This is a genomic window from Haloarchaeobius amylolyticus (assembly GCF_042678045.1).
GTDB lineage: Archaea > Halobacteriota > Halobacteria > Halobacteriales > Natrialbaceae > Natrinema > Natrinema amylolyticus_A.
This window is the reverse complement of the sequence record NZ_JBHUDI010000002.1, coordinates 1-45,489: the sequence shown is the minus strand read 5'-3', so window position 1 is coordinate 45,489 and position 45,489 is coordinate 1. Positions and strand designations below refer to the sequence as shown.

The window sequence follows — 45,489 nt, the reverse complement described above, 5'->3', positions numbered from 1 at the left end:
ACAGCTGTCAGGATTAACGGCGACTGGTCTTGGGTATACGCTGCAATAGACCTTGACTCTCGGTTGATTCTCGATGTTGCAGTGTTCGGACGACGAGGGACCGATCCAGCCGCTGCATTCCTGCATCGATTGACCGAGAAACACGATCTCTCTGACACGGTGTTTCTCGTCGATGGCTACGGCTATCTGACTGCCCTCTCTCGAGTAGGATTGAGCGGTCAGCTCGACTACGTCGAAAGAAACCTGATCGAAAAGTGGTTTCACACCTTGAAGATGAGAGTTGACCGCTTCCATAATTCGTGGGTGGGCAGTCGGGCGAGTGTCAGAGATTGGCTTGAACAGTTCGTACACTACTACAACACACAACGACCGCACCAATCACTTAACGGACAGACGCCAGCGGAGGTGCTAAACTAGACAGCGCCCTTATTTATAATATTTTCACAACACTGATTTTCACGATATCCGTATGTTTATAGTCTGAGTTGCAATCGAAGCAACACTGATATTGCACAGAACATTAACCACACTGTACAGATATACGGATCAATGGACGCGACAGATTCAACAGCTAATCCACCGGGAACCCCCCTTGAGACGGCCATCGACGACTTCCTCGAGTCGGGTAACAAGGCCGGCAACTACCGCGATGCCCTCGACCGCGTCTTGACCGACTGGCGACAGCGCCTCGAAGCCCGTGGCACCGAGACAGTCGAACGTGTCTCGAAGCGCGATATGGCGACGTATGCGCAAGCGCTCTCGAATGACGAAGCAAAGACTGCAGCGACCGCGTGGACGTACTACGACTACGTCTCAGCGTTTCTCTCCTACTGCGTCAAATGGGACTGGCTCGAGGAGAATCCGGCGCAGAAAGGGATCGCACTCGACGAGTTGCCGCCGCGACCGACGAAAAAGAGCGGCGATCAACAGTTCTGGTCGGCCGAAGACCGAAACGCGTTGCTCCGGTATGCCGATCGCCGTGCCCACGAGGCCGTCGACGAAAAGGGATCGGCCGCACTCGAGGAACTGCGTGACCGCGCACTCGTATATATGCTAGCCTATTCGGGTGCTCGTGGCGGGGAAATCCTGAGCGATCCACGGGACGACCGCCGGAACGGCCTGCGGTGGAGCGACATCGACCTCGAGAACAACCAGTTCCAGGTGCTCGGCAAGAGTCAGCACGAAGACGAGGAGGTACAACTCCCACGACAAGTGCATCGTCCACTCGAGCGTCTCCAGCAGGCCCTCGATCCGCTGACGTCCGAATGGCCCGTGTTCGTAACAAGCCATGCGCCATCATTATACGAGAACCTCCCCGACGACATCGATCCGTCCGCGGGCGAACCGCTCGAATTACATCGGAAACACGAGGTCGTTCCGCCGTCGCTGTCAACTAACGGCGGCCGGTCGGTTCTGAAACGGCTGTGCGATGCGGCTGACCTCGAGATCGACGGCGAATACCTGAAACCGCATGGCGCGCGGCGTGGCGTCGGTGAAGCCATCTATCGCGAGCATGGTGCGGCCGCAGCACAGCGAGTATTGCGCCACGCCGATCCGCGGACCACCTCACAGATGTACGCCCATATCGAGACCGAAGAACTGGCGGAAGAGGCGTCTGAAGTCTTCGAGAACGAGTAATTGATTCGGAACGATTAATTGCAGAAAGTACATTTGATCGTCTATTCGCCGATCGTTTGAGAAGATCAGTAGACAGGTCCGCGTTCTATTGATCTAGATGATTCGCCGATTAGTGACTATAAGTGTATAGAAATCAGGAGAAGCAGGGTTGCGGAACATCATTGTAAATAACATAACGCTATACAAATTGCTCGCCGGTGGAAGTCTCATCGTTTGGAAGTCGAGACTACAGCGGGAGTAACCGTGGTGTCGAATAGCGATCTAATCGGGTGATATCGCAGGTCAGAAGGGCTAACAGAGGAGACTCACACTGAAGACGAAAATCAGTAGCGTTTCTGGGACGCATCTCGTCTCCTCTGAGACTCGGAATCCTGTCGATCAGGAAAGACTGACTACTCGGCGTTGAGTTCGGCTCCGCACTCCGGGCAGACGAGCGTAAACCCGTCGTCACCAGGCACTGCTCGCATGTTGCCGTTTGCGCATTCCGGGCAGTCCCGTGGCACGCGAACATCTTCGCTATCACGCGGTGCACCCATAGCGTAGGCAACTACTGGGTCGTCGGTTTCGTTGGTTCCAGTCTGGTATTCCCCAGGTGCAAACCGGATCGCCTCGCCCTCGCCGACGACGACTTCATCATCCATCGTGGTGAACGTAGCTTCACCTTCGACGACGACGAACACCTCTTCTTGATCCATGTGGGTATGCATCGTGTTGGAAAACCCTTCACCGGGTTCCAAACAGAAATAGTTGATCGAGAAGTCGGTCGTTCCCAGCGGTTCCGAAAGCCCGCGACAGTCAATATCTCGGCCGAACGCGTTCGGTTCCACGTCGTCAATAGAGGCTTTCTCCATATTATGAAGTTCGGACACGACTGCGATATATTTGTATACTGCCGTCCGCATGGGGACGTGTTACCTCATTTCTTACCGATTTGGGTGTCGAGTCATTGTGACAGCGTTTGGTCTCTTGCCCAGGTGTGAAGATTGAACGAAACCATCAGATGATTATTAAGTTTATTGAGGCAGGTAAGCAGGTGTAGCTTCGGCCAGAGTGGGTCAATTGCAACGTCGAAGTTCGGCGTACTCGTAGAAGTCGAAGACACCCATCGTCAGGCAATGCATTGCCACCAGGGATAGGTGGGCCAACGGCGTGCTCGAGTTTGACGACCGTCTAGACTTCTGTAGCCACTGTCGACTGCGAGTGCTTCACCATTCTGAATGATGCTGCATCAGAACAGAGCCACAGGACGGCAGTAGCGATCGCCTTGGGGTTCCCAAGACCGCCCTGAGAATACCGATTTTCGATCTGTTGGACTGTCTCTGCGCCTCCCTCCTCGTCAACATCTGCTACGACGACAGCAGTACCGTTCTGTGCGAACTCGAGCGCCGTTTGATGCGGAAACGCTCCGTTCGTGTGCACCCACTTCCACAGCTCGAAGTGCTGCTCACGCGAAGGCCGATCCTTGCTCGAGGTCTCATGTGCAGCCTCGTACAACACCACGAGCGACAGTCGCGCATCAGACCGCACGCTGGCGGCTCGTCACGACTGAATCGGTCGCTCACCTCGAAGCTGCAACCGTTCTTGAAGAGTTCCTCGAACGACGATCAAGTCAGCTGCCACCGACCTACAGCTGACCCGTCGTCGACGGTAATAGCTGGTTGCGTATGAACAGCGGGCTAGATTTTGTCAATACTGTCTTCGAGCAGGGACTCGAGTTTCCGAATGCGCTCTTTGAGAAACTCGACATCACCTTCCGTTTCGCTGTTCGGTTGTGAGTGGACTGCCTGAGAGAGGATCTCGTTGAATGCCTCTTCCAGCTCTTGGCTTTCCATCGCCATCTGAATTCCGTCACGAACGAACTCACTGCGTGTCTGCCCCTTTTGTTCAGCGACGGAATCTGCTCCCTCGATCAATGCGCGTGGGACGCGGACCGTGATTTTCTTCGTTTCTTGGAGGCTATAATCGGTCGAAGCATCGGAATCCAGAAAACGAGAGCCACTGAGGAGAGTTGCGACTTGATAATGGCTTGGACACAGAGCAATAGTTGAACCGTCGTCTGACGACGGTTCAAACGAATATTTCGAGAGCGAGTCTGCCGATCCACAGATCACACACTCGTTCGTGGGCCCTAAATCAGTGTCCTGTCGGCTTGTAGTAGATGGTCGGTTGGGTGGCATACGGATTGTCCAAGTCTCGTTACCTTCACCATTATACTCCAACCTAATAGTAGTTACAGGACAATTTACAAATGCCTGCTCGTGATCTGGTTAGAAGCCCATACTCGAGAGCGCCTCGAGGAAGAGAAACTGTGCAGCGGCGTACTAGGCCACGCACTGTTCGCAACTCCTCGAGGCGTCGCTCGAGTCGGTGAAGTCCTCGAAGGACGCTCTCCCGGTCGTGATCGTCGAATGACCCGATTCGCAGTCAGTTTCGAATCGACTAGGACCACATTTGTAGACCTGCACTCAAGAGTGTGTGTTGAGCGACTCCAGGAATGAGGGAAGATTCCGGCAACTCCATCGATATTGTCGGAACGCGTCGCGTCCTGATACTGCCAAAACACCGCTCTGTGAGGGTTCAAACGGGGCAAAACAGGGCCATGACAGCTCACTACGGACCTGTGCCGGCAGCGATCATCCAAAATCCGCCGACAGTCGCAGCAAGCGTCAGGAGGATCGCGATGGAGAAGTTCCCCGTGAACTCGACGCTGGCCGTTCCAAGCGGTGGCATCGCGAGCGCGGCGATACCGATCGCGACGTTGAACGTGCCGACGATGGCGGTGTCCTTCTCGGGCGAATACACGCCCATCAGAAGCGGAATATACAGCGTCGCGGAGCCACCCAGTCCGAGACCGATCAGGAAAATCGCGGCCACGACTGTCGAAAAGGAGGGACCGAACAGCAGGGCGATCCCGGTGGCCGCACAAACGAGTGACGCGAGAAACGCTCGTCGCGAGCCCATGACGTCAGCGAGATAGCCGCTGGCGATCCGCGAGATAATGCTGACACCGCCGATCAACCCGAACGCGGTCGAGGCCCCAGCGGGTGTCAGTCCACGAGTGACGAACAGCTCGACGGCGTAGGCAGCAAGCAACTGGTACCACGCAAACGAGAGCGCGATTCCGACGAACAGCAACCGGAACCGCCGCGTTCCGGCTAACCCAGAGAGCCACTCGAGTAGTTCGCTGGCGGTTGCAGTCGACTGTGCCGCCCAGGTCGGCCGTCGACAGACGAGTCCAGCTAGGAAAAAGGCGAGCGCGGTTGCCGACATAATGAACAGAAAGCCACGCCGGACGCCGATCTCCGCAAGGGTACGCTGCCAGATCGGCGGGAGCACGAACAGGCCGAGTCCGTTGCCGACGAAGATCAGTCCCGTTGCAGCCCCTCGGCGAGCCTCGAACCAGCGTGGCACGACGGATGCGAGGAGGACGAATGCCGTCCCGAGTGCGAGTCCAAGGAGCGCAAACACGACGATCAGCCCACCGAGCGACTCGACGAGATACAGCGACGGCGCGACTACACCCGTCGTGAGCGAACACGAGAGGAGCACTGCTCGAGCACCAAACCGTGCGCCGAACACGCCGATGAGCCCGGAGCCGATAAAGAACGTAAAGAGCATGATGGCGAATACGCCGGACAGCGCGACCGACGGGATTCCGAAGGCATCGCTGAACGGCACACGGAAGATTCCGTACGAAAGCGGTGTCCCGAAGGTGAAGATCATCGCTACAGAACCGACGACCGCGACTATCCAACTACGGCGACTGTCTGGCCGTTCCGAACGATCGGTATGCACGACTTCTGCTCGATGGTGAGCGGTCGAAAGGATTCTGATCCGGTCTGTTGAACTCGGTACTACTCGTCTTCGTGATGGGTGCGGCCACCTGATCGTCCTGTCGTCTGGGCCAAACGGCAACGCACCGACGTTCGAGGACAGTCCTCACGTCGTGATCGAACGGTTCCAGGGTTCTGGGGATGTTCCCGAAATACGGACTTACTGTGCACATATAATTAGAGTTCCGCATTTTGAATAGTCGTATTCACTTGTGAGGTGGTGATTTCCGTATGATTCACAAAAGAAATTAGATGACTCAGCTGGAGTGGTGGCTAGATGGATTTGCTCTTTGTGGAGCGCGAGCGGACACCGCATCGGCCGATGGTTCTGGTATTCGTCTTTATTTGTCTATACTATCGCTTTTGGGTACCGTTTGAAAATTAGAGAAGTCAGGTAGGTATCGATCACGAAAGGCTGTTTGCGATTAAGTTTACAAGTGCGATCTACAGCACGGAGACCGTGCATCGCCGAATCGCGTTTCGGCCAATGGGACTACGATTCGGATCAACGGTCAGCAGTACTGGCTGTACGCCGCTGTGAGTTCCAGAATCTAGCAAATTGCTGCATACACGGCTGTTTTGACCATACGACTGCTGTTACAAAAACATTTTACCTGACCACGGAGCTCTTCTTACGTGGACCAGTCGAGAAATATGATGTCTCCGATGACGTGGTTCTCGTTGATCGAACTCGCCATCTTCAGACAGCACTCCGTCGACGTAGGCTCCAGTTTCGATACGAGAACATGAAAACCGAAACGCTTCCAAATACATCATTTTATTGGTGATACGACGTACTTCTTTGTTTTCAAGCTATTTCAATCGCGTCGATACAAACGGCCGAATCACGGTCTACGCCTTCGCGATCAATCACAATACCACGATCTAAACACGAATCTAAACACAGTAATTCGAATGTCCCATAGAATTCGACAATCCCGACTGTCATCGGACTCTTCCACACGAGTCATAGAAGACCAAACACTGTCCAACGGATCAGTAGTGATATCCTCGAGTTGAGGCGTCACAAACACCAGAACGGATCCTCAAGCCGGGGTGTGGAGAGCTACGCGGAGAGTCAGTAATCCGGTTAACCCGGTATTCCGACGGCGTTCGCAGACACCCCTCTATCGATGTGTTTGTGGGGAATGATCACTTACAACTCGAGTGAAGCGGAGGTTGGACAACGAAAGACGCAGAGGAATTACCGTGAATGACAGAAATACAGAAATCACACGGTACTCATCGGTGACGTTTAGAGGTGGAGACACCCCTCTATCGATGTGTGTCTTTTGGACGTGCTTGACTTCGCGTGGTCGCCGTGACACAGACACCCCTCTATCGATGTGTTCGATCTGAAGCAGGGAGGGGGATAGAGCGTGTAAACGGAGACAGAGACAGAAGAACTCGAGTGGGTATTGTACAGAAAGGCCCCGAAAAAGGCGATCTATCGAGTTTTGAGTTCTGATTGAGGGTCCAATCCGGCTTGAAATACGGCTCATATGTGACGCTTCCGAGACGACAAAAGAACAGCAGGCCAGAACACATCGAACACATCGATAGAGGGGTGTGTGAGTGTCTAGTCTAGAAACTAGAAGAAGAGAAGAGAGAATCGACTTGTTTAGCTGCCTCAATGATCCCTGATCGGCTATCTACTGCGATATCTCGAGGTAGCAGACCTCTCGATCACTCGTTCCCGTCAGAGACCCCCCCTCCCCCTCGAGACATCGAACACATCGATAGAGGGGTGTCTGTGTTACCCCTCCAGAAGTGTAACACATCGTCGGTCGTCAGCTGCAACTCGAGGCTGTCCGCGCTCGATTCTGGTGAACCGGTTGCGATACCGTCTCGATCGAAGAAAATACACATCGATAACGGTGGGGAACACTTTTGGTTCCACCCTGTATGGGACACGGTATGGATGACTTCGAGGATCCCCGAGATGGGGCGGGGACATCGAAGGATGACACGACGGAGCAGGTTTCTTCTTCGTCCGACGCGACTGCATCCGAGCGATCCTCATCCCCGAGCGATCCGGCGGTAGTCAGTGAATCGAAATCGATCGAGGACATGTTACTCGAGTTCGACCAACAGGAGGGACTCATCCGCGACCGGTCGCTTCTCGATCCGAATCATATCGTCGAAGAGGATCGGATCGTCGGTCGTGACGAGCAACTTCAGGAGGTTACCAAGATGCTCCGTGTTGCCCTTGGCGATAACCGCCCGCCGAACCTCTTTCTCTATGGTCCCTCTGGAACCGGCAAATCCCTTATCACGAAAGCCGTCTGCAAGAATATCTGCTCTATCTGTGAGACTCGCGATATCCGGTTCGGGACGATCGAAGTCAACTGCCAGGACCTCGACACCCTCGGTGTGGCGGTCTACGAACTCGCGAGCCGCGCTGCGGAGGAAGCTGGCGTCGACGTGGAGGTGCCGAAACACGGCGTCGCGACGAAAGAAAAGTGGGACGAACTCTATCGGATCGTCAACGAGAACTTCGACTCGGCGGTCTTCGTCCTGGACGAACTCGACATGCTCGTCGGTCGTCGGGACAAACAGGAGCCGGCGTTTTCTCGACTGCTCTATCAACTCTCTCGAGCCGGCGCAAACAACGAACTCACGGCACACATCTCCGTCGTTGCAATCTCCAACGACACGAAGATGATGGAGTCCGTGGGTAGTCGAGCCTTGAGTTCGTTTACACCCGAAGATGTCCACTTCGACGATTACGATGCGAACCAGCTACAGTCGATTCTGCGCCGGCGACAGGACGCCTTCTACGAGGACGTCCTCGACGACGACGTCATTCCATTGGCGGCGGCCTTTGCGGCCCAGACCCACGGCGATGCCCGCAAGGCGATCGACCTGATGCGTGTTGCCGGCGAACTCGCAGAACGCGAGGGCGACGACCGCGTTCGTGAAGAACACGTCCGCGAAGCACAGGACAAAGTCGAGAAAAATCGGGTTCTCGAGGTCGTCCGCGGTATCAGCACCCAGAAGAAGCTCTGTCTCTACGCGACGGCAGCTGTCGCCGCCGAGACGGACGACGAATCCGCTCGGAGCACGACCGGCTACCGTGTTTATCAGTTCCTCACCGACGCGATCGGGGCCGAGCAGTACCACCAGGAGACGTACGTCAACAAGATGAAAGAGATGACGACGTACTCGCTCGTCGACTTCGAGCGTCGGAGCCACGGGCCGAGTTCCGGCATGTTCCTCGAGTTTCAGTTTGGCGAGCGTCCCGACACGATCCTCGAAACCCTTCGTGAAGATTCTCGTCTCGACATGGTCTCTACGGACGAAGTAACGAGCGTCGTCAAAGCACAGGTTCGAAACGAGAATTGAGTCGTTTCGGCTCGGTTCTGTGCCGGTCTCTTCCGCTCGAGTTGCTACTACCACACCCCTCTATCGATGTGTATTCGGCCGAAACGAGATCTGAGACGTGGGTCTTGATGGGTGTTAACACTTTACGGCCTATCGAAGAACCTCTGTTTGTCGAACAGAGGTTCTATGATTCTTATCATGAATGACAACTGAAACGAGGAGTGTAGAAATATGTCAGAGTAGCGTTCACGTATCGCTGTACGGGAGCCACTTGTTGCAGTCACGAAACGATGACTGTGGTGCCCAATCAGCGTTGGTGGTATGAATTCCACTTACACAATCGTTCGATGACAGAGTCTACTTCGTGTAAATCATATTAATACTATTACCGCACGTGAAATGCGCTCAGGCGGTATGGAGGACGATCGTGCCGATCGGACGACTCTGAACAGGGACGGCAGGACCGACGCGACTCAGCCGAAAACCACCACGGGTGTGACCCGGCGCCAGGCGCTTCGAATGGGGTGTCTGTCGAGTGCAGGGGGAGTGCTCGGCGCAACCGGGATCGGAGCAGGACGTGCAGCACCTGCCAGTAGTGACAGTGGGCCGGACCAGGTCATCCACCTCGAGTACGACGAATACGAGAGCTGGAGCGACCTGTACTGGCTGACAAACGGTGACCGCGACAATCTCTCGTTCGTTTCCAGTCCGACATATACTGGCGAGACCGCGCTTCAGCTCCGGGTTCGTGACGGCGACCACTGGGGTGCGAGTGCCCACTACGACTTCGAGGACGACCTCCTCGAACTCAACGGCCGCGTCCACTTCGCACTGAACTCGAACTGGACGATGGAAAACGGAGGGGTAAGCAACTGTCGGCTCTGGAACTGTGCGATGGCGCTGGGTGAGGGCAGTGCGGGTGGCGGCGTCCCGGACGGTACCAACGGCTGGAGCAATCGACTGTACGTCACCACGCGAGGGACGAGTCCGGACGGGCCGTTCCACCTGCTGTCGTACACGTACCATATGGATCAGAACCAGGATCACGATTTCATCCTCGACGGCGAGGAGTACGCCGTCCGGCAACCGGCGATCGTTCCTGGGCGGTGGTACGAGTTCGAGTACTACGTCCGTGTGAATACGACCGATAATGGAACGGCCAACGCCGATGGCGTCGTCCAGTACTGGCTTGACGGTGACTTGATCTATGACCGTCGAAACTTCCGGTTCACGGAAGACTACGAGAACAACGGTATCGAATCGAACGGTCCTGCAGGATACTACGGCGGCCAGTATGTGGCACCACGAAATCTCTACGCCTACTATGATGACCACTCCATGGCGCTCAACGGCATGTTTGCGGATGCTCCGGACTCACCGGACGAATCGACGCGCTCGGACCGAATCGAGCTCCCGAACGGGATCGAGCTCCCTGACTGGCTCGACCTTCCGACTGGGATGGGTCGTTGATGTTTTCCATGTTCTGATAAATGTGAAACTCACAGACTCAAGTTCTGTCAAGTTTACAGTCACGAGGAACCGGCAACCGCTTGGACGACCACTGGTCGCTCAACGAATCGTGAGAGCGACGCTCGTGTGAACCGGGATTTCGTTTCATTCGGAAACCTGGGTTTTCATCAGCAGATGAATTTCTGATTTTCGATTGATCTGGTACTACCACACACCTCTATCGAAGTGTTTCTCCACCCTATCCCGAATCGTAGTTACTTCACGGCGGAATATTACTCAGTTCTAAATGTTGGGTATGGTTATCAGCGAAGGGTTGGTCGCTGTGAAAGGTACAATTTAGAGAATAGCTACAATAGGTGCAAGGTGTGCAGTAGTTCCAGTATCTGACCTGCCGTTGAGATACAGCTCTTAGTTACCGATCAGTAAGGTAGCTACGAGTGATGTAGCGATACAGTGGATACGATAGCATTACTGCCTGCAATACGTGCGCTAACTACGATAGTATTGCACGCATCAATAGCTGTGCTATCTACAATAGGTCGGATAGGTGCAAAAGCATAGCACGGCACAACTAGCCTGACAGTGGGTACTAGTGCGGTAGAAAAAATAGCTATTAGAGACACAGTTACGCACAATAGGTACCTGACCTACTGCATCTACCCCACATACAGTAGCCTTCTTAACTATTCTAACTATTGTGACTATTGTACCTATTGTAGATGCTCCTCCTATTGTACCTCCAGTAGGTAGAACTAATATGGTGGAAAGAAAGGCTTTCCCTACAAGCTGAAATAGTGGGAATCGGAACAATAGGTACCTATCCTGCCCCCACTGAGACAGGGGATTTCAACAATGAACGATACAACGACCGATCCACGTGCCGTAAGCGTGGTCATCCTGAAAGGTGGTGTCGGCAAATCAACGACCTCGATGAACCTCGCGCGCCAGCTTGCCGAGCGCGGGAAGACCCTCTTCGCTGACCTCGATCCAAACGGGCACGCAACGAACGGGCTCGGCTTCGAAGCTGCATATCAGGACGAGATCAATCTCGGGGACGTCATCCTCGAGGGTGATGCCACACCACATGACTTGATCCGTCCGACCGAACACGGCTTCGATCTGCTCCCCTCGTCGGACACGCTCGAGGACGTCGAGAAAGATCTCGCAGGTGCGATGCAAGGATCGGCGCGGATCAAATCGAAAATCGTCGACCCACTCCTCGGTGACGAGTACGAGTACGTGGTGTTCGACTGTCCGGCGTATCCGGGGATGCTCAACAACAACGCACTCGTCGCGACGGGGAACGTCATGATCCCAATCGAGCCGGGCTCGAGCGCGATCGGCGGTTACAAGCGAACGATGGAACGACTGATCGAACCAGCACGGGAGTACATCGATGTCGACGTTCTCGCTGTCGTTCCAAACAAACTCTCCGACCGGATCGATCAACAGACCGAGGACCGAGAGTTGCTCGAGAACCTGAACACGGCGACCTACGAGGTCAACCCGGGACAACCCTTACAGGAGGTGGTTCCGAACTTCGCCCGGATCACGGCTGCGGAGTTCGAGGCGATCGATGCCGGTGACATGACGCCGCCGAAGCCCGGGATCCGTCACCGGTCGGCACTGTCGAGGTCCCTCCAGCACAACCAACCATTGCAGGAGTACGATCCGGAAAACGACCAGATCGCCTGTTACGAGGAACTCGCGGAGATCGTCGCTGCCGGAGGGGTCGATCGATGAGCAATCCGTTCGATGATCTCAAGGCAGACGACGAAGGTTCGGCTGCGTCAGACGCTGCGACAGAACCTGACTCACAACCGGAGTCACCGGAACCGGAAGACGGCGACCCAGCCGCAGAAATGCCCACTTCGAATCCGGCTGACGAGTTGATCACAGAACCGGAATCCGAGCTGGAGACCACCGAGACGACATCCGACGAATCAGTGTCGCCCGCAGAGACCGGACCGGCGTTCGAATACAGCGAGGTTCAACAGAAGCCGTTCTACGCTCGAGCCGAGACGGTGACCGAATTCGAGAACCAGATTCGGACGACCATCGTCCCGACGCTCGCCGAAGCAGGGGTGCTCGATGAGGAAAGCCGCGAGATTCACGACGCGATCCTCCGACTGGCAAACGAACAGCCAGAACGTGTCGCCGAACTCGTACTCGAGGAACGGCGGCAAGCTGGAAGCCAGTAGGCCGTTGCGACCTGATCTCGTTGCTGATTTCGGACGTCTCTTTTACCGATGAGCGAGGCGAGTACCTCGAGGTCGTCCAAATATCTCCGATTTCGTCGCCGCCTCGCGATATTGTCGGCGCTTCGCGCCGACTGCTCGGGGAATCTTTGATCCCTCGCCATCTGCGAAACCGCTGGGCTCGCTCGATCACGAGAGATGATCTCTCTCGAACGACTTGACCCTGGGGTGGTTCGCGTCTCGGAGCCGGACTGTCTGGGGTGCATTGCGGCTAATCCTGTCTAAATAGCCATAATTGGTGCAATAGCCACAATAGGTGAGATAGTTAACATGGGCGCACTGACTGCACTACCGTACGGTGTGTGAACGGCACGAGAAAAGAAGTAGGCACAGAGAACGCCGCTTCGTGGCTCTAGTAACCGTCAGAACTTTTTACTCGGGCAGTATCGTCAAGTGAAGTGGATCATCTCGACGAGATCTCTGTCGAGGAATTACAAACTGCCCTCGACAATGTGGAAGGAAAGAAGCCGACACAACGGCTATTAGCAGCAATAGCGTACAAAAACGGTCTTACGCAGACTGAACTGGCCGAGTGGTACGACGTTCAGCGACGGACAATCTATAGCTGGCTCACTCGACTCGACACTGACGAGTCGCTTGAGCAGGCCGTTACTGATGCTCACCGATCTGGGAGAAACAGAAAGCTCTCAAAAAAAGAGCAACAAGAGTTCGAAGAGACTGTCCACAATTCCCCCGAAGATGTTGGGTTAGACGCGCCGGCGTGGACGCCGACGCTCGTCCAGCAGTATCTGGACGAGACCTACGATGTCGAGTACTCAATCCCGAGTTGCCGGCGGTTGCTCAAAGAAGCGGGATTGAGCTATCAAAAACCCCGTCCTACAGCCGCCGATTCTGATGCAGAGGAGCAAGAAACGTTCCGCGAGGACCTCAAAAAAAGCGGCGGGGGATGGACGCCACAGTAATCTGTATCGATCAAACCAAGAAATCCGTGCAGGTCGAGCCGCGTGCCGCGTGGTTTCCGCGCAGCATGCGACCATCCGTCGAATTATTCGGGCAACGCGACTGGACGTGTCTGTTGGGCGCGATCACCGAAGACGGTGATCGCTTTTTCTCTCGATTCGAAGAGTACGCTACTGCCGAACACGCAAAACATTTCATTCTCTATACATGACAAGAGTTCGATGATGACTTGATTATTATACTAGATGGAGCGCCGTATTTTCAGGCGTCGGCCGTCACGAACCTAGCGGCCCGTGGCGACCTCGCCTTCGTGACGTTGCCGGCGTATTCGCCTGAGCTAAATTCGGTCGAAGAGTGCTGGAGACAACTTCAATCAGCACTTAGTAACCGGTTCTTCGACTCACTACCTGAACTTACAACGGCGATCGATACCGCTCTTGATCAGCGTTCACTTCCAAAAATGAGTGATTCTTTCTAACGACCACTATCGTTCTCCCTGGAAACAGATCCCAGTACGGAGAGACAAGACGAAGCCGTGCTCGTTTCCTGCCGACACCGGCTAGGAGAGCTCGGCCGTGACGTCGGTTGACGAAACCATGCCGAGATAATCATCACCGTCGACGACTGGAAGATGATTGATACCGAACGTGGTCATCATCGCAGCGATCTCCTCGAGATACAGGTCCGGTGGAACCGTCTCGACCGATTTCGTCATGACATCTGACACCTGGAGCGCCGTCGGATCCGCACCATCAGCGGCAGCAGCGACGAGATCAGTGCTCGTGACGATCGATGGGGGATCCGTCGACACGACCAGCGCGCTGATATCCTTGTCGCGCATCGCTGTTGCAGCTTCCGTGAGCGTGGCATTCTTCGAGACAATCTCCAGCGGTGTCGACATCACGTCTTCGACAGTTTTGTTTACGGTCGCCATGCCGCGGTCTATGGCAACTATGTTCATGGGTGTTTCGGACGGCGCAATATACGAGGGGGGTCGAGGGAACGCGGCCGACTATAGCGCGCGACCGCGTGGCTGTCTCCGACAGTAATCGATCCGTTGCTGTGTCCGTGCCGATCGCAGTTCCGTCGGGCTACTGAGGTCGACGCCGTGCCACTGACGGCGGCTCGTGATGGCGAACCGCCGTTCCGCCGCTCACTCGAAGTTGACGAGGGGTTTGATGATGCCGTCTTCTTTGGTCTCCATCAGTCGGAATGCCTCTTTGATCTCGTCGAAATCGAACTCGTGGGTCGTCATCGGTGTCGGATCGACGACGTCCTCCTCGAGCAAGCGGAGCAATCTGCGGAGTCGGAGCCGGCCGCCGGGACAGAGGCCGGTGACGATGTCCTTTTCGGCCATGCCGACACCCCATGCCTCGCGCGGGACGTTCACGTACTCGCCCTCGCCGTGATAGCCGACGTTGGAGATGGTTCCGCCGGGTTTCGTCGCCGCGACACACTGCTCGAGCGTCGCCGAGGACCCGAGCGCTTCGATGGCAGCGTCGACGCCTCTATCGTGGGTCAGCTCGTGGATCCGTTCGACGGGGTCGTGTTCCTCGAAATTGACGATCTCCGTCGCGCCGTAGCGTTCGGCGAGATCCTGGCGTTTAGGTACCGATTCGACTGCGAGGATCTGGCCGGCCCCCTGCAGTGCAGCCCCCTTGGTGGCCATGAGACCGACAGGGCCCTGGGCGAACACCGCGACGGTCCCACCGATCGGGATGTCGGCGTGTTCGGCGCCCATAAACCCCGTACTCATCATGTCAGTGGTGTAGGCTGCCTCCTCGTCGGTGACGTCGTCTGGAATGTGGGCCATATTCGCGTCGGCTTCGTTGACGTGGACGTACTCGGCGAACGTGCCGTCTTTGACGTTCGCGAACTTCCACCCGCCGAGGGCGCCGTTCGACTGTGATGGATGGTCGTCCTGTGCGGCGTCGGATCCCCAGTCGGGGGTGATCGCTCCGACGGCGACACGGTCTCCCTGTTCGAACGATTCGACGTCGCTGCCGACCTCCTCGACGATGCCGACGATCTCGTGACCGAGCGTGAGGTCTTCCCGTTCGCCGATCGCACCGTGGACCGTATGCACGTCAGAGGTACAGACGAGCCCTTTTGTCGGTCGCAGGATCGCGTCAGTCGGTCCCGCTTCCGGCTCGTCTTTCTCTACAAACCCGGTTTCGCCGATCTCGTTCATGACAAACGCTTTCATGGCACATCTCTGGTACCACAACCGGGGCCTTGAAACGATATGGCCCCTCCAACCGAAGATTCACCTGTCGTGAGTTTCCTCATCAGTGGGGTATCTCGAGAGCGTTTCGAGTGCTCGAGATGCGGAGAGCGATCGCTTACTCGAAGCGTCTGGTAGTATAGTGAGATGTCGTCGTGATCGTCTGAACCTCATTTTGTAGACGGGATTTGCTCACCGCGACGCCCGGACATCGTTTCGATATCGATTTCGTACCACTCTTTGTCGAACGTATCGTCCTGCCACCGGTCATCACCTGCGGCGTCATCAGCACGACGGAAAAACAGCGCTGCAACCTGATTCGATACTTTTTCCGGCGGAACTTCGTAAAGCGTTCCGGTTACGACGACGCTCGCCCACGTCGTCTGATCCCGAAATTCATACGTCGTGAGCGTTACCTCGTCGGTCGACTCGGCAAACCGTTTTCGCTTGCTCATTTCAGTCGAGACGAACTCCATCACGAGTCGGTCGTAGTCCTCATCATACCCATACGAAATCGGAATGCCATACGCACGATTGTCCGCTGCGAGACTGAGCGTGCCATGTCCCTGCTGCTCGAGAAAGCGGACCGTTTCTGCAGTCGACATCGAGTACCCGATCTGTCCAGACATACCACGTGAATATCAGTCACGGAGAATAAATACATGGGATAGTACCCAGAGAGAGTGCGTAGTTCCGACTCAGCGGCCCCCAGAACAAAGTTTTAGGCCTTCGAGTTAGAAGCCAGCACTATTCAACTCGAAATTGTGTTTCAGCGTTTGTCTCGTCTGCGCATATACATCTGAACCACTATGTCTGACAAGGGGTCCGAATTCAGCTATAATCGCGAGACAGCAGGGAGAAAGACGGAAGGCGATCCGTCGCAGGAGTCCACAGACCGTGTGGCGGATGTGTCCGCCGACATGGGTGACCAGGAGTCAGCCAGTGTCATCGACGACGTGCTGTCGGAGGCACGCGAACACACGACCCCACTCTTTCCGGACGAGTCGTCCGATCCCGTCCGCAAACCGGAGATCGACGAGGCGTTTTTCGAGTTCGACTATCTCGAGACACACCACCAACGCGACTGGTCGTGGGTCAATCGGCCGTATGCATATCTGGCGACCGTCTCGGATGACGCGACTGACGAGCCGCGTCTCTGGGTCGTCGAGCCAGCGCTCGATCAGTTCGAAGCGTACGTTCGCGACGATCTCGAGCGGACGTTTCGAACCGAGTTACTGTATGCGGACGAGACTGGTGACCGACCGTCACGTGAGGTCTTCGATCGGGAGGCAAAACGGATCATTCGAGAGTATGCGACTTCCGTCTCCAGTACGTCGTTACACAAGATCCTCTACTATTTGCGCCGGGATTTCATCGGGTATGGACGGATCGACCCACTCATGCGTTCGCCGGTGGTCGAAGACATTTCCTGCAGCGGCAAGGACGTCCCGATACACGTCTATCACGGTGAGTACGGAAACATCCCGACGAACTGTCAACTCGGTGCGGACCAGCTCGATTCGTACGTAATGCGGCTCGCCCAGCGAGCAGGCAAACATCTCTCCGTCTCGAATCCACTCGTCGATGCCAGTCTCCCAGATGGGTCCCGGATGCAGGCGACGTTGGGTGGTGACGTGACGACACGTGGCTCGAATTTCACGATCCGAAACTTTACCGATACCCCGTTTACGCCAGTCGATCTCATCGATTCCGGTACGTTCAGTGTCGAACAGATGGCGTTTTTCTGGTTTTCAGTCCAGAACAACCGCTCGCTGTTGTTCGCTGGTGCGACGGGTTCTGGGAAGACGACGAGCATGAACTCAATGTCCTTTTTCATACCGCCCCAGAGCAAGATCGTCTCCATCGAAGATACACCGGAGCTCTCGTTGCCACACGATAATTGGATTCAAAGCGTCTCCCGTGAAGCCACGGGAGATCAGGGACGGGGGGAGGTCTCGATGTACAACTTGCTAGAAGCAAGTCTGCGACAGCGACCCGAATATTTACTCGTCGGCGAAATTCGGACTGATCCACGTGTCGCCTCGACGTTCTTTCAGGCGATTTCGACCGGCCATACGGCGTATACAACGTTCCACGCGAACTCCGTGCAGGGACTGTTGAGCAGACTGCAAAACGAACCACTGACCGTTTCGAGACAGATGATCGCCGAACTCGATCTGGTTTCGATACAAAAACAGGTTCGCGTCGATGGAAAGAACGTCCGTCGAAACAGCGAAATCGTCGAGATCATCCCACGAGACGAGGGTCAGGGCATGCTACAGGCGCGCACTGTCTTCGATCGGGACCCAGCGACAGACAGTTTCAATCGAGCGCAGGCCTCACAGACGATCGACGATATCCGCGACGAACGTGGCTGGACGACAGCACAGGTCGAAACCGAACTCGAGCGGCGACGTGACATCCTTGAGTATCTTCACGCGAACGGGATCAACGGCTACGACGAGGTCGTTAAGGCAACGACGATGTTCACTCGCCAACCCGACACGATCGTCGATCTCGTCCGAGACGATGTGCTCGGTTCTGTCCTTACCGAGTCGGGTGACTAGCCGTGCGTGAGACAAATTCCGAGGATACGGAGAATCTGGCATCCCCAGCACAGCCCAACGTGAGTGTTGACGCGGGCGATGCGACGCGACAGCCGACGGATCGGCACCGGCACGACCGGCTGCAAGACGGTCTCGCCGACGAGTACGGACGCATCCGAGCATATTTCAAGCAGCGGGCAGAGCGGTATCACGCCCTGCAACGCCGTCTCGAGCAGGCCCACGTTCGGACGACTGTCGACAAGTACCTCGCCGAAAGCGCCGTCAGGAGTCTGAAAGTGGCTGGCAGTGGGGCCGTTCTCGCCGTTGTCGTCCTCACGGCAGTGGCTGTCATTGCTGGGACATCTGACCGCGTCCCTGCCGTCATGGGAAATACGCCGACAGAGACGATCGCGTGGACCGTGCTCTCGATCTCGAGTACTGCGATCGTCTGTGGTGGTGTCATGTGGGGATGGGATGTTCACTATCGGCCACGCCGGCTCGTCAGTACACGTCGCAGCGAGATCGAGCTGGGACTGCCATCCGCAATCACGTTTCTCTACGCGATGTCCGGTGGGGGTGTCGATATTATCACAGCAATCCGGGCGCTAGCTGACGAACGTGACGTCTACGGTGAGATCGCAAGCGAGTTCGATCTGATGGTCCGTGAGATGGATCGCTTCGGGAACGATCTGCATACGGCGATCGAAAACACACGCGACCGAACACCAAGCGAGACGCTGCAGCAGTTTCTGACGAACCTCCTCAGTGTCCTCGAGTCGGGTGGTGATGTCAGCAGATTTCTCGACGAAGAGATCGACGAACAGACCGAAATCGCCCTCCAGAAACAGGAGTCGTTCGTCGACCGACTCGGACTGATCAGCGAGGTGTTCATCGCAGGATTCGTTGCTGGACCGCTATTTTTGATCATTACGCTGCTGGTGCTTGGCCTGTTGGGCGGCGTCGGTGTTCTCGAGATTGCCGTCGTGATCTATGTCGTGTTGCCGCTGGGTGCGGTTGGGTTCTTCCTGCTCGTCGATCTGTTCGCTCACGCTCCTCGTCTCACTGCATCGAAGGCAGTTGACGGACAACGGGAGGCGGGACACACCGGCGGCAGCATGTTATCGGTCGACGATTCGTTCGAAGGCTCCGATCGGTATCGCGCGTACCAACGGAATCAACTCCGTACGAGAGTTCGTGACCGCCTCGCGAATAGTATCGAATATATGAGAAATCGGCCGGTTCTCGGGTTTGCGATTACGGTTCCGGTGGGAGTTGCGCTTGCGGTCGGTGCAGTACTCAGTGGCCGCGTTCAACCAGCAGGGGCTGCCATCGTCGCCGACCCTGTCGTGACGACTCTTTGGGTGGCGATCTTGCCGGGACTCGTCGCCACCGTTCCGGTATCGGTACTGTACGAACGGAATCGGCGACGAGAACGAACGATCGTCGATCAATTTCCGGATATTCTGGAGACGCTCGCAAACGCGAACCGAATGGGTGTGACGCTCACCGACGCGTTCAAGCTGGTTTCAAAGGCGAGTACTGGGCCGCTGAGCGACGAGCTAACGACGGTGCGAAACGATATCGTCTGGAACCACGATCCCTCGAAGGCGTTTCGTCGACTGGCGGGCCGTCTCCCGATTCCGCAGGTCGCACCGACGTTGACGATTATCGCGAAAGGAAATCGAATCAGCGGCGATCTCCATGACGTTCTCGAAATCGCCGCTGAGGAGTTACAGATTTACGCTCGCATGGAGGCCGCTCGACGGAGTGAGGTTGGGCCGTATCTGGCGATCGTCTTCATTGGCTCGCTCGTCTATTTGTTCATCATCGTCGTGCTAAGCGTGAGCTTCCTCGACCCGATGGCAGCAGCTGCAGCCTCGAGTCCGGGTGAGATGGAGGGGAGTCCGGCGTCGATTTCGATCGACATCGATGTCTTCCGAACGATCTTTTTCCACTCCGCGCTCATTCAGGGTATCGTGGCTGGGTTAATCGGTGGCAAGCTGGCCGAGAACAACCTTCTCAGCGGCCTCAAATACGCAATTGCTCTCACGGTGCTCGTTACGGTGGTGTTTCTCGTCGTATGAACCGAGATGGTGTTAGTGACGATCGCGCTGTCTCACCGCTTATCGGTGCGATCCTGCTCTTAGCAATTCTCATGACGATGCTGGCGCTGTTACAGCTGAACGCGGTTCCAGCATTGGTCAGTGAGGCAGAGTTTGATCACAATCAGCGTGTCCAGGGGGAGATGCGGGATCTCGCTGCGGGTATCGACAGATCGGTGACGACCGGGACGAGCCAGTCGATCATACTGACCCCTGGCGTGCGATACCAGTCGCGTATGTTCCTGCTGAATCCGCCGCCAGCGACCGGAACGGTTCGAGCGGGCGAGCCGAAAACAGTGACGATAGAGAATGCAACTGCACCGGGAGAGACCGGCGACTACTGGAACGGCTCGCCGAAACCGATCGAGACGCGGTCACTCATCTACACTCCTGACTATAACGAGTATCACGACGCGCCACAGACGGTCTACGATCTGGGGACCGTCTATAACCGCGTCGGAGAGACAACACTTGTGACGGACGGCCACCAACTTGTAAACGGACGCACAATATCGCTGACAGCCCTCAGGGGAGAGGTCAGTCATACCAGTGTCGATCGAACACTCCTCGAGGTTCGACCCTCGAGTACCGGAACAAGAACTGTCTCCGTCTCCGGAACTGAATCAAAGCCACTTACGCTCTCCATCCCAACCGAACTCACCAAAAACCAGTGGAAGGACATCCTGAAAAATGACGGACACGTGGCCGAATACGAATGTTCCGCGACTGAGCAGGCTGATGAGCCATGTGGGACACTTACGATAACGTTAGAGCGCAATGTGACTTACGAGATGCAACTCTCTCGAGTGTCGGTTGGTGATGATTCGAACACATGGACCGAGACCTATCTCACCGATATCGAAGGCTCCAATGCGAGCGTGCCGGCAGGCGGAAGGCAACGACTCGTCACGGAGGTCAGGGATGAGTTCGATAACCCGGTTAGTGGCGTTTCGATTGAGGCCGATGTCTCTTCGGGGCCGGGAACGGTCACTCCGACTGTAAGCGCGTCGGGTACTGATGGCCGGACGGCGTTCGTTTACGAGGCACCAGAGACAGTTTCCGGTGTTCAGAACATAACCGTCGAGGCAGCGTTCGGTGACAGTAACAGAGAACGGGTGGCGTTTGAACTGCAGGTGTGGGGAGAACCGGCCGACAATCCAGGCCAGGGTAACGGCGGCAATCCAGGCCAGGGTAACGGAACCGGCAATCGATAAGCCGGCACGTGACAGTCAACACACGTCACGAGACTGTGTTTACCTTTCTGCTCGACGACCGACGGCGCTCGTCTAGACGAAAATGGAATTCAAGACCCTCGTCATTATTATCGTCCGACGCATAGCGCTGATATGGCTGTTTCGACGGGGGTCAAGAAATTAGACGAGATCCTCGACGGAGGGTTCCAAGAGAACAGAACGGTCCTCGTGACTGGGCCACCAGGGGCCGGAAAATCGACGCTGGCGATGAACTTCTTACAGGCAGGTCTCGAGAACGACGATCACTGTACGTATGTCAGCACCGAACAGACTCCGGATGAACTTCGTGACACGTTCGAGCCGTTTTCGTTCGACCTGACAGATGAGTCACTTACCGTTCTCTCGTTACATGCTCGTCCCGGCAGTGGGACTGACCAGTACGATCAAGGGACAATCGTCGAAACGTATGGGGCGGATCGGACCGATGGCGACGAGGATCAACATCTTCTCCGGACCCTAGAGGGGACTGACGAGATCGACGACCACCATATTGACTTTACGCCCGCGAATCTTCGGGAATTTTTCCGTTTTAACGTTTCCGGCGACCGTGTCGTCGTTGATAGCATTTCGGGACTCCGCTGTGTCAGTGAAACCGAGCAGACGTATCGACGATTCCTCTTGGACCTGATCCAGTTGCTAAACGATCACCACGACGCAACGGCGTTGTTCACTGCAGAATCATCACAGTCGCACTCTAACGGGCTGCAAACGGGACAGTTCGCCGTCGACGAGCTCACACAGTACAATCTGCATGGCGTGATACGGCTCCACCGCAATCGGCTCCGGGGAACGGATAGACGGTTACTCGAGATCATGAAAATGCGTGGAGTAAAATACGATGACCGAACGTTCGAAGTAGTATTCGACGACGGCGGAATCCGTATCCTTCCGGAGAACCGAACGTTCAGTTCGACGCTTCGTGTTACGAATCACGTTCCGACCGGCATCGATGGTCTTGATACGTTACTCGGTGGTGGCATCCTCTCCGGCGAGAGTACGGTCGTTCAACACGATGGAAAAGCAGAGATTGGGGGCATTCTCTACGTCCTCCTCTCAAATATGATCAGCGAAGATCGGTCCGTCGCACTCCTCCCACGAATCAACTCACAGCCGTTGTTTCTCCAATCGGTGTTCGAACGGCTCGGAACGCCGATGAGCGATCTCCTTGATGACGATCGCCTCTTCGTCTTCGATCATCACGGAGTATGGGATGACCACCAGAATATTTTCAAATCCGCTGAAGACGAAAGTGGAATCAAAAGTGCGATGACGACAATACACGATCGAGCCCGTGGCCGAGGTGTCGTCCTGTCACTCGATACGAACACGTTGAGCCACATGCTTGGTGTGGAGACGACACGACGGGTCCGATCGTGGCTTCAATCGACCATCGTCACTGCAACTGACGCCGTCGTGGATATTCACAACCCGGCACTGTTACAGGGCGAATTATCCGCGTTCCATGTCGACCTCTCTTCTCAACTCCTTGAGACATGGATGAACGATACTGGCCTCCAGTATATTCAACTACATAAAAGCCCAACTGGCGATACCGGTGCCGTACGGCTTATCGAGTATCTAGATAAACCACCATATGTAAGAGTTGTCACATAAATGTTCTATTCGCGGTTGAAGGAGTGTGATGTGATGTTTTTACCGTTTTCTATCCCGAAAACATACTTCTGGAGCGGCGACATCTCGGCTGCAAATAAAACATACGCACGTATTCAGATCTATCACATCGGTCGCCAGCCATGCGGTAAAACACGTGACACATCACGCCTCCCCACCATAGTTCGTATCCTGTGAGACGCTCGTCACTCCCAACTGATCCGGCTCTCACGGCGCCTCATGTGGCGTGATGTGACACTCGAGGACGTGCGGTACCGACCGGAAACCAGACATCGGCCCTACGTCGTGTCGGCCGGCTGTTCCTCGCGGATGATCGTCACGGACCCCGGTGAGCGACGAGCGACCCGTTCGGCGACGCTCCCGAGCAAGAATCGCGATAGCCCGCGGCGCCCGTGACTCCCGAGAACGATATGGTCGATGTCGTGGTCCTCTGCATACCGGACGATCGACGCCGCCGCCGTTCCGACCGTCGTGTCTGTTTTCAGGTCTGCATTGTATTCCGCTGCGATCTTGGTCGCCTCCTCGAGGAGCCGTTCGGAGGACTCCTGTGACTGGGTGTAGGCCGTCTCCGAGTAGAAGCCGTTGAGGCCGTCAGCACTCACCCATTCTTGTGGGTCGCGTACGTGGAGGACGTGGATCTCGGCGTCAGTGTACGTCGACAGCGCGTGATGCAACGCGGCGGTTGCCTGCGGCGATTCGTCGAACGCGACCAGAATCCGGGATGCCATGCGCCATCTGTGAACGGCCAGCGATGAATACGCTTTGGGGCCCTCGTTTTGCTGACGATTCTCAGGCCCACTGCCCCCCCGATTCATCGAGACTGCTGTCGTACCCACCGGATGTCGCCGAAGCACTATCACCACTGCAATTTCTGCGGAGACGACTTCGACACCGGTGAACAGCTTCGCGAACACGTCGAGTGACGCCATCCCGAGAAAGACGTTTACTGGTGGGTCGTCGCGGAAGATCCGTGACGAAAAAGACGCGGTCGGTCGCTGACGGTACCGATTCGGTTGCCATCGCCTCGTCGCTATCCTTGTGGCATTCGGCCGAGTTCGTGTTCGACCGCCGCCACTCGGTCTGCCGTGTGCTGCTCGCGATCGGGCTGGTGGTCGATCTCCAATGAGGTGATGATTCGGTCTTCGTCGATCGCTTCGTGTGCGGCCGCTGCGGCGTCGAAGATCTCGCTCACGTCGTCGGCTTCGATGACCGTGTCCATCGGCGTGAGTTCGTACGAGATGTCGAACTGATCGAGCGCGTCGATCGCGGCGGCGATCTGGTCCGACATCTGTTCCTCTCGTACCGGAATGATCTCGAGTCTGGCGATTGCTGTCATGGGTATCTCCTCCAGTGGGGCCACAGTCGTTCGACACCGTGGCACACGACGTACGCTCGGCATCGTCAAATTCTTTCGTGAGTCAACTCGAGAGACACTCAGGCGTGTTTCTCCGTCGGCTGGGCGCCTGTCGGACTGGACTCCCAGAAGTCGCCGGCGCGCATCGCATTCCCGACGGCCCTGTGGATGTCGACCATCGTCTCGAATTTCTCGGGTACGACGTACTCGACGCGCTCGCTGAGTGGCCCGATCCACGAGCCTGTCAAATCGGGGTATCCCGCTGAAGTAGTCGCACGACTGGTCTGTCCGATCGTGTGTTTGTCACGTTTCATGATCAACGGAGCGACTATGTGTTTCGTTACCGTAGGGGGTGCTCGACCGGGGTCGAGTCCTACGTCTCGCCAGTGAGTATCCGTGGATCGACTTCGGGGACCGGTGATCGCCATGGAGTACGTATACGCAGCCCTCATCTTGCACGAATCGGACGAAGAGATCAGCGAAGACACCCTCACGGACGTGCTCGACGCGGCCGGCGTCGACGTCGAGGAGTCCCGCGTGAAAGCACTCGTCGCCGCGCTCGAGGACGTCGACATCGAGGAAGCCGTCTCGGAGGCGGCGGTCGGTGCGCCGGCACCCGCTGCACCCGCTGGGGAAGCTGGAGAAACGGAGGCGGAAGCGGAGGAAGAAGAGGCACCCGAGGAGGAACCGGACGAAGACGAAGATGAAGACGAAGGCGCTTCGGGTGAAGGGCTCGGAGAGCTATTCGGCTAACACCGTCTTTTTTACGGCGAGCTGTCTCATTGTGCAACTGTTGTCGGAACTACTGTCCGTCACTGCACACCTGGGCGGACGCAGTCTGTCGTATGGGACGATCACGATCAGCTTAGACAGTGACTTCCTCCCCACCCTACTCGCTCACCGCTGACGCGGTTCGCTCCTTGAGGTGGGGCTTCCTGTTTCCACGACGCGCTTTGCAGACACCGAATCGGTGTCCGTAGGGAGCGCAGTCTCCACAGGCGTTGATTCGGGACAGCCCGTCCCTACTTTGTCGAGACCGCGAGAAAGAATGTTCCACGACGCATTCGCGTCTCTGTCCGCCACGAACCCACACGACGGACACGAATGCTCGCGCACCCACAGCGGTTTGTCCGTCTCTGTTCCACACGACGCACACTCTTTCGTCGTTCCTCGCGGGTCTACGGCGACGAAATACGTCCCCTCACGCTCGCACTTGTATTCGAGTATTCGGAGGAACGTTCCCCACGAGGCTCCAGCTCGGTTCCGCGAGTTGCCCGGAAGTTCGACCAGTCCCTTCGCGTCCAAGTCCTCGACCGCTACAAGGTTGTACTCACGGGCGTAGTACGCCGAGAGTTTGTGGAGGAAATCACGTCGCTTTCGCTTCAAATCGGCGTGTCGGCGGGCAACCGTCTTGCGCTGTTCCTCCCAATTGTTCGACCCATGTTCTTTCCGCGAGAGGTTGCGTTGGGCACGTTCCAACCGCTCGCGTTCATCCGAAAGGTCCGGCGACTCGACGGCGAGATCATCGCTGTCATGGACGTATTTTAGGACACCTACATCGATACCAACTGCGTCGGTCACTTCGTCGGGTTTCTCGGGTGGGTCGTCGGGAGTTTCGACGCCGAGAATGGCGTACCATTTGCCGGTGGGTTCGCGTTTGACCGTGACGGTCTTGATGGTGGCGTCGTCGGGAAGGTCACGGTGGAACATGAGGGGAATGTCACCAATCTTCGAGAGCCACAGTCGAGTCCGGCCACTCGTGTTTTTGAGTTTGAAGCCGGACTGACTGTAGGTGAACGACTGGTACTCTCCCGGTGCTTTCCACTTCAACTTCCCAACGTTGTAGCCGTTCTCTTTGCGAGCCTTGAGCGTTGAGAGGTTATCGTATAACCGCTGAACGACTTTCTGAAGCACCTTCGAGTGAACGTCTCGCAGGTCACTCCACCACTTCTTGTGGTCTGGTAGGCGTTTCTGTTCGGAGTACGCCGACGTGTCGTCGTGTCTGTTGAGGTGGTGGAGGAAATGATTGTAGACCTGTCTACAGGTATCGACAGTCCACGCTAACCGCTCGCGGAGGTCGTCGAACGGGTTCAGCCGATACCTGTAGTTGTAGTTCATCTATTCGTCGTCGGGGTCAGAAGTACGGACGACTTTTACGTCTGCGCCACGCCAGCGTTTCGGGACGTAGACGTGAGCGCCGTTGCCGGTGGCTTTTACGTCGCCGTCCACGACTTCGTGGCCGTTGATTGTGAACTGCCCCATATAAGATGTAGATATATTATTAGTAGAAATAAACGCTTCGGTTGGCCTGTGGGCCGGTCGTTGTGGAGTGTATGTGAGACGATGACGGCGCTGTATCCCCGCCCTACTGCGCTACTCGGCTTCGGCCTGCGTTGCTCCTTGAGGACGGGGCAGTAGCGCCTGAATTTTAGGTAAACGTCGTCTCGTCACTGTACTGCTGCTCGCTGCGACGGCCGCATACGGACAGGATAGGTGTAAGTGATCACCGACCGAATGGGACGTATGTTCGATCGCCTGCTCGTCCCGACCGATGGAAGTGGTCCTGCCACCGCTGCGCTCGAGTTTGCGGCCAAGTTCGCGTCGGCATCGGCAACCATTCATCTCCTCTTCGTCGACGAGCGAACCGATGATGGCGACGACACCGACGGCGACCACCGTCCAGCGGCTGCGCCGGGTGACGAGATCCTCGCTGCCGCTCGTGAGCGGGCGACCGCCGCCGGCGTGTCCGTCGTGAGCGACGTCCAGCGAGGGACGCCGCGGGAACGGATTCTCGAGTACGCTACGACGCACGATATCGAGCTGATCGCGATGGGATCACACGGACGACGGAGAGTCGGCCGGCTGGCACTGGGGGACGAAACCCAGGGTGTCGTCCGCGATGCATCGGTGCCCGTGCTCGTCGTTCGAGCGAGCGACGACGTCCGAACGGTCTACCCGCACGAGCGGATCCTCGTGCCCACGGACGGCAGCGAACACGCGGACGCAGCGCTTGATCTCGGACTCGAGGTGGCAGCGGACACGGGGGCACGGCTCGATCTGCTTTCGGTCGTCAGCGTGACACGCTACGGGTCCGACGTCGAAACCGATCGGTTGATCGACCGTCTCGAGGAAAACGCTCGAGCGGCCCTCGAGAAGACGGCAGCGAACGCGGCCGAAACCGGCGTCGAGATTCACACGGCGGTCACTGTCGGAACGGTCCACAGGGAGATCGCCACGTACGCCGAGACGGAGCGGATGGACCTGCTCGTCATGGGGACACACGGACGGAGCGGCGACGGTCACGCTCGAGAACTGCCTGGCAGCGTCACGGAGCGCGTACTTCGGACCGCACCGGCACCCGTGCTCACTGTTCGGGCTCCCGAGGCGAACGGCTCGTCTCTCGAGTGATTGGCTCGGGTTGCAGACCCATCGGAATCTGCACCTGGCTGGCCCTCGATGTCGCGAGACTGTTCTTTAGGTACTGTCCTCGTCTGCTGACGGAGGCGGGTCGAGCCAGGCGTCGGTGATTCGGATCCGGCCCCACGTGCCGTACCACTCCCGCTCGAACTCGAGCGCGATGGGACGGGCCATGTGTGGGCCGTCGGTGACGATCGTCTGGTACTCGCCGCCGTCACCCAGCACGTGAACGCCGTACTCGTGGTGAAGCGTCGCCAGTTCTGCCAGCGCGTCGTGATCGAGCTGTCGGCCGAGCCACGACTCGTCGAAGCCAGGCGCTGCGACTTCGGCGATGCGTATCGTCAGCCCACCGTCGATCATGCTCTCCGCGAGGTCGCGTGGATCCGCTTGCCACAGTGGGGCATCGAACTCACAGCCGATGCGATCGCACATCGACTGCAGTCGATCGGCCTGGTAGTCGCTCCCGACCGTCCCAGCGACGATCCCGCGCAAGCCGCCGTCGAATTCGGCGTCCAGTCGCTCGAGGGCTGGCTCGAGTGCCTCCCGCTCACCGTCTTGTTCCGTTGAGACACCCGCTTGCATATCGGGCGGCTCCATGTCGGTGACTGGGAGTCCGACCTCGACGACGGGAAGCCCGATGCTGCGGGAGGCCAGTCGTATCACCGGCTGTGCGGGCGTGTGGTACATGTGCGATGTCTCTGGCGGCTGGACGACGACCAGTGTGCGGACGTCACGGCCGGACTCGACGACCTGAGAGAGCGCCCACGAGGACTCCTTGCCGCCGGAAAAGAGCGCGACCCAGCCGCCGTTGGCGTCGGACATACGTCCGCTTCACCAGTGACGGCTAAATTCCTGTGGCTCAATTCACTGCCGGTTCCGTTGCCGGCGTAACGACTCCGTTTTCGGGTCGCTATCGGTAGCCGACGGCCAGCGTCCCGTTGGACGACGATCAGATCCGATTTCGGTTGGCGCCGTCACCCGTCTCACTGTCAGACAACTGGCGTTCGATCGTCGGCGATCGAGACTGGAGCGATCGCGAGACCCACTGCCAGACGGCACGTCCACCGATCGCGCCGAGCGACGTGAGAACCAGCAGCGAGCAGAAATACCACGGCTGTGATTGCACCACGTACAGCCCTCTCGTGGATCCGGGCACGACACCGAGTGCCAGCAGGTAGCAGCCCGTGAGAAGCCCGAACGACGAGCGGCGATACTCGTGCCAATAGAGGATACCGACGAGGAGACCGGCGAGGAGACCAAGTTGGCCGGAATGAAGTTCAGGAATCGTACTGAAAACCGAGGACAGGACTGTCTCGACGGTCGCCATGAACACGTTGTCCTATGCGGGAACCGCCATACGAATTGACCTTCAATTGGGGAGCCATTATAGCGAGCAGTCGTTCGATCGCCACGACCCGTTCCCATTTGGCCTATCTCACAAATTCTACCTATTGCAACTATTGTATCTATTAGTACTATTTTATCTATTCTCCTTCCTCTTCGCGTTCGCGCATCGGCACACAAACCACGGGCACGTCAGCACTCCGGACGACGTTTTCCGTGACGCTGCCGAGCAGATGTCGCTCGAGCCCCGAGCGCCCGTGCGTTCCGATCACGATGAGATCGACCCCTGTGTCGTCGGCGGAGTCCAGAATCACCCTCGCCGGCGGGCCGTTTGCGACGGTTCCCGTGACGCTGACACCGGTTTCCCTCGCGCGTTCACGAACCGCTTCGAGTGCGGTCTCGCCTGCCTGCTCGAGTTCGGAGAGGATCGTACTCGGTTCCGATCCCATCGTGAGCCGGCTCGTGTCGGCCGAGTAAAGCGCGTGCACCATTGCGTCGAACACGTCCGCGAGGTGCACACCCCAGTCGACGGCGGCCGCTGCGCCCTCGCTGCCGTCCGTCGGAAGGAGCACGTTCTCGGTGGTTTCCGGAGTGAGTGACCCGTCAATTGCCGCTGGCGGGACAGCCAGCACCGGGACATCGACCGTCCGAAGGACGTTTTCGGTCACGCTTCCGAGGACGACCCGCTTGAGTCCCGCGCGGCCTTTCGTGCCCATCGCGATGACATCGATTTCGGATGCATCGGCGTAGTCGTCGATACACTGAAACGGCTTCCCCTCTTCGACCGCGGTGGTGACCGCGAGATCGGGTGCTCGTTCCTGTGCCGTCGTCACGACGGTTTCGACGGCTTCTTCGGCGGCGTCTTCGAGTGCTGTCCGTTCGTCCGCCGTCGTGTCGGAGTCGAAAACGGATGAAACGCTCTCGAGTTCCGTCGTGTCGACGACTGAGAGGACGTGGAGCTCTGCGTCCACTGTCGCAGCCAGGTCTATCCCACGCTTTGCACCTGCGAGAGCACCATCGCTCCCGTCCGTCGGTACCAACACCGAATCGATCGTCTGAGTCGTCGCTGACATTACCTCTTCATTCGTCGCCGCACCCAATAATGGTGGGGGGCTCCCGGCCGTGCGAGAATGCGGGTCAGACACCGATCGTACACCTGTCGCCGGCGACGAGCTGCCAGCACTATCGCTCGAGCCGCCCTGTCACCCGGATGCCGGTCGGTGACCGACCGGCAACAGATACAGCGGCTCGAGTTGCGCCGACAGCGACAGCGCAGTTGTGACGTCATCGTCGTCGAACGCGCCAACAGGACAGGTATTCAGCTCTCGTGCCTCACAGACGAGGTGGACGTTCTCCGCGGCATGTCCGGCCTCCATGTGGACGTACCGCTCGCCGTGGGCCGGATACTGCCGTCGCGTTCGATCGTATGCCGCCGCTATCACGATCGTCATCGGGGCCTCCGCGATGACCGCTTGGTCGAGCGCCGCGGCCGTGAGATCGTCGTGGACGGCCGTCTCGCGCTCGCGTTCGAGTGTGTGTCGCGCCGGCTCGTACCGGTATAGTCCCGCCTCGAGGTCCTCGTCTCCGGCTGGCGCGACCTCGAGAAAGACGGTGAGCGGATACGTCGCACCGGCGCTCGGCGCGGCGCGTAATTCGACGCCGTCTCGGACGTGCGTTCGTCCCTGGGCCGCCCACAGGAGCTGGGCTATGTCGTCGATGTCGATCGGCGTCTGGGCAAACGACCGGCGGCTTTCTCTGGTCGCGATCGCCCGTTCGACGCTCGTCGACCCGTCGGTTTCGGGATCGGGAAGCTCGATCGAGGCCATCTCGAGCGTGTACGTGCCCCAGGAGGTTATAGCACTCCGTGGGAAAGCAGTACGTATGTCGCGGACAGTACTCGTCCCAGTCGACGGCTCGCCGCTATCGTTCGACGCGCTTCGGCACGCGTTTCGGGAATTTCCGGACGCGACGATCGTCGCGTACCACGTCGTCGACTTGTTCAGGCCAGAGTACGGGACGCTCGAGGACACCGGTTCGACGTACGAACCGATGATCGGGACGGACGCGTGGGACAGTGCCGTCGACGATGCCACCGATCGCCTCTTTGCGGAGGTCACCGAGATCGCCGACGAGTACGACCGATCGGTCGCGACCGACTCGGACATCGGCGATCCGAAGCGACTCGTAGTCGAGTACGCGACCGTTGAAGATATCGATCACGTCGTTCTCGGCTCTCACGGACGGCTGGACGAACGACGCCCCCTCTACGGGAGTGTTGCCGAGACCGTCGTTCGTCGCGCCCCGGTTCCGGTCACCGTCGTTCGGTGAGGTCCCATCGTTCCCGTGCCAGCACTGCCATGTCGTGTCACGCTTGATGAACGTGTGGGTGCGTTTGATACCCACTCGGCGTAAACGTGTGGCTATGTTCAACACGTTGCTCGTCCCGACCGACGGCAGCGCTGGTGCCGAGGCGACGATCGGACACGCGATCGAACTGGCCCAGACATACGGCGCGGCCATGCATACACTCTACGTCGTCGACACCGGTGCTGAGCCGACCGGAATCGCCGGTGCAGACCGCGAGGAACTCTACGCACCATCCGAACGACGGGGACGCGAGGCGACGATCCGGATTACTGATCGTGCTGAGGACGCTGACCTGGCGGCCGCTCGAGAGGTGCGTGAGGGATCCCCCCACGAAGAGATTCTCGCGTACACGGACGAACACGACGCCGATCTCATCGTGATGGGGACACACGGCCGGACCGGCGTTGATCGGGCGCGACTGGGGAGTACGACCGAACGCGTCCTCATGCTCGCTGACGTGCCAGTGCTTTCGGTCCGGTTGGGAGACGACCGCGAGACAGAACCGGCGACCGGTCCGTACGAGCAAGTGGTAATTCCGACCGATGGAAGCGGCGCCGCCGACCGCGCCGCGGAAACGGCACTCGACATCGCAGAGAAATACGACGCCGACGTACACGTCGTCTACGTGGTCGATCCGACGCCGTATGATCTCGAGGACGCGCCACGGAGCATCATCGGCTCCCTCAAAGAGGGTGGCCGCAAGGCGACGGAGACGGTCGCGGCCATGGCACGCGACCGGGACCTTTCCGTGACGACCGCTGTCCGTCGAGGGAAGCCGGCAGACGAACTCCTCGCGTCGGCGTCGGCGGTCGACGCCGACCTCGTTGCGATGGGGACGCGCGGCCGGACCGTCGGGACCGGCCGATTACTGGGCAGCACGACGGCCCGCGTCGTTCGGCGCTCGCCGATTCCCGTGTTGACGGTCGGATAGCGGACTCGAGCGTCGTCCTGCGTCGCCTCCTCGCTGCGAGCTACTCCGGCTCGACTGCGTCGAGGACGTCCGCGAGCCCGTCACACTGGTAGTGCCGTACCGTTCCCTCCTGTCTGTCGTACTCGATTATCCCCGTGTCTTCGAGCATCGGTAAGTGGACGTGGTGAAGGTCTCGTTCCCAGTTATTGATGGGTTCCTCCTCGTGCGATCCCGCTAGCCGCTGTGCGAGTTGCTCGCGGTGAATCCAGGTGTCCTCATAGTTCGCTAACGATTCGACAACCCGTCGTCGGGAGGCGTCGGCGAGCAGCCGAAGAATCTCGTCTGCCTCACAGGCACACTGCACGAGTCCGTCGTCGTCTGTGATCGGGAACTCGGTCATGACTCGATTTGAACCAATTATCGATTGACTGGTTGAAGTACCCCCGCTGGTGTTCCCGTGCCGTGAAAGCACCGTACTCGTTGAACAGTCCGTCGACCCTATCTAACGATATCTCTCGATGCAACTATCCGTGATGGATCGCGCGACAGCGCTGTGATCGGCGTTCGAGCAGGGTCGTCCGTCAGGAGACAGTAGTGGTGTGTGGACCCGTTCGTCCAAATCGCGGTCGTTATCCGCTGGTATCCCTGAGGACGGATGTGACCTCCCCTGAACCCTGCGCTGGCGAAGAGCAGGCGCTAGTCAGTCGTGGCTACCGGATCACCGTCGACGACGGCCGTGACTCGTTTTACGCGATCTGTCTCGAAGAGCCAGATAGCGAGACCGCGTGGCTCATGTCCGACACCGTCCGCTCGCTTGAGGAGATGGTGTAACCCGCTCTGGCCTGTCGTCTCAATCGCGATACTGCGAGCTCCCTGCTACTCCCTCCTCGAGCGTGTCTCGGCGTCCTTCGGATGGCGACCGAAGCACGCGTGTGCGGTGGTGTCTACCCGGGACAGCCGGCAGTCCGGCTACCCGAAACTGAACACGTGGGCGGCGTCCGCCGTTTCGTCGAGGAACGCGGCTGCCCCGGCGAATTCGGTCGTAATCGACTCGTCCATCTCGTCTTGATCCCAGTCGAGCATGTCGATGGTGGTCGTACAGGCGACGGTCGTGACGAGGTCGCCGCCAGTTTCGACGAAGTCCTCGAGCATCTCGTAGGGATCGGGCACGCCCGCCTCGACCATCCGCTCGAAGTCACCGAGGTCCTTCTCGCCCGACAGCAGGTGTGTGAGTCCGTCGAACGTGAAGTAGACGACCACCTCCGTCTCCATCGCCAGGGCGACCTGCCCGAGGTTCATCGCCATGGCGAGGCTTTTCGGATCGTCGCTGTACACAATGATGCCGATCTTGTCGATGGATGTCATATCAAACGAGTAGCTGAATGTCCGCGTCGGCCATGTGCTCGAGTGCAGTCGCCGCGCCAACGCCTGTCGTGACGCCGTCGTAGAACTCCTCTTCGTCGTAATCCATCAGATCCTGGGTCATTTGGCAGGCCTGTAGCTCGACGCCCATCTCGAGGGAGGTGTCAATGAGCTCCTCGATGGTGGCCGTGTCGTTGTCCTCGATGCGGCGGTTCATCATCCACGTCGTCATCCGATCCATGCCGGGGAGCGCGGCGAGTACGTTCGGCACCGGCATGTTCGGGTTCCCGACGGAACTCAACTTGAGTTCCGTCGAGCGCTCCTCGTGGAGCATCTCCAGGCCCCAGAACGTGTGGAAGACCGTCACGTCCCAACCGAACGCCGCTGCCGTACTCGCCAGAATGAGCGGCGGGTACGCCATGTCCAGCGTGCCTTTCGTTGCGATGATGGTCATCCGCTTTTGGCCGTCATCATCGCGTTTCACTGCGGCGAGCTCCTCCCGGAGTTCGTTTATTTGCTCTTGGAGATGCGCTGTACTCGAGTCCGCCGTCGTCTTCTCTGTCGACGAATCAGTGCTCATGCCTCCGTCCTCCGGACGTAGTGTCGATAGACTGTCTCGCCGTCCTCGTCACCCTCGTCTTGTTCGAGGAGCTCTACGCCATCCGTCGAGCTCGCCCACCCGTCGATATCGGATACACTCCCGGGATCCGTCGCGATGACCGCGATGACGTCTCCCGACTCGAGGCTGTCGACTGCCTGCTTTGCTTTCACAACCGGCAGCGGGCAGTTCTGCCCTTTCACGTCGACCGTTTCGGTGATGTCGTAGTCCGTACTCATGTGTCTTGCCGGCCTCGCACAACTGTGCCTATTATGAACAAGTGGTTAAAGTTTCGCACTTCTGAAAATTGCGTGATAGTCTCTACCATAGACATTAGTGTTCGCGTTGTCACCGCTTCTTTCTGGTTGAGATGATTGATTCATAACCGGTATACTGCGTTTCCAGCGCTGGTCGTGTCCCGATTTCGTGCCTCATATTCGGTATATTGTACAATTCGCACAAGATTTAAGTACCGTCTTGATGCACGTTAGTTGTTGCCACGAACCAACGGAGGTGGGCTACATTACGAACTACGGCTTCGTCATCGACAACAGGAAATGCATCGGCTGTCACGCCTGTACGGTCGCCTGTAAGGGTGAGCACGACGACCCGATCGGCGTGAACAAGACCTGGGTCAAGTACATCGAAAAAGGCGAGTTCCCAAACACGAACCGCAACTTCTCGGTGATGCGGTGTAACCACTGCAACGACTCCCCGTGTACCGACGTCTGTCCGGTAACCGCGCTGTGGGAACGCGAGGATGGTATCGTCGACTTCGACCCTGAACGCTGTATCGGCTGCAAGGCCTGTATGCAGGGATGTCCGTACGACGCGCTCTACATCGATCCCAATACGGAGACGGCGGCGAAGTGTAACTACTGCAGCCACCGGGTCGACACGGGACGCGAGCCGGCCTGCGTGACCGTCTGTCCTGAAGACGCGATCCTCGCCGGCGATCTCGAGAATGCCGACACCGAAATCGCTCGCACGATTTCCCGCGAGGAGGTTCAGGCTCGCAAGCCCGAGAAAGGGACCGAGCCGAAGCTGTTCTACGTCGACGGCGACGAGGGCAGTACCACGCCGGGGACGACCGCCCGCGAAGAACACTACATGTGGAGCGACGCCCCCCATCAGGTCGAGACCGAAGGCGGCTCGGTCCCCGATTTCGACCTCGAGAAGGCTGCCGAGTCGCTCGCGGCGTCGGATGTCTCGCTCGGCGATGCCGACGGATCGGACGATTCGGAGGCCCGCGCGGACGGAGGGCGCGAAGACTGTGGCTGTGACTCCTGTGCGTGTGGCGAGGGAGAAGCCGTCGAGCGGTCCGAGACTGTCCGGACTGCAGACCGGGAGTCGGACGGCGGCTACCAGTCGGACGGGGGATACGACACCGCGTCGTCCGGACGAACGCGCGACGAGGGCACCGAGAGTCGCACCGAACGCGCCTACGAACTCCTCCACGAGGAAGCGACGCGGGTCTACGACATCGGGGAGAGCCACTACGGCTCCTGGGGCTGGGAGGTGTACTCCTACACCTGGACGAAGGGGATCGCAGCCGGGATGCTCATGCTTCCGGCGCTATTCATGTTGTTCGGACTGGTCGAACCCAGCGTGGCCGCCTTCGGCGCGAGCGCGGTCGTCAGCGGCCTGTTTCTGGGTGCGACCGGCGTTCTCCTAATCCTGGATCTCGAGCAGCCGATGCGGTTTCACTGGGTGCTGTTGCGGCCGAACTGGAACTCCTGGCTCGTGAAGGGTGCCTACATCATCTCCGCAACTGGCGCATACCTCGGACTGGTCGTCCTGGGCGCGCTTCTCGGAATCGAGGCCATCGTTACCCCGCTTTCGCTGGGTGTGGCCGCCGTCCTCGGTGCAGCGACGGCGGTCTATACGGCCTTCCTGTTCAGCCAATCGAAGGGACGTGACCTCTGGCAGAGTCCTGCGATGCCGTTGCACATGTTCACGCAGTCGGTCGTCGGCGGCAGCGCGACGCTGGTGATCCTCGGCGTCGCTGGCGTGCCGTGGTTCGACGCGATGGTCGGGCCGTCGGCGCTGGCTCTCGGTGCCGGCCTCGTCGGCCACGCCGTGCTGGTCGCCTCCGAGATCTTCACGCCCCATCAGACCGAGGACGCCGAGGAAGCCGCCGCACGTATCACCCGCGGCCGATTCCGGACGGCGTTCTGGGTCGGTGGCGTCGTCGTCGGCATCCTGTTGCCGCTGGCGGCACTGGCCGTCGGTTTGCCGATCCTCGCCGCAGTCGCCGGCGCGCTCGCACTTGCTGGGCTGTTCGCCTTCGAGTATTGCTGGATAACCGCTCCGCAGACGATTTCACTCGCCTGACCATGGGACACGAATTCGATCCGAGCCGCATCGAGAAGCTCGCCGAACGACTCGGCGTCATTTCGAACCGCACCGAGAACACGAAAAAACAGCGACAGCGCCGCGGCGTCGACGGCATCGACCGCATCGCCCCGGAGGGCGAACTCGGCTCGTACCCTGACCCCGAGCAGTGGCACGACTGGGTCGAATACGAGTCCGAGGGCCTCCCGAAGGACTACTCGGTCGTCCCGACGGCCTGCTTCAACTGCGAAGCCGGCTGTGGGCTACTCACCTACATCGACAAGGAGACCGGCGACATCCGCAAAATCGAGGGCAATCCCGAACACCCCGGCAGCCGGGGACGAAACTGCGCGAAGGGACCGGCCACGATCAACCAGATCAAGGATCCCCAGCGCATTCGCTATCCGCTCAAGCGGGACGGCCCGCGCGGGAGCGGCGAGTGGACCCGCGTGTCCTGGGACGATGCCCTCGAGGACATCGCCACCGAGATGCGCGAGACCATCACCGACGGCCGCGAAAACGAGATCACCTACCACGTCGGCCGGCCCGGCCACGAGGGATACATGGACCGGGTCATCAACGCCTGGGGACTGGACGGCCACAACTCCCACACGAACATCTGCTCGGCGGGTGCCCGGGCGGGGTATGCCTTCTGGCACAAGTACGATCGGCCGAGCGCGGACTTCGCCAACGCCGAGTTCATCCTGTTGCTGTCTGCCCACCTCGAGTCCGGCCACTACTTCAACCCCCACGCCCAGCGCATCATCGAGGGCGTCATGGAGGGCGGTCAGCTCGCGGTGCTCGACCCGCGACTGTCGAACACCGCTGCCATGTCCGATTATTGGCTCCCGACCCAGCCTGGCAGTGAGGCTGCAGTCTTGCTGGCGATGGCGAACGTCATCCTCGAGGAGGGACTCTATGACGAGGAGTTCCTCTCCAACTGGGTGAACTGGCAGCAGTTCCTCGACGAGGAACATCCCGGCCGCGAACGGACGTTCGAGACGTACCTCGACGTGCTTCGGGACACGTACGCGGGCTTCACGCCAGAGTACGCCGAGGCCGAGAGCGGCGTCGACGCCGCCACGATCGAGAAAGTGGGTCGGAAAATCGGCATCGCCGGCTCGCGGTTTGCCAGCCACATCTGGCGCTCGGCGGCGTCGGGGAACGAGGGCGGCTGGCAGGTCAGTCGGGCGCTGCACTTCCTGTCCGTGCTCACCGGCAGCGTTGGCACGAAAGGTGGCACCTCGCCCAACGCTTGGCACCAGTTCGAGCCGGAACTCCCGAAGGAGCCGCCGCGCCAGCAGCTGTGGGACGAACTCCAGTTGCCGCCGGAGTGGCCCTTCGCCCACTACGAGATGAGTCAACTCCTGCCATACTTCCTCAAGGAGGGCCGTGGCAAGCTGTCGGTGTACTTCACCCGCGTGTTCAACCCCGTCTATACCTACCCCGACGGGTTCTCCTGGATCGAGGCGCTGAGCGACGAGGAAAAGGTCGGAATGCACGTCGCGCTGACGCCCACTTGGAACGAGACGGCGTACTTCGCGGATTACGTCCTGCCGATGGGTCACAGCCCCGAGCGCCACGATATCCAGAGTCAGGAAACCCACGCCGCGACGTGGGTCACGTACCGACAGCCCGTCCAGCGAGAGTTCGCCGAGCGCGAGGGCGAGGACATCGAGCGCACCTACGAGGCCAATCCGGGCGAGGTCTGGGAGGAAGACGAGTTCTGGATGGACCTCTCCTGGCGCGTCGACGAAGACGGTGAGCTGGGTATCCGGGAGTACTTCGAGAGCCCCTATCGGGACGGCGAGACGGCCGCGGCGAACGGCGGTGCGGCGACACAGCGAGACGACAGCGCGGCCGAGCAGGAAGCACCGAGCAGTAACGAGGCCGCCGACGAGCCCCCGCAGATGACCGTCGACGAGTACTACCGCTACGTCTTCGAACACGAGGAGAACCTCGTCGAAGCGGCCGAGGAGGCCGGCATGGAGCCCCTCGAGTACATGAAACACCACGGGGCGTTCGAAGCCAGCCAGAACGAGTACGAACTCCACGAGGAGCCGCTCGATCCGGCGTTGCTCGATGAAGACGGCGTGTTCGTCGACGAATATGGGACCATCCACCGGGTACTGGATGCGGACACCGACGTTTCGATCCCCGAAGGGGCGGCGCAGTCGGCCGAAATCGACGAGGGGGCCGATCATCCTGAGGGGTACGATACGGTTCCGCATGGCTCTCTCGCGGACCTCGAGACGCAGGTTCTCGGCGTGGTCGTTGACGGCGAACCGAAACGCGGGTTCCCCTCGCCGACCGGCAAGCAGCAGTTCTACTCGAAGACGCTTGCCGAGTGGGGCTGGGACGACGAGGAGTACACCATCCCCCACTATCTAAAAAGCCACGTCCATCCGGAAAACATCGACTACGAGAACGGTGAGATGGTGCTGGTGCCGACGTTCCGCCTGCCGACGGCGATTCACTCCCGTTCGTCGAACTCCAAATGGCTCGAGGAGATCTCGCACAACAACCCGGTCTGGTTGCACCGTACGGACGCCGAGCGACTGGGCGTCGAGACGGGCGACCTCGTGCGCGTCGAGACTGATATCGGCTACTACGTCAACGAAGTGTGGGTCACCGAGTCGATCAAGCCCGGGATCGCCGCGATGAGCCACCACATGGGCCAGTGGAAGATCGACCGTGATGGCGACGGAGACTTCGACGAGGGCGGCGACCCCTACGGAAAGGTCACGGTCGATCTGCAAGACGAGGACAGCAAGTGGGGGATGCGCCAGCAGTCCGGCATCGGGCCGTTCGAGAGCGACGATCCCGACTCCGCCAGAGTCTGGTGGACCGACGGCGGCGTTCCACAGAATCTCACGCACGCACCCCACCCAGACCCCATCTCGGGGATGCACTGCTGGCACCAGAAGGTCCGGATCCAGCCGGCGAAGCCGGACGATTACTACGGCGATGTCTACGTCGATACCGACCGTTCCATGGAGATCTACCGCGAGTGGGTCGAGAAGACACAGCCAGCCGATGGTCCTGACGGGAAGCGCCGACCGAAGTGGCTCAAGCGACCGATCGCGCCGCCGATCGACCCCGACGAGGACGACGCCTGGTATCTGGACGGCCCGGTCGGCCGCAAGGAGCGATGGGATCCGGACGAGTTCGGCCTGCAGGGTGAGGACTGACCGTCGATGGTCGATTCCGACGAGACTCCTCATGCCGGACAGAACGATGGGACGCCGACAGCGCCATCCGACGCCGATCAGAAGGACGATACCGCCGCGGCCGTCGGAGAAGCCATCGCCTCGGCGGGCGTAGGGTCTGAGTACCTCTACGCTGACCTCACAGCGATCGATGGTATCAGTGACATCGTCGTGCGCGACGGCGTGGCGTCGGTCGAGATCTCACTTCCACTACCGAGCGAGCCGCTTCGCGAGCAGCTCGCCGCGGACGTGGTGGCTGCCACTGAGACGGTCACCGGTGTCGAGTCGGTCGACATCGACTTCCGGGCCAGCGCTGCCGATCCGGGAGAGCACGTCGATATGCTTCCGGACATCAAAAACGTCGTCGCCGTCGCATCGGGCAAAGGCGGCGTCGGCAAGAGCACTATCGCAGCGAACCTCGCGGTTGCGCTGGCGGATGCGGGCGCGGCAGTCGGCCTACTCGATGCCGACGTGTACGGGCCCAACGCGCCGACGCTTCTCGGCCTCGATGAACGACGACCCAACGCGACGACCGACGACGAGATGGTCCCTCGCGAGGCCTACGGAGTTCGGGCGATGAGCATGGAGTTCATCGCCGGCGAGGACGACCCAGTTATCTGGCGGGGCCCGCTCGTCGACGAATTCATCAAGCAGCTGTTCGGCGATGTTCGGTGGGGCGAACTGGACTACCTGATTGTCGACTTGCCACCGGGGACCGGAGACGCCCACCTCTCGCTGGTGCAGCACTTCCCTATCGCCGGCGCCGTCATCGTGACCACACCACAGGAAGTCGCGGTCGACGACGCCGCTCGCGGCCTCGTCGGCTTTGCACGCCACGACACACCGGTGGTGGGGATCGTCGAGAACATGGCCGGATTCGAGTGTCCGGATTGTGAGTCGATGCACGACATCTTCGGGACCGGTGGAGCTGACGACCTGGCTGATCAGTTCGACGTTCCCGTTCTGGGTCGCGTCCCACTCGAACCAGCCGTCGGGACTCCAGACGGTGACAGTGAACCGGTCCGTCCGCCCGGCATCGACGTTCCCCTCATCGGGCGCCTCGAGTTACCTCGTACGAACGAGGAACGAATGCAAAGCGACAGAGCGCCTCCGCTCGCTCTCAGGGACGACGGCGGTGCTGCCCGAGAGCAGCTCCGAATTGCCGCGACCCGAACTGCGGCGCGGCTGAACGAAGCCGCCGTAACGTTCCGAGATTGACAGCTCGGATCGGCGATCTCGTTTCGAGCAGGGCTCATAGCTTTCGCGGGCAACGACCGGCCGAACATCACTCTGAAAGCGGTATTCGGACCTGCTCGACAATGGCTGCGCCTTTCGGCCCACGTTGAATGAAGGCGCGACGAAAACACGCTTTGGAACTCTATGTTTCCTGTCGTGTCACTCCCAGTACCTCACAAGTCATCTTCAGCTGAGCCGGTCTGAAGCCAGAGTTCCGTCGCTGGTCACCGTGACCGGTTTGATTCTCTTCGACGATCGGTGAGAAGCTGTCGCTGTCGGCGGCGATCAGCCGCTGACGCGACAGCGTTGCCACTTGGGAGAGGGCGTACTCGGTCGGTGGTTAGCGGTAGAACTGATCGTCAGGTGGTCGATTTGCGGGGACGGCCCGACGCACCGCGAGAGCCGTCCACGCTGCCCGTCGAATCATGCTGATGAACTCCTTGAACGACCAGGACCAGAGGCGACGCCCGCCACGGCGGAGCGTCGCCACATATTCCCAGTGCAGATACCGCCAGACGTTTTGCAACAGCAGACTCACCACGACGTACAACAGCCGAACCACCGGATATTGTATCGAAGTTGTCACATCACTCTGTTCAGAGAGTCGGTAGCTTGCCTCGATACCGAAGCGTTTCGCGTAGTAGTATCGAGCGTCTCGTGGCGTCTCAATGAACGGCGCGTCAGCGGCGTAGCCGTGATGCGCCACTCCATGTTCGTCGTACGGCCGTTTTGGTAGGTACAGTCGATGTAGACGGGAAACTCGACGGTCCAGCTGTGTCCGTTGAGTTTCCCCGTCAGATCGTGCTGGATTATTCGGCTCCAGCCAGTCGAGAGTTCCTGCTTGATCGTCTTTCCCCACCGGACGATCGGTATGACGTAGGGGTGATTGTGTGCCTGAAGCAACCTGAGACACTTGTTGTCGTAGAATTCGCGGTCAAGATAGACGGCCTTGACGCTGAAGTAAAGCCATCGAGAACACCAAGAAACGCTCCAAGGACGCTGTTGTCAGTGTCGCCGTCTTCGAGACGGCGCACTGCCAGCGTGAACCGCTTGTTCTTCACACGCGCGTAGAGTGATGCAGGCGTGGAACGCAGTCGTTCCGCGTTTTGCTTCCGAGTGATAGGGGCCGTTCGTCTCGTCTTCGTCACCATAGTAGGGTCGCAGGTGGAGGTCAGCCACGACCACCACCTGCTCAGGCAGAATAGCGAGAACATCCTTCTGAAGCAGCGTATTGCCGGCTTGTTCAACCGATTAGATCGAACTTCTTGCGGAGGTGGTACAGAACCGTGTTTTTGATGAAGTGAGCCTTCGCTCTTCTCGCAGAGTATCGATCGACTTCCTCGTCAATCGTGTTGACGAGGAAATTAAGGAATTAGTCCTCGTGGATTGAATTGTCTGCTTGCTGGGCACTAGGCACACTCCATGCAAGCAGACTTTTCAACTACCCAGCTTCGTGAAGTACTGAGCATGTGTCTCGAAGCTTGAGTGGTGGCCGAAAGCCAGAGATCGGAGAGACGAAACCAGTTGGGGTTTTCGTGGATGTGCCGATCTCGACTAGCGCGGATCACAATCAGGTCGTGTCCCATCCGTTTTCAGTTAGGAGACATATCGCGTGACAGCGGTGGCTTATCGAGGCTACTTTTCGAAAGGAATGGGGAGGCGACGGCTGTGCACATCAAAACACCTAATCTCGAGTTACGTGTCGGATCACTACATGGGGAATGTCAGAGAACGAGCCACTTCACATCGCAGTTGATTTCGGCGGATTTGCAGCGAACGCACTGTCGTGTGCAATGTGCAACTGATCACTCGATTTCTAACTGGCCACTCTCGCCGTCTCCCTCACTACCATTCTCGTCCCATTCGAGCTCGAACTCGATGCTCAATTTACCGGGCCCGTCCGTCGGCCCTTCGCGTTCGGCTTTGACCTCGAACGTCGGGTGGGCTGGCGGTTCCATCGTCACGGACTCGGAACCCGATTTGAGTGTGACTGCGTCGCCTTGTTCGAGTTTCTCAGCGACACTGTGAAGATATGATGCGATTTCTTCTCGGTTCTGTCCGCTCTCTGATTTGAACAGGACTTCTTCGGGCATACAGAGAGACATACACCGCATGCACGGATAAGTGCAATCCCTGTACAGAACGATCCGGTGGCTAATGCAATACGTGTATAAGAACCATTCTTGAGACCCTCAGCAACAGATAAAATACACATATACTAGTTGAATTATCAAAACATTAATAATTTATAAAGGAGTTTCGACGAGTCTCGAGAGTCGTGTGACACATCGCTTGCGGTCGTCGTCATGTTGTTCGCCTGGCGATCGCGGCGGGAGTATCCGCGGTGGGTCCCGATTGCGTCGTTCGTGACGATCTGTGTCGTCTTCTCAACGATGTACCTCGCCATCCACTGACTGATCGACGTTATCGCAGGCATCCTTCTCGCCGTAGGGAGTCTCTCTGGAGCCAAGCAGATAGTTACTCGCGTGGAGGGGACGGCCAGATCTGTCCACACTACCGATGAAAGTGAAAATGCTATGATGTCCGACGGGAGTGAGTGATAGATACTATTTTTATTGACTGTATCGATGACATGCTTCTATCAAAATACGTCGGCTATCTGTCCCTCCCACCTGTCGTTTCGCAAAACCGAAGCCAAGTTGATTTCTCAGGCACTGATTTCCATACTGACATTCAATAACGGATTAATATCTTGATGTGGGTCGGCCTGGAACTCAGGTGGCAACTCCACGACGCTGGCGTCCGATTCCGGTTGCCCGTCTACTGGCAGGGGAAGAACTAACCCGACTCCAATCGATATCTGTTTGTCCGTTTTTCGCCAATCGGTTACAACAGCAAGTGACGAGCGCCAACTTGAGCAACTAAACGTACTCACGAGCGGGACTGGGTATAGAGCAAGGCGTTGAAATCGGAAGATCTCTCCCGGCATACGGTCGATCGGTCGCCCTCTGGGACTGACGGCGATAGTCTTGGTCAGCCAACAACGGTTTATTGCACTGCCCGGATGCCGAACGCCGACACCGACAGCCCGCCGATCAGGACAGGCATCCAGTAGATTGCGCCCCGGAAAATGAGGACGGCCGCGGTGATTGTTGACGCTGCAACGCCAGTCGTGGGAACGAGAAGCGTGACGAATGCGGCTTCGATACTGCCGAGTCCGCCTGGCAACGGCGCAGCGCCCGCGAGGTTCGCGAGCGGGATCACGAAGAGCGGGACATACGCCGAGACATCGTGGCCGATCGCCGCGAACGCGACCGTGAGCGCAGCCGTCTGAAAGAGCCACCCACACAGCGACAGGCCGATAATTGCGGCCAGTCGCCACCGGTCCGTCGCCACGCGTTCGATGTTCTCGAAGAACCGGCCCAGTCGGTCGGCGATGTCTTCCTCGAGCGTCTCGGAGTCGAAGCGCTCGAGTCCGAGTCGGCCGAGTCGGGGCGCGACGAGCGCGGGGAGTCGCTCGACGATCGTCCGGTGATACCGCCACACGAGCGCCATTACGAGGACGATGCCCGCGATCAGGACGACCGCCGAGCCGACGGCCGTCTCGAGACGTTCACCGATCGCTGCAGTGGTCGCGTAGTAGCCGACACCCACGAGGATCAGCGCGATCGATGGAATGACGTTGATAATGTCGACAGTCGCGATCCCGACGAGGCTGGTCTCGTAGCGGGCATCGGATGTCTTCGAGATGAGCAAGGCGGCGATCGGTTCGCCACCAGCCTGCCCGAACGGGGTAACGTTGTTCGTGAAGACGGCCCCAGCATAGACGAGAAACGACTTGCCGACCGGGAGATCAATGCTGAGCGCGGCCAGCACGGTCCGCAACATCAGACTCCAGGCGGCCAGCCAGCCGAGCGCGAGTGCGAACGTCACGACGACCAGAGAAGATGTCGCCGACAGCAACGAGTCGAGAACGTCACGGGCGCCGACGAGAAAGAACAGGATCGTAAAGGCCGCGATCACCCCGGCGATGCCGATGAGGAATGCCTGCCGATTGCGCCCGTCCATGGCGGATATGGACCATCAGCAAACTTGAAACATCTGATTGACCTCGATAGTACAACGCATACGCATTTAGCTGAATCGAGGCGCTAAGCCCTCTTCCTCAGCGAGCGAAGCGAGCAGGGAGGGGATAT

39 protein-coding genes and 4 pseudogenes are annotated in these 45,489 nt (G+C 58.5%); 21 read left to right on the top strand and 22 right to left on the bottom strand.

Going from position 1 to position 45,489, the window contains the following annotated elements:
- Together ACFR99_RS02960 and ACFR99_RS02955 are read left to right on the top strand one after the other, a co-directional pair.
- Positions 1-417: integrase core domain-containing protein (locus ACFR99_RS02960; RefSeq protein ID WP_390284243.1), on the top strand; the 417-nt coding region annotated here is incomplete at its 5' end.
- 132 nt (positions 418-549) lie between these two features.
- Complete coding sequence (locus tag ACFR99_RS02955; RefSeq protein WP_390284241.1) at positions 550-1,638, top strand: tyrosine-type recombinase/integrase; 1,089 nt, start codon at positions 550-552, stop codon at positions 1,636-1,638.
- Between the two features lie 392 nt (positions 1,639-2,030).
- Here the strand turns inward: ACFR99_RS02955 and ACFR99_RS02950 are convergent, their stop codons facing one another.
- The 3 genes from ACFR99_RS02950 to ACFR99_RS02940 all read right to left on the bottom strand — a co-directional run bounded on the left by ACFR99_RS02950 (position 2,031) and on the right by ACFR99_RS02940 (position 5,361).
- Positions 2,031-2,489 (bottom strand): cupin domain-containing protein, encoded by a 459-nt coding sequence (locus ACFR99_RS02950; RefSeq protein ID WP_390284239.1) that lies wholly within the window; start codon positions 2,487-2,489, stop codon positions 2,031-2,033.
- A gap of 825 nt (positions 2,490-3,314) precedes the next feature.
- Positions 3,315-3,470 carry a hypothetical protein gene (locus ACFR99_RS02945; RefSeq protein ID WP_390284237.1) on the bottom strand — a complete coding sequence of 52 codons (156 nt, stop codon included), beginning with the start codon at positions 3,468-3,470 and terminating at the stop codon, positions 3,315-3,317.
- Between the two features lie 778 nt (positions 3,471-4,248).
- A complete protein-coding gene (locus tag ACFR99_RS02940) occupies positions 4,249-5,361 on the bottom strand; it encodes an MFS transporter (RefSeq protein ID WP_390284235.1) in 1,113 nt (370 codons plus the stop codon).
- Positions 5,362-5,748: 387 nt separating this feature from the next.
- Between ACFR99_RS02940 and ACFR99_RS02935 the strand changes: the two are divergent.
- The 6 genes and pseudogenes from ACFR99_RS02935 to ACFR99_RS02910 all read left to right on the top strand — a co-directional run bounded on the left by ACFR99_RS02935 (position 5,749) and on the right by ACFR99_RS02910 (position 13,922).
- Positions 5,749-6,360 (top strand): annotated as a pseudogene (locus tag ACFR99_RS02935) (IS6 family transposase).
- 1,028 nt (positions 6,361-7,388) lie between these two features.
- Positions 7,389-8,816: an orc1/cdc6 family replication initiation protein gene (locus ACFR99_RS02930; protein ID WP_390284233.1), complete on the top strand. Its 1,428-nt coding sequence runs from the start codon at positions 7,389-7,391 to the stop codon at positions 8,814-8,816.
- Between the two features lie 393 nt (positions 8,817-9,209).
- Positions 9,210-10,265: a hypothetical protein gene (locus ACFR99_RS02925; RefSeq protein WP_390284231.1), complete on the top strand. Its 1,056-nt coding sequence runs from the start codon at positions 9,210-9,212 to the stop codon at positions 10,263-10,265.
- Positions 10,266-11,117: 852 nt separating this feature from the next.
- A complete protein-coding gene (locus ACFR99_RS02920) occupies positions 11,118-12,008 on the top strand; it encodes a ParA family protein (RefSeq protein WP_390284229.1) in 891 nt (296 codons plus the stop codon).
- The gene (locus tag ACFR99_RS02915) at positions 12,005-12,466 is read left to right on the top strand and encodes a DUF7970 domain-containing protein (RefSeq protein WP_390284227.1); all 462 of its coding nucleotides are present in this window, start codon (positions 12,005-12,007) and stop codon (positions 12,464-12,466) included. The genes ACFR99_RS02920 and ACFR99_RS02915 overlap by 4 nt, the downstream gene beginning before the upstream one ends.
- A 455-nt stretch (positions 12,467-12,921) precedes the next feature.
- Positions 12,922-13,922 (top strand): annotated as a pseudogene (locus tag ACFR99_RS02910) (IS630 family transposase).
- A gap of 81 nt (positions 13,923-14,003) precedes the next feature.
- Here the strand turns inward: ACFR99_RS02910 and ACFR99_RS02905 are convergent.
- From ACFR99_RS02905 to ACFR99_RS02895, 3 genes are all read right to left on the bottom strand, one after another.
- Positions 14,004-14,345, bottom strand: coding sequence for a CBS domain-containing protein (locus tag ACFR99_RS02905; RefSeq protein ID WP_390284565.1), 342 nt, complete (start codon positions 14,343-14,345; stop codon positions 14,004-14,006).
- A 252-nt stretch (positions 14,346-14,597) separates the two neighbouring features.
- Positions 14,598-15,650: an NAD(P)-dependent alcohol dehydrogenase gene (locus ACFR99_RS02900; RefSeq protein WP_390284225.1), complete on the bottom strand. Its 1,053-nt coding sequence runs from the start codon at positions 15,648-15,650 to the stop codon at positions 14,598-14,600.
- A gap of 188 nt (positions 15,651-15,838) precedes the next feature.
- The gene (locus tag ACFR99_RS02895; protein WP_390284223.1) at positions 15,839-16,297 is read right to left on the bottom strand and encodes a pyridoxamine 5'-phosphate oxidase family protein; all 459 of its coding nucleotides are present in this window, start codon (positions 16,295-16,297) and stop codon (positions 15,839-15,841) included.
- 180 nt (positions 16,298-16,477) lie between these two features.
- Here ACFR99_RS02895 and ACFR99_RS02890 point away from each other — a divergent pair, with 180 nt between their 5' ends.
- From ACFR99_RS02890 to ACFR99_RS02875, 4 genes are all read left to right on the top strand, one after another.
- Positions 16,478-18,235, top strand: coding sequence for a type II/IV secretion system ATPase subunit (locus tag ACFR99_RS02890; RefSeq protein WP_390284221.1), 1,758 nt, complete (start codon positions 16,478-16,480; stop codon positions 18,233-18,235).
- Between the two features lie 59 nt (positions 18,236-18,294).
- The gene (locus ACFR99_RS02885) at positions 18,295-20,298 is read left to right on the top strand and encodes a type II secretion system F family protein (RefSeq protein WP_390284219.1); all 2,004 of its coding nucleotides are present in this window, start codon (positions 18,295-18,297) and stop codon (positions 20,296-20,298) included.
- The gene (locus ACFR99_RS02880; RefSeq protein ID WP_390284217.1) at positions 20,295-21,530 is read left to right on the top strand and encodes an archaellin/type IV pilin N-terminal domain-containing protein; all 1,236 of its coding nucleotides are present in this window, start codon (positions 20,295-20,297) and stop codon (positions 21,528-21,530) included. Before ACFR99_RS02885 ends, ACFR99_RS02880 begins: the two co-directional genes overlap by 4 nt.
- A gap of 132 nt (positions 21,531-21,662) precedes the next feature.
- Complete coding sequence (locus ACFR99_RS02875) at positions 21,663-23,183, top strand: RAD55 family ATPase (RefSeq protein ID WP_390284215.1); 1,521 nt, start codon at positions 21,663-21,665, stop codon at positions 23,181-23,183.
- A gap of 296 nt (positions 23,184-23,479) precedes the next feature.
- On the opposite strand, the gene ACFR99_RS02870 is transcribed toward ACFR99_RS02875, so the two are convergent.
- The 3 genes from ACFR99_RS02870 to ACFR99_RS02860 form a co-directional block, all read right to left on the bottom strand.
- Complete coding sequence (locus tag ACFR99_RS02870) at positions 23,480-23,929, bottom strand: universal stress protein (protein WP_390284214.1); 450 nt, start codon at positions 23,927-23,929, stop codon at positions 23,480-23,482.
- A gap of 302 nt (positions 23,930-24,231) precedes the next feature.
- On the bottom strand, positions 24,232-24,537 hold the full coding sequence (locus ACFR99_RS02865) for a thiamine-binding protein (RefSeq protein ID WP_390284212.1): 306 nt from the start codon (positions 24,535-24,537) through the stop codon (positions 24,232-24,234).
- 98 nt (positions 24,538-24,635) lie between these two features.
- Positions 24,636-24,803, bottom strand: a complete 168-nt coding sequence (locus ACFR99_RS02860; protein ID WP_390284210.1) for a DUF5785 family protein — start codon at positions 24,801-24,803, stop codon at positions 24,636-24,638.
- Positions 24,804-24,981: 178 nt separating this feature from the next.
- Between ACFR99_RS02860 and rpl12p the strand changes: the two genes are divergently transcribed.
- A complete protein-coding gene (rpl12p, locus tag ACFR99_RS02855; RefSeq protein WP_390284208.1) occupies positions 24,982-25,308 on the top strand; it encodes a 50S ribosomal protein P1 in 327 nt (108 codons plus the stop codon).
- A 144-nt stretch (positions 25,309-25,452) separates the two neighbouring features.
- On the opposite strand, the gene ACFR99_RS02850 is transcribed toward rpl12p, so the two are convergent.
- Positions 25,453-26,673, bottom strand: a complete 1,221-nt coding sequence (locus tag ACFR99_RS02850) for an RNA-guided endonuclease InsQ/TnpB family protein (RefSeq protein WP_390284206.1) — start codon at positions 26,671-26,673, stop codon at positions 25,453-25,455.
- Positions 26,674-26,817 (bottom strand): DUF2080 family transposase-associated protein, encoded by a 144-nt coding sequence (locus tag ACFR99_RS02845; RefSeq protein WP_138781446.1) that lies wholly within the window; start codon positions 26,815-26,817, stop codon positions 26,674-26,676. It lies immediately after the preceding gene.
- 261 nt (positions 26,818-27,078) lie between these two features.
- Here ACFR99_RS02845 and ACFR99_RS02840 point away from each other — a divergent pair, with 261 nt between their 5' ends.
- Positions 27,079-27,963 carry a universal stress protein gene (locus ACFR99_RS02840; RefSeq protein WP_390284204.1) on the top strand — a complete coding sequence of 295 codons (885 nt, stop codon included), beginning with the start codon at positions 27,079-27,081 and terminating at the stop codon, positions 27,961-27,963.
- Between the two features lie 66 nt (positions 27,964-28,029).
- On the opposite strand, the gene ACFR99_RS02835 is transcribed toward ACFR99_RS02840, so the two are convergent.
- From ACFR99_RS02835 to ACFR99_RS02820, 4 genes are all read right to left on the bottom strand, one after another.
- Entirely contained in the window at positions 28,030-28,794 is a 765-nt protein-coding gene (locus ACFR99_RS02835) for a diphthine--ammonia ligase (RefSeq protein WP_390284202.1), read from the bottom strand.
- Positions 28,795-28,921: 127 nt separating this feature from the next.
- Positions 28,922-29,299, bottom strand: coding sequence for a hypothetical protein (locus ACFR99_RS02830; RefSeq protein ID WP_390284200.1), 378 nt, complete (start codon positions 29,297-29,299; stop codon positions 28,922-28,924).
- A gap of 157 nt (positions 29,300-29,456) precedes the next feature.
- Complete coding sequence (locus tag ACFR99_RS02825; protein ID WP_390284198.1) at positions 29,457-30,389, bottom strand: universal stress protein; 933 nt, start codon at positions 30,387-30,389, stop codon at positions 29,457-29,459.
- A gap of 129 nt (positions 30,390-30,518) precedes the next feature.
- Positions 30,519-31,142, bottom strand: coding sequence for a SagB/ThcOx family dehydrogenase (locus ACFR99_RS02820; RefSeq protein ID WP_390284196.1), 624 nt, complete (start codon positions 31,140-31,142; stop codon positions 30,519-30,521).
- A 55-nt stretch (positions 31,143-31,197) separates the two neighbouring features.
- On the opposite strand from ACFR99_RS02820, the gene ACFR99_RS02815 reads away from it, so the two are divergent.
- Positions 31,198-31,644, top strand: a complete 447-nt coding sequence (locus ACFR99_RS02815; RefSeq protein ID WP_390284194.1) for a universal stress protein — start codon at positions 31,198-31,200, stop codon at positions 31,642-31,644.
- A 94-nt stretch (positions 31,645-31,738) separates the two neighbouring features.
- Complete coding sequence (locus ACFR99_RS02810; protein ID WP_390284192.1) at positions 31,739-32,614, top strand: universal stress protein; 876 nt, start codon at positions 31,739-31,741, stop codon at positions 32,612-32,614.
- Between the two features lie 40 nt (positions 32,615-32,654).
- Here ACFR99_RS02810 and ACFR99_RS02805 read toward each other — a convergent pair whose 3' ends face one another.
- Positions 32,655-32,993: a DUF7344 domain-containing protein gene (locus ACFR99_RS02805; protein ID WP_390284190.1), complete on the bottom strand. Its 339-nt coding sequence runs from the start codon at positions 32,991-32,993 to the stop codon at positions 32,655-32,657.
- 257 nt (positions 32,994-33,250) lie between these two features.
- On the opposite strand from ACFR99_RS02805, the gene ACFR99_RS02800 reads away from it, so the two are divergent.
- Positions 33,251-33,424 carry a hypothetical protein gene (locus tag ACFR99_RS02800; RefSeq protein WP_390284188.1) on the top strand — a complete coding sequence of 58 codons (174 nt, stop codon included), beginning with the start codon at positions 33,251-33,253 and terminating at the stop codon, positions 33,422-33,424.
- Positions 33,425-33,562: 138 nt separating this feature from the next.
- Here the strand turns inward: ACFR99_RS02800 and ACFR99_RS02795 are convergent, their stop codons facing one another.
- Genes ACFR99_RS02795 through ACFR99_RS02785 form a run of 3 tightly spaced genes read right to left on the bottom strand, consistent with a single transcriptional unit; the run spans position 33,563 to position 34,792 of the window.
- Positions 33,563-33,958, bottom strand: coding sequence for a DsrE family protein (locus tag ACFR99_RS02795; RefSeq protein ID WP_390284186.1), 396 nt, complete (start codon positions 33,956-33,958; stop codon positions 33,563-33,565).
- 1 nt (position 33,959) lies between these two features.
- Positions 33,960-34,535, bottom strand: a complete 576-nt coding sequence (locus tag ACFR99_RS02790; protein WP_390284184.1) for a DsrE/DsrF/DrsH-like family protein — start codon at positions 34,533-34,535, stop codon at positions 33,960-33,962.
- Positions 34,532-34,792 (bottom strand): sulfurtransferase TusA family protein, encoded by a 261-nt coding sequence (locus ACFR99_RS02785; RefSeq protein WP_390284182.1) that lies wholly within the window; start codon positions 34,790-34,792, stop codon positions 34,532-34,534. The genes ACFR99_RS02790 and ACFR99_RS02785 overlap by 4 nt, the downstream gene beginning before the upstream one ends.
- A gap of 241 nt (positions 34,793-35,033) precedes the next feature.
- Between ACFR99_RS02785 and ACFR99_RS02780 the strand changes: the two genes are divergently transcribed.
- From ACFR99_RS02780 to ACFR99_RS02770, 3 genes are read left to right on the top strand one after another with little or no spacing between them, the layout of a single operon-like run.
- Positions 35,034-36,887: a 4Fe-4S dicluster domain-containing protein gene (locus tag ACFR99_RS02780; protein ID WP_390284180.1), complete on the top strand. Its 1,854-nt coding sequence runs from the start codon at positions 35,034-35,036 to the stop codon at positions 36,885-36,887.
- Positions 36,888-36,889: 2 nt separating this feature from the next.
- Positions 36,890-40,078: a molybdopterin-dependent oxidoreductase gene (locus tag ACFR99_RS02775; protein ID WP_390284178.1), complete on the top strand. Its 3,189-nt coding sequence runs from the start codon at positions 36,890-36,892 to the stop codon at positions 40,076-40,078.
- Between the two features lie 6 nt (positions 40,079-40,084).
- A complete protein-coding gene (locus tag ACFR99_RS02770; RefSeq protein WP_390284176.1) occupies positions 40,085-41,314 on the top strand; it encodes an Mrp/NBP35 family ATP-binding protein in 1,230 nt (409 codons plus the stop codon).
- Positions 41,315-41,672: 358 nt separating this feature from the next.
- On the opposite strand, the pseudogene ACFR99_RS02765 reads toward ACFR99_RS02770, so the two are convergent.
- Together ACFR99_RS02765 and ACFR99_RS02760 are read right to left on the bottom strand one after the other, a co-directional pair.
- Positions 41,673-42,749: pseudogene (locus tag ACFR99_RS02765) on the bottom strand (ISH3 family transposase).
- A gap of 388 nt (positions 42,750-43,137) precedes the next feature.
- Positions 43,138-43,425, bottom strand: coding sequence for an amphi-Trp domain-containing protein (locus ACFR99_RS02760; protein WP_390284174.1), 288 nt, complete (start codon positions 43,423-43,425; stop codon positions 43,138-43,140).
- A gap of 183 nt (positions 43,426-43,608) precedes the next feature.
- Here ACFR99_RS02760 and ACFR99_RS02755 point away from each other — a divergent pair.
- A pseudogene (locus tag ACFR99_RS02755) lies at positions 43,609-43,893 on the top strand (phosphatase PAP2 family protein); the annotation flags it as partial.
- A gap of 448 nt (positions 43,894-44,341) precedes the next feature.
- Here the strand turns inward: ACFR99_RS02755 and ACFR99_RS02750 are convergent.
- The gene (locus tag ACFR99_RS02750; protein WP_390284172.1) at positions 44,342-45,361 is read right to left on the bottom strand and encodes a lysylphosphatidylglycerol synthase transmembrane domain-containing protein; all 1,020 of its coding nucleotides are present in this window, start codon (positions 45,359-45,361) and stop codon (positions 44,342-44,344) included.
- Positions 45,362-45,489 lie beyond the last annotated feature (128 nt).

Coding starts and splice junctions, on each gene's coding strand:
- ACFR99_RS02870 (WP_390284214.1), bottom strand. CDS start 23,929: ATGGCATCCCGGATTCTGGTCGCGTTCGACGAATCGCCGCAGGCAACC.
- ACFR99_RS02945 (WP_390284237.1), bottom strand. CDS start 3,470: ATGGAAAGCCAAGAGCTGGAAGAGGCATTCAACGAGATCCTCTCTCAG.
- ACFR99_RS02955 (WP_390284241.1), top strand. CDS start 550: ATGGACGCGACAGATTCAACAGCTAATCCACCGGGAACCCCCCTTGAG.
- ACFR99_RS02815 (WP_390284194.1), top strand. CDS start 31,198: ATGTCGCGGACAGTACTCGTCCCAGTCGACGGCTCGCCGCTATCGTTC.
- ACFR99_RS02905 (WP_390284565.1), bottom strand. CDS start 14,345: ATGTCGACACCGCTGGAGATTGTCTCGAAGAATGCCACGCTCACGGAA.
- ACFR99_RS02865 (WP_390284212.1), bottom strand. CDS start 24,537: ATGACAGCAATCGCCAGACTCGAGATCATTCCGGTACGAGAGGAACAG.
- ACFR99_RS02770 (WP_390284176.1), top strand. CDS start 40,085: ATGGTCGATTCCGACGAGACTCCTCATGCCGGACAGAACGATGGGACG.
- ACFR99_RS02920 (WP_390284229.1), top strand. CDS start 11,118: ATGAACGATACAACGACCGATCCACGTGCCGTAAGCGTGGTCATCCTG.
- ACFR99_RS02850 (WP_390284206.1), bottom strand. CDS start 26,673: ATGAACTACAACTACAGGTATCGGCTGAACCCGTTCGACGACCTCCGC.
- ACFR99_RS02900 (WP_390284225.1), bottom strand. CDS start 15,650: ATGAAAGCGTTTGTCATGAACGAGATCGGCGAAACCGGGTTTGTAGAG.
- ACFR99_RS02925 (WP_390284231.1), top strand. CDS start 9,210: ATGGAGGACGATCGTGCCGATCGGACGACTCTGAACAGGGACGGCAGG.
- ACFR99_RS02790 (WP_390284184.1), bottom strand. CDS start 34,535: ATGAGCACTGATTCGTCGACAGAGAAGACGACGGCGGACTCGAGTACA.
- ACFR99_RS02875 (WP_390284215.1), top strand. CDS start 21,663: ATGGCTGTTTCGACGGGGGTCAAGAAATTAGACGAGATCCTCGACGGA.
- ACFR99_RS02915 (WP_390284227.1), top strand. CDS start 12,005: ATGAGCAATCCGTTCGATGATCTCAAGGCAGACGACGAAGGTTCGGCT.
- ACFR99_RS02835 (WP_390284202.1), bottom strand. CDS start 28,794: ATGTCCGACGCCAACGGCGGCTGGGTCGCGCTCTTTTCCGGCGGCAAG.
- ACFR99_RS02820 (WP_390284196.1), bottom strand. CDS start 31,142: ATGGCCTCGATCGAGCTTCCCGATCCCGAAACCGACGGGTCGACGAGC.
- ACFR99_RS02890 (WP_390284221.1), top strand. CDS start 16,478: ATGTCTGACAAGGGGTCCGAATTCAGCTATAATCGCGAGACAGCAGGG.
- ACFR99_RS02795 (WP_390284186.1), bottom strand. CDS start 33,958: ATGACATCCATCGACAAGATCGGCATCATTGTGTACAGCGACGATCCG.
- ACFR99_RS02840 (WP_390284204.1), top strand. CDS start 27,079: ATGTTCGATCGCCTGCTCGTCCCGACCGATGGAAGTGGTCCTGCCACC.
- ACFR99_RS02810 (WP_390284192.1), top strand. CDS start 31,739: ATGTTCAACACGTTGCTCGTCCCGACCGACGGCAGCGCTGGTGCCGAG.
- ACFR99_RS02760 (WP_390284174.1), bottom strand. CDS start 43,425: ATGCCCGAAGAAGTCCTGTTCAAATCAGAGAGCGGACAGAACCGAGAA.
- ACFR99_RS02930 (WP_390284233.1), top strand. CDS start 7,389: ATGGATGACTTCGAGGATCCCCGAGATGGGGCGGGGACATCGAAGGAT.
- ACFR99_RS02830 (WP_390284200.1), bottom strand. CDS start 29,299: ATGGCGACCGTCGAGACAGTCCTGTCCTCGGTTTTCAGTACGATTCCT.
- ACFR99_RS02845 (WP_138781446.1), bottom strand. CDS start 26,817: ATGGGGCAGTTCACAATCAACGGCCACGAAGTCGTGGACGGCGACGTA.
- ACFR99_RS02895 (WP_390284223.1), bottom strand. CDS start 16,297: ATGTCTGGACAGATCGGGTACTCGATGTCGACTGCAGAAACGGTCCGC.
- ACFR99_RS02940 (WP_390284235.1), bottom strand. CDS start 5,361: ATGATCTTCACCTTCGGGACACCGCTTTCGTACGGAATCTTCCGTGTG.
- ACFR99_RS02780 (WP_390284180.1), top strand. CDS start 35,034: ATGCACGTTAGTTGTTGCCACGAACCAACGGAGGTGGGCTACATTACG.
- ACFR99_RS02785 (WP_390284182.1), bottom strand. CDS start 34,792: ATGAGTACGGACTACGACATCACCGAAACGGTCGACGTGAAAGGGCAG.
- ACFR99_RS02880 (WP_390284217.1), top strand. CDS start 20,295: ATGAACCGAGATGGTGTTAGTGACGATCGCGCTGTCTCACCGCTTATC.
- rpl12p (WP_390284208.1), top strand. CDS start 24,982: ATGGAGTACGTATACGCAGCCCTCATCTTGCACGAATCGGACGAAGAG.
- ACFR99_RS02750 (WP_390284172.1), bottom strand. CDS start 45,361: ATGGACGGGCGCAATCGGCAGGCATTCCTCATCGGCATCGCCGGGGTG.
- ACFR99_RS02825 (WP_390284198.1), bottom strand. CDS start 30,389: ATGTCAGCGACGACTCAGACGATCGATTCGGTGTTGGTACCGACGGAC.
- ACFR99_RS02950 (WP_390284239.1), bottom strand. CDS start 2,489: ATGGAGAAAGCCTCTATTGACGACGTGGAACCGAACGCGTTCGGCCGA.
- ACFR99_RS02805 (WP_390284190.1), bottom strand. CDS start 32,993: ATGACCGAGTTCCCGATCACAGACGACGACGGACTCGTGCAGTGTGCC.
- ACFR99_RS02775 (WP_390284178.1), top strand. CDS start 36,890: ATGGGACACGAATTCGATCCGAGCCGCATCGAGAAGCTCGCCGAACGA.